Annotated in this window: 45 protein-coding genes (2 of these 45 cut by a window edge); 16 read left to right on the top strand and 29 right to left on the bottom strand. The window is 66.4% G+C overall.

From position 1 onward, the window contains the following. The 4 genes from LL964_RS11940 to LL964_RS11925 all read right to left on the bottom strand — a co-directional run. A protein-coding gene (locus LL964_RS11940) for an aminotransferase class V-fold PLP-dependent enzyme (protein WP_228329443.1) crosses the window boundary here: on the bottom strand, window positions 1–1017 show its 5' portion. Its footprint begins 147 nt before the window's first position; the window shows 1017 of its 1164 coding nt (coding positions 1–1017); the start codon lies at window positions 1015–1017; its stop codon lies beyond the left edge, outside the window. Between the two features lie 96 nt (window positions 1018–1113). Next, entirely contained in the window at window positions 1114–2562 is a 1449-nt protein-coding gene (locus LL964_RS11935) for an FAD-dependent oxidoreductase (RefSeq protein WP_104584227.1), read from the bottom strand. Beyond that, a complete protein-coding gene (locus tag LL964_RS11930) occupies window positions 2559–3680 on the bottom strand; it encodes a tryptophan 2,3-dioxygenase family protein (protein WP_104584229.1) in 1122 nt (373 codons plus the stop codon). Before LL964_RS11930 ends, LL964_RS11935 begins: the two co-directional genes overlap by 4 nt. Window positions 3681–3729: 49 nt before the next feature. Next, on the bottom strand, window positions 3730–4293 hold the full coding sequence (locus LL964_RS11925) for a VOC family protein (RefSeq protein ID WP_228329442.1): 564 nt from the start codon (window positions 4291–4293) through the stop codon (window positions 3730–3732). Between the two features lie 949 nt (window positions 4294–5242). Between LL964_RS11925 and mutS the strand changes: the two genes are divergently transcribed. Further along, entirely contained in the window at window positions 5243–7864 is a 2622-nt protein-coding gene (mutS, locus tag LL964_RS11920) for a DNA mismatch repair protein MutS (RefSeq protein ID WP_104584231.1), read from the top strand. A 131-nt stretch (window positions 7865–7995) separates the two neighbouring features. Here the strand turns inward: mutS and LL964_RS11915 are convergent, their stop codons facing one another. Next, window positions 7996–8445: a DUF4440 domain-containing protein gene (locus LL964_RS11915; RefSeq protein ID WP_104584233.1), complete on the bottom strand. Its 450-nt coding sequence runs from the start codon at window positions 8443–8445 to the stop codon at window positions 7996–7998. Between the two features lie 293 nt (window positions 8446–8738). On the opposite strand from LL964_RS11915, the gene LL964_RS11910 reads away from it, so the two are divergent. After that, complete coding sequence (locus tag LL964_RS11910; RefSeq protein WP_104584235.1) at window positions 8739–9350, top strand: DUF937 domain-containing protein; 612 nt, start codon at window positions 8739–8741, stop codon at window positions 9348–9350. Window positions 9351–9706: 356 nt separating this feature from the next. Next, window positions 9707–11953, top strand: coding sequence for a catalase/peroxidase HPI (gene katG / locus LL964_RS11905; protein WP_104584237.1), 2247 nt, complete (start codon window positions 9707–9709; stop codon window positions 11951–11953). A 94-nt stretch (window positions 11954–12047) separates the two neighbouring features. Here katG and LL964_RS11900 read toward each other — a convergent pair whose 3' ends face one another. Beyond that, window positions 12048–12455, bottom strand: a complete 408-nt coding sequence (locus LL964_RS11900; RefSeq protein ID WP_104584239.1) for an RNA-binding S4 domain-containing protein — start codon at window positions 12453–12455, stop codon at window positions 12048–12050. A 660-nt stretch (window positions 12456–13115) separates the two neighbouring features. Here LL964_RS11900 and LL964_RS11895 point away from each other — a divergent pair. Then, the gene (locus LL964_RS11895; RefSeq protein WP_104584241.1) at window positions 13116–14591 is read left to right on the top strand and encodes an MATE family efflux transporter; all 1476 of its coding nucleotides are present in this window, start codon (window positions 13116–13118) and stop codon (window positions 14589–14591) included. 172 nt (window positions 14592–14763) lie between these two features. Here LL964_RS11895 and rplS read toward each other — a convergent pair whose 3' ends face one another. The 7 genes from rplS to ffh all read right to left on the bottom strand — a co-directional run bounded on the left by rplS (window position 14764) and on the right by ffh (window position 20597). Further along, window positions 14764–15171 (bottom strand): 50S ribosomal protein L19, encoded by a 408-nt coding sequence (gene rplS, locus LL964_RS11890; protein ID WP_003484215.1) that lies wholly within the window; start codon window positions 15169–15171, stop codon window positions 14764–14766. Between the two features lie 144 nt (window positions 15172–15315). Then, complete coding sequence (trmD, locus tag LL964_RS11885; protein WP_104584243.1) at window positions 15316–16074, bottom strand: tRNA (guanosine(37)-N1)-methyltransferase TrmD; 759 nt, start codon at window positions 16072–16074, stop codon at window positions 15316–15318. 57 nt (window positions 16075–16131) lie between these two features. Then, on the bottom strand, window positions 16132–16644 hold the full coding sequence (rimM, locus tag LL964_RS11880) for a ribosome maturation factor RimM (RefSeq protein ID WP_104584245.1): 513 nt from the start codon (window positions 16642–16644) through the stop codon (window positions 16132–16134). 42 nt (window positions 16645–16686) lie between these two features. Continuing rightward, window positions 16687–16947, bottom strand: a complete 261-nt coding sequence (gene rpsP / locus LL964_RS11875; protein ID WP_104584247.1) for a 30S ribosomal protein S16 — start codon at window positions 16945–16947, stop codon at window positions 16687–16689. 108 nt (window positions 16948–17055) lie between these two features. Continuing rightward, window positions 17056–17853 carry an aminotransferase class IV gene (locus LL964_RS11870; RefSeq protein ID WP_104585502.1) on the bottom strand — a complete coding sequence of 266 codons (798 nt, stop codon included), beginning with the start codon at window positions 17851–17853 and terminating at the stop codon, window positions 17056–17058. After that, complete coding sequence (locus tag LL964_RS11865) at window positions 17844–18920, bottom strand: NAD(P)H-dependent flavin oxidoreductase (RefSeq protein WP_104585503.1); 1077 nt, start codon at window positions 18918–18920, stop codon at window positions 17844–17846. Before LL964_RS11865 ends, LL964_RS11870 begins: the two co-directional genes overlap by 10 nt. A 300-nt stretch (window positions 18921–19220) precedes the next feature. Continuing rightward, window positions 19221–20597 (bottom strand): signal recognition particle protein, encoded by a 1377-nt coding sequence (ffh, locus tag LL964_RS11860; protein ID WP_104584249.1) that lies wholly within the window; start codon window positions 20595–20597, stop codon window positions 19221–19223. Window positions 20598–20758: 161 nt separating this feature from the next. Here ffh and LL964_RS11855 point away from each other — a divergent pair, with 161 nt between their 5' ends. After that, entirely contained in the window at window positions 20759–21550 is a 792-nt protein-coding gene (locus LL964_RS11855; protein WP_104584251.1) for a cytochrome C assembly family protein, read from the top strand. A 37-nt stretch (window positions 21551–21587) separates the two neighbouring features. Here the strand turns inward: LL964_RS11855 and LL964_RS11850 are convergent, their stop codons facing one another. Continuing rightward, complete coding sequence (locus LL964_RS11850; protein ID WP_104584253.1) at window positions 21588–22637, bottom strand: aldose epimerase family protein; 1050 nt, start codon at window positions 22635–22637, stop codon at window positions 21588–21590. A 488-nt stretch (window positions 22638–23125) separates the two neighbouring features. On the opposite strand from LL964_RS11850, the gene LL964_RS11845 reads away from it, so the two are divergent. Then, window positions 23126–24475 (top strand): glycoside hydrolase family 16 protein, encoded by a 1350-nt coding sequence (locus tag LL964_RS11845; RefSeq protein ID WP_104584255.1) that lies wholly within the window; start codon window positions 23126–23128, stop codon window positions 24473–24475. Window positions 24476–24619: 144 nt separating this feature from the next. Here LL964_RS11845 and LL964_RS11840 read toward each other — a convergent pair whose 3' ends face one another. Together LL964_RS11840 and LL964_RS11835 are read right to left on the bottom strand one after the other, a co-directional pair. After that, window positions 24620–24988 carry a response regulator gene (locus LL964_RS11840; protein ID WP_104584257.1) on the bottom strand — a complete coding sequence of 123 codons (369 nt, stop codon included), beginning with the start codon at window positions 24986–24988 and terminating at the stop codon, window positions 24620–24622. Then, complete coding sequence (locus LL964_RS11835) at window positions 24981–26144, bottom strand: PAS domain-containing sensor histidine kinase (protein ID WP_104584259.1); 1164 nt, start codon at window positions 26142–26144, stop codon at window positions 24981–24983. The genes LL964_RS11840 and LL964_RS11835 overlap by 8 nt, the downstream gene beginning before the upstream one ends. 157 nt (window positions 26145–26301) lie before the next feature. On the opposite strand from LL964_RS11835, the gene LL964_RS11830 reads away from it, so the two are divergent. From LL964_RS11830 to trxC, 6 genes are all read left to right on the top strand, one after another. Next, window positions 26302–29469 carry a response regulator gene (locus LL964_RS11830; protein ID WP_104584261.1) on the top strand — a complete coding sequence of 1056 codons (3168 nt, stop codon included), beginning with the start codon at window positions 26302–26304 and terminating at the stop codon, window positions 29467–29469. Further along, on the top strand, window positions 29442–30290 hold the full coding sequence (locus LL964_RS11825; RefSeq protein WP_208621371.1) for a CheR family methyltransferase: 849 nt from the start codon (window positions 29442–29444) through the stop codon (window positions 30288–30290). The genes LL964_RS11830 and LL964_RS11825 overlap by 28 nt, the downstream gene beginning before the upstream one ends. Continuing rightward, window positions 30287–30871 carry a chemotaxis protein CheB gene (locus LL964_RS11820; RefSeq protein WP_104584263.1) on the top strand — a complete coding sequence of 195 codons (585 nt, stop codon included), beginning with the start codon at window positions 30287–30289 and terminating at the stop codon, window positions 30869–30871. The genes LL964_RS11825 and LL964_RS11820 overlap by 4 nt, the downstream gene beginning before the upstream one ends. Next, window positions 30868–31992: a hybrid sensor histidine kinase/response regulator gene (locus LL964_RS11815; protein WP_104584265.1), complete on the top strand. Its 1125-nt coding sequence runs from the start codon at window positions 30868–30870 to the stop codon at window positions 31990–31992. The genes LL964_RS11820 and LL964_RS11815 overlap by 4 nt, the downstream gene beginning before the upstream one ends. 244 nt (window positions 31993–32236) lie before the next feature. Continuing rightward, window positions 32237–32602, top strand: coding sequence for a DUF1428 domain-containing protein (locus LL964_RS11810; protein ID WP_104585507.1), 366 nt, complete (start codon window positions 32237–32239; stop codon window positions 32600–32602). A 166-nt stretch (window positions 32603–32768) separates the two neighbouring features. Further along, a complete protein-coding gene (gene trxC / locus LL964_RS11805) occupies window positions 32769–33215 on the top strand; it encodes a thioredoxin TrxC (protein WP_104585508.1) in 447 nt (148 codons plus the stop codon). Between the two features lie 105 nt (window positions 33216–33320). Here trxC and LL964_RS11800 read toward each other — a convergent pair whose 3' ends face one another. After that, entirely contained in the window at window positions 33321–35690 is a 2370-nt protein-coding gene (locus LL964_RS11800; protein WP_104584267.1) for a TonB-dependent receptor, read from the bottom strand. A gap of 288 nt (window positions 35691–35978) precedes the next feature. Here LL964_RS11800 and LL964_RS11795 point away from each other — a divergent pair, with 288 nt between their 5' ends. Continuing rightward, window positions 35979–37628, top strand: a complete 1650-nt coding sequence (locus LL964_RS11795) for a glycoside hydrolase family 43 protein (RefSeq protein ID WP_104584269.1) — start codon at window positions 35979–35981, stop codon at window positions 37626–37628. Between the two features lie 290 nt (window positions 37629–37918). On the opposite strand, the gene LL964_RS11790 is transcribed toward LL964_RS11795, so the two are convergent. From LL964_RS11790 to LL964_RS11765, 6 genes are read right to left on the bottom strand one after another with little or no spacing between them, the layout of a single operon-like run. Beyond that, window positions 37919–39874, bottom strand: a complete 1956-nt coding sequence (locus LL964_RS11790) for a response regulator (protein ID WP_104584271.1) — start codon at window positions 39872–39874, stop codon at window positions 37919–37921. Then, window positions 39864–40739 carry a sensor histidine kinase gene (locus LL964_RS11785; RefSeq protein WP_104584272.1) on the bottom strand — a complete coding sequence of 292 codons (876 nt, stop codon included), beginning with the start codon at window positions 40737–40739 and terminating at the stop codon, window positions 39864–39866. Before LL964_RS11785 ends, LL964_RS11790 begins: the two co-directional genes overlap by 11 nt. Then, the gene (locus tag LL964_RS11780) at window positions 40736–41746 is read right to left on the bottom strand and encodes an ATP-binding protein (RefSeq protein WP_104584273.1); all 1011 of its coding nucleotides are present in this window, start codon (window positions 41744–41746) and stop codon (window positions 40736–40738) included. The genes LL964_RS11785 and LL964_RS11780 overlap by 4 nt, the downstream gene beginning before the upstream one ends. Further along, on the bottom strand, window positions 41737–42132 hold the full coding sequence (locus tag LL964_RS11775; protein WP_104584275.1) for an ATP-binding protein: 396 nt from the start codon (window positions 42130–42132) through the stop codon (window positions 41737–41739). The genes LL964_RS11780 and LL964_RS11775 overlap by 10 nt, the downstream gene beginning before the upstream one ends. After that, complete coding sequence (locus LL964_RS11770) at window positions 42129–42491, bottom strand: STAS domain-containing protein (protein ID WP_104584276.1); 363 nt, start codon at window positions 42489–42491, stop codon at window positions 42129–42131. The genes LL964_RS11775 and LL964_RS11770 overlap by 4 nt, the downstream gene beginning before the upstream one ends. A gap of 1 nt (window position 42492) precedes the next feature. Next, the gene (locus LL964_RS11765) at window positions 42493–43335 is read right to left on the bottom strand and encodes an STAS domain-containing protein (RefSeq protein WP_104584278.1); all 843 of its coding nucleotides are present in this window, start codon (window positions 43333–43335) and stop codon (window positions 42493–42495) included. A 539-nt stretch (window positions 43336–43874) separates the two neighbouring features. Between LL964_RS11765 and LL964_RS11760 the strand changes: the two genes are divergently transcribed. After that, window positions 43875–44975: an NADH:flavin oxidoreductase/NADH oxidase gene (locus tag LL964_RS11760; RefSeq protein WP_104584281.1), complete on the top strand. Its 1101-nt coding sequence runs from the start codon at window positions 43875–43877 to the stop codon at window positions 44973–44975. Between the two features lie 202 nt (window positions 44976–45177). Here the strand turns inward: LL964_RS11760 and LL964_RS11755 are convergent, their stop codons facing one another. From LL964_RS11755 to LL964_RS11745, 3 genes are all read right to left on the bottom strand, one after another. After that, a complete protein-coding gene (locus LL964_RS11755) occupies window positions 45178–47502 on the bottom strand; it encodes a tetratricopeptide repeat protein (protein ID WP_104584282.1) in 2325 nt (774 codons plus the stop codon). A 23-nt stretch (window positions 47503–47525) separates the two neighbouring features. Then, the gene (locus LL964_RS11750) at window positions 47526–49394 is read right to left on the bottom strand and encodes an ATP-binding protein (RefSeq protein ID WP_167395159.1); all 1869 of its coding nucleotides are present in this window, start codon (window positions 49392–49394) and stop codon (window positions 47526–47528) included. A 206-nt stretch (window positions 49395–49600) separates the two neighbouring features. After that, the gene (locus tag LL964_RS11745; RefSeq protein WP_208621372.1) at window positions 49601–50956 is read right to left on the bottom strand and encodes a helix-turn-helix transcriptional regulator; all 1356 of its coding nucleotides are present in this window, start codon (window positions 50954–50956) and stop codon (window positions 49601–49603) included. Between the two features lie 919 nt (window positions 50957–51875). Here LL964_RS11745 and LL964_RS11740 point away from each other — a divergent pair. Beyond that, window positions 51876–52661: a winged helix-turn-helix transcriptional regulator gene (locus LL964_RS11740; protein ID WP_104584287.1), complete on the top strand. Its 786-nt coding sequence runs from the start codon at window positions 51876–51878 to the stop codon at window positions 52659–52661. 188 nt (window positions 52662–52849) lie between these two features. Here the strand turns inward: LL964_RS11740 and LL964_RS11735 are convergent, their stop codons facing one another. Both LL964_RS11735 and radA read right to left on the bottom strand, forming a co-directional pair. Further along, a complete protein-coding gene (locus LL964_RS11735) occupies window positions 52850–53236 on the bottom strand; it encodes a DUF805 domain-containing protein (protein ID WP_104584288.1) in 387 nt (128 codons plus the stop codon). 238 nt (window positions 53237–53474) lie between these two features. Beyond that, entirely contained in the window at window positions 53475–54866 is a 1392-nt protein-coding gene (radA, locus tag LL964_RS11730) for a DNA repair protein RadA (RefSeq protein ID WP_104584290.1), read from the bottom strand. Between the two features lie 302 nt (window positions 54867–55168). Here radA and LL964_RS11725 point away from each other — a divergent pair, with 302 nt between their 5' ends. Further along, window positions 55169–55783, top strand: coding sequence for a hypothetical protein (locus tag LL964_RS11725; protein WP_167395160.1), 615 nt, complete (start codon window positions 55169–55171; stop codon window positions 55781–55783). A 73-nt stretch (window positions 55784–55856) separates the two neighbouring features. Here LL964_RS11725 and LL964_RS11720 read toward each other — a convergent pair whose 3' ends face one another. Next, window positions 55857–57671, bottom strand: the 3' portion of a protein-coding gene (locus LL964_RS11720) for a M61 family metallopeptidase (protein ID WP_167395161.1). Its footprint extends 66 nt past the window's final position; only the last 1815 of its 1881 coding nucleotides appear in the window; the start codon falls outside the window, past its right edge; it ends in the stop codon at window positions 55857–55859.

The following is a 57671-nucleotide window of genomic DNA, read 5'->3' as shown; positions in this document are numbered from 1 at the left end:
AACCGCGACATCGATCGCATGCGCGTCGTACAGCCGATCCTGCAATCGGGCGGCGGTGATCGTCGGGGCATGGCGTTCCATCAGCAATGCCACCATGCTGCCCACCATCGCATCCGGCGCCACACGCGTCAGCGGCAACGACCGTGCAAGGTGTGCAGCTGCGCGGGTCGCCAACGCGTGGTTGCGTGCGTACAACGCGTCCAGTCCACCAGGCAGCAGCCCAGCCAGAAACTGCAGCGCTGCGGGAATGCAGAGCAGCGCGGTCTGATCCGCCGTCCCCAGCCAGTCGAACTCGAGATGCAGCCGCGCCCTACACGTCGCCGTATCGCCATAGCCGCGACTGATCACCGCCGGATGCAGGTCCTGCTGGCGGTCGCCGCGCACATGCAGGAAACCGGCGCCGCGCGGACTGCACAGCCACTTGTGGCAATCCCCTGCGTAGTACGCCGCCCCGATGGCATGCAGGTCCAGCGCCAGCATGCCCGGCGCATGCGCACCGTCCACCAGCGTATCGACCCCCATCGCGTCCAGGCGCTGCACCAGCGCTGCGATCGGGAACACGATGGCGGTCGGGCTGCTGACATGGTCCAGCACGGCCAAGCGTGTCCGCGCGGTCACGCGATCTAGCACCGCATCGATGATCCCATCGGGATGGCTGACAGGCAGCTGGACCCTGGCGACCACCACCACTGCCCCGGTGGACTGCGCGATGAAATCCAGCAGATTGGCGCAGGACAGGTAGGCGTGATCAGTGGTGAGGATTTCATCTCCCGGCAAGAAGCGACGCGAGCGCAGCACGGCACTCAGCGCAGTGGTGACATTGGGTACGAGGACCAGGTCGGCGGCATCGGCTCCGATCACCTCGCACAAGGCCTGGCGAGCGGCGTCCAGCAACACCGGCAGTTCGCGCAGGACAAAGGCCGCAGGTTGGCGCTCCATGCGCTCGCGCAATTCGGCTTGCCGTTGCAGGACCACGACGGGACAGGCACCCAGCATGCCGTGGTTGAGACAGGCCACGTCGGGATCCAGTGCAAAGTGGCTGCGAAACGGGCTTGGACTGTGGTCTATGCCCCAGGTTGTTTGTTGCATGAAGGACTCCGGATGACCCGCCAATCAGGCAGGCGGATGGGCACAGTTGGCGGAGCGGTGCCGGGCGATGAGCTGCAGCAGTGCGTTTCGGTCAGGCTGCGATGGCGGCGTGCGCTGCATGCCCGAGGCGCGCACGCGTGCCAGCACATCGGTCCGCGCAAAAATCGTGTCGGGCGCGTCCAGCATCCCCGTCCGGCGCGCCAGTGCCTGCCAGACCACTGCGTCATGGCGCGCGGCCGCGGCGATGTGCTGCAGCGTGATCTGCCCCTGTGACGGCTGTGGGCCTGGCGTCCCGGCCCACAGCGCGCTGCGCGCACGGTCCTGCAGGACGCTGTCGTCGTGCCACGGCCGCACCCACTGTTGTGCGAGGGAATCGGCCTGCACTGCAAAGCGATGCGGATCGTCCAGACCATCGTGCTGCGCCAGATCCGCAAGCGCGAAGGCATGCCGCATTGCCAGCGACATACCGCGGGTATAGGTGGGATTGGTCGTGCACAACGCATCGCCAACGGCGACCACACCCGACACGACCGGCTGCCCATCGGCCACGAAGTGCCGCAAGCGGTTCTCGCACACCGGCCAGCGCAGCACGTCCGATACCGCCTCGCATGCGCCAGGCTGCAGCCATGCAGCGATGCCGGAGTGCTGCCGCGCCGCAGCGGTGAACAGCTCTGGCGCCTCGAACGCATGCAGCGCCTTGTCGGCTTGCGGCACCATCAGGGTGACCGATGCATAGCCATTGTCCGCAGGGCAGACGATGCACCCGCTGGTGGCGGCATACCCACCTGCGGAGAAACCTGCGTCAAGCAGGACCGTTGGCCGACGCACCAGACGGTACCAGCGGGTGTAGTAGGCCAGCCCGCAGTTCTCAACTGTTTCCGAGGGCGTTGCAGCACCGGCCGTGCGCAGCCACCTGGAAAGAGCCGAGCCGCGGCCAAGCGCATCGATGGTCAGATCCGCGCGAACTTCGCCATTGGCGGTCTGCGCGCCATGCACCGTTGCAATCCCGTCCCCGCTAACAAGCAGCCCGCTGACCGCGGTCTGCGCGAGCACGGTGACGTTTGGCTCCGCCAACACGATCGGCCGCAACACCGTCTCGACGAAGGCCCGACGCACCGATAACCCGAACAGGTCCGGATCGTCGCAGCGCGGTGCGACGGCAAGATCCTGCAGCTGCGCGCCGAAGGGCATTTCGATGGCGCCTGCAGCAAGCAGTGCCCTCCACACGTCCGGCGCGCGCTCCCGTAGCGTCTTGCGCCCAAGCGCAGCAAGCGCGTGCGTATGTCTGGCATGCGGCACACCCTTACGCCATCCGTCATTGAACGACGCCTCGCCGGCAGTCTCTGCAGCAAGCGCTGCATCGACCGCGTCCCGCTCGATCAATGTCACCCGCGCCCCACTGCGCGCGAATGCCAGCGCGCTCATCAACCCAGCGATACTGCCGCCCAGCACGGCAACGTGCTTGCCTCTCATTTGGTGATGTCCTCGCCATGCCGGAGAGCATCCAGCGACGGCAGGCAATCCTTGCGCAACAGCAGCGAACGCACTGTCCACAGATCGGAGAACACACGGTAGGTCAGCGCGGTCTGGTCCAGATACGTCACCCCGGGCGATCCGCCAGTGCCTGCACGGTGACCGATGAAGCGCTCCACCATCCGCGCATGCCGTTGGCGCCAGATCAGCATGGCCTGTTCCAGCTCGATCACGCCTTCAAGCAATTCACGTGGCCAAGCCATCTGCGGCAGCTCACGATAGCTTTCCACGAAGATCATGGCAGTGCGCACGGCACGACGCTGCGCCCGCACGTGCGCAGGCGCCTGCGGATCCTCCTCTCCCTGCAGGAAGGCCGCTGCGCTTGCGTTCTCAAGTGTCAATTTCGCACGTTGCTGATCGATGGCCTGCGGCGCCACACCGTTATCCTGCGCGACCTTCAGCCGCCAGCGGCCCTCGGCATGCAGGGCATCGAGGTAGTCCTGCGCGAACCGCTCGGCGTCCGCCGGATCGGTCGAGCCTGCGATGGGCAGCCGTTCCAGCCATGCATACAGGCTTTGCTTGAGGCTGGGACCGCCTGCGATCCGCGCCTCGACCCGGCGCGCCGACGTCGAAGGCTCGCCATTGGGCAGTCTGAGGGCATCCTTGAACGAGCAGCCCTGCCCGGTCGCGATACGGTCGGTCTCCTCCAGCCCCAGCAACACCTCGATTTCCCGAAGCTGTGCGGACTGGAAGCCGCTGGCAGGAGCCAGACGTCCACGGAACTCCAGAAAATCGCGTGCCGTCATAGTCTCCATCAGCTTGAAGTGCTGATTGGCCTGCTCGAACACCGCCGTCGCGCGGCGCAGCGAGCGAACGGCGGCGACGATACGTGGATCGTCCGGCTGCAGGTCCTGCAGCAAGTCGCGCGCCGAACCGAGCTCCCGCAAGATCAGCTTGAACCACAATTCATAGATCTGATGCACGGCGATGAACAGCGCCTCGTCGTTGCCGACGGCCGTCTCGTCGTCGCCAAGCCCACCCTGCAGTGCCAGCAACTGCTCGACCTTGATGTAGTCCCAGTAGTTCACCGCGCCACGCTCCGTTCCGGTTACCGGCATCGCGATGCGCTCAGGAACGCAAGCTGGCGTCCGATGGCCTGCAGGGCGCTCATGCGGCGCTCCTCTTCAACAGCTCCCATCTCGCGAGATTGGCATAGGCGTTCTTCTGCAAATCGTTCCAGATGGCGGTCTGGGCAATCGCCGGCTTGACCAGCAGTTCCAGCCGGTGTCCATTGGGATCCTGGAAGTACCAGGAGCGTGCGAGTTCGGCGTGGGTCGCGTCACCGGCCACGTCATGGATGACGGGTCCCTCGACCTGCGTGCCGTGTGCACGCAATCGGGATGCGATCAGCTCGGCACGCGCCTCATCGCTTACCTCCAGCGCCAGATGCTGCGCCCAGTCATCTGCAACCGGCACCATTGCATCGTCGCTTCCCAGGATGTCGAAGAAGCAGATGTAACTGCCATCTTCCATCTCGAAGAAAATATTGTTGTTGATCGGCCGTACCCCGCTCGACGGCACATGATCGATCATGGCGGCGGCGAACTTCAAACCAATGACTTGCGTGTAGAACGCAACGGTTTCGCTTGCGTCCCTGCAGCGATATCCCACGTGATGCAGCTTCTTCAACATCGACTCATCGCCTTTCGAATGGGTGTAGAACGCCTGCATGCAGGCATTCGCGCATGACGGTGCAACCGAACAGATAAAGCGCAGGATCAAGCCGTTCGGGCAGCAACTCGCCCGGACATGATCGACAAGTCAACTTGGCTCCAACCAAATACCCAGATTGCAAGTTATGCCCATCGATCACTTCGGTATGCGCAATTTCCGCACTAGCGTCCGGTGACATGACGGGAAATGCCAGACGTTTCTCGCTATCGAAGCACAGGCATTGCGGCCTGAATTTCAATCGCGTTCGAGGCAACCGGTTTTGCGGATTTCGGCACGACGCATGTGTGTTCACGATCTGCGAGTGATAGCAATCACAGAGAAGATTCGAAAAATCTCTATCCGCGCCTTTCGCAAGCGGTGCGCGTCACCAAATCGCTGCTCGACGATGACTGGTCGCTGGCAGGCCCGTTTGCGGTCAACGAGAACACGTTCAAACTCGCTAGTCGCCCAACGTCCACATCCCGGGGCAACCCGCATGAGTCGTTCACTCCACAGGCATCGCGCGCAGCTGTCCACCGGAGAGGTGCAGCTGACGATCAGCGTTGCTGGCCAGCCTGGGCGCACCGCTGCCACCGCAGCGGTGGATCCCTGACAGCTGGTCTGCAACAACCGTAGCGTCGCGTCGCAGCCCCCGACGACTGCACGTCCGATGCTGTTTGGAGATCTGGTAGGTATCCAGCGGGTCGAGCCCCTGACGTCGGTGCGGGAGTAGGTCTGCGTGCCAGGCGTGTGAACCGGCCGCAGCCACCGTAGCCCCTGGATCGGCGGACACCGACTTGCCGACGAGAGCCCAGGGAATGGGCGCTACTCGGCTAAACTAATGGCGCGCAGGCTGATGCCCCACGGCCGCCGCGGCACTGAGAGGTGAGCCGCGATTGCAGCATCGCCCGCGCAGTGGTTACCCCTATGTTTTGCGCCAACTCGCCCCCGATTCCGGAAGACCTTCTTGCAAAGCTCCAACATCAAAGACACCTCCAAGCCCAGCACGGGTGCTACCGAGCACACCCCGCTGATGAAGCAGTTCTTCGCCGCCAAGTCGGACTACCCCGATCTGCTGCTGTTCTTCCGCATGGGCGATTTCTACGAGCTGTTCTACGACGATGCGCGCAAGGCGGCGCGGCTATTGGACATCACTCTGACCCAGCGCGGCAGCTCTGGCGGTGCGCCGATCCCGATGGCGGGGGTGCCGGTGCATGCCTACGAAGGCTATCTTGCGCGTCTGGTGGCGCTGGGCGAGTCGGTGGCCATCTGCGAGCAGATCGGCGATCCGGCGCTGGCCAAGGGGCTGGTCGAGCGCAAGGTGGTGCGCATCGTCACGCCCGGCACGGTCACCGACGAGGCACTGCTGGACGAGCGCCGCGACACCTTGTTGATGGCGATTGCGCGCAGCAAGCAGGGTTACGGCCTGGCCTGGGCGGACCTGGCCGGCGGTCGCTTCCTGGTCAACGAAGTGGACAGCGCCGATGCGCTGGAGGCGGAGATCGCGCGTCTGGAACCGGCCGAGCTGCTGGTGCCGGACGAAGACAGTTGGCCCGACTTCCTGCGCGGGCGTACCGGCGTGCGGCGGCGGCCACCATGGTTGTTCGACGCCGACAGCGGGCGGCGTCAGCTGCTGGCGTTCTTCAAGCTGCACGATCTGAGCGGCTTCGGTATCGACGACAAACCCTGCGCCACTGCCGCTGCCGGCGCGCTGCTCGGCTACGTGGAAGAAACCCAGAAACAACGCCTGCCGCATCTGACCTCGATCGCGATGGAAGTGGCCAGCGAGGCGATCTCGATGAACGCCGCCACGCGCCGGCATCTGGAACTGGACACGCGCGTTGACGGCGATACCCGCAACACCTTGCTCGGAGTGCTGGACAGCACGGTCACCCCGATGGGTGGGCGTCTGCTGCGGCGCTGGCTGCATCGGCCGCTCCGCCTGCGTGCGGTGCTGGGACAGCGGCACCAGGCCGTGGCCAGCCTGATCGGCTCCGCTGCCGATGCCGACGTGCGCGAGTCCTTCCGCGCGCTCGGCGACCTGGAACGCATCCTGACGCGCGTGGCGCTGCGTTCGGCGCGCCCGCGCGACTTCTCCACGCTGCGCGATGGCCTGGCGTTGTTGCCGAAGGTACGCGCCATTCTGGCACCGCTGGATTCGCCGCGCCTGCAGACCTTGTTCGCCGAACTCGGCGAGCACGATGCCACTGCGCACCTGCTGGTCAGCGCGGTGGCCGACCAGCCACCGCTCAAGCTCAGCGATGGCGGTGTCATCGCGTCCGGTTACGACGCAGAGCTGGACGAGCTGCGCCGCCTGTCCACCAATGCCGATCAGTTCCTGATCGACCTGGAGCAGCGCGAGCGCGAGGCCAGCGGCATCGCCACGCTCAAGGTCGGCTACAACCGCGTACACGGTTACTACATCGAGATCAGCAAGGGCCAGTCCGACAAGGCACCGCTGCACTATAGCCGCCGCCAGACCCTGACCAATGCCGAGCGCTACATCACCGAGGAGCTCAAGGGTTTCGAAGACAAGGTGCTGTCGGCGCGCGAGCGTTCGCTGTCGCGCGAAAAGCTGCTGTACGAAGGCCTGCTCGACGCGCTGGGCCACGAACTGGAAGGCCTCAAACGCTGCGCCGCTGCGCTGAGCGAACTGGACGTGCTGGCCGCCTTCGCCGAGCGCGCGCAGGCGCTGGACTGGTCGCAACCGGAGCTGGACGACGCGCCCTGCCTGCGCATCGAACGCGGCCGCCACCCGGTGGTGGAAGCGGTGCGCGAGCAACCCTTCGAACCCAACGACCTTGACCTGCACAGCGACCGCCGCATGCTGGTGATCACCGGCCCGAACATGGGCGGTAAATCGACCTACATGCGACAGAACGCCCTGATCGTGCTGCTGGCGCATATCGGCAGCTTCGTACCGGCCAGCCGCGCGGTGATCGGGCCGATCGACCGCATCCTCACCCGCATCGGCGCCGGCGACGATCTGGCGCGCGGGCAATCCACCTTCATGGTGGAAATGGCCGAAACCAGCTACATCCTGCATCACGCCACACCGCAGTCGCTGGTACTGATGGACGAGATCGGTCGCGGCACCTCCACCTACGACGGCCTGGCCCTGGCCGACGCGGTAGCGCGCCATCTGGCGCACAGCAATCGCTGCTACACGCTGTTCGCCACGCATTACTTCGAGCTCACCGCACTGGCCGACGAATCGCATGCCGGCGGCACCAGCGGCATCGCCAATGTGCATCTGGACGCGGTGGAACACGGCGAGCGCCTGGTGTTCATGCATGCAGTCAAGGACGGCCCGGCCAATCGCAGCTTCGGCCTGCAGGTCGCCGCGTTGGCCGGTCTGCCGAAGGCGGCGGTCGCCCAGGCGCGGCGGCGACTGGCCGAGCTGGAGCAACGCGGAAGCGAAAGTCATGCTGCGCAGATGGCGCCCGCGGCGCTGGACGCGCCGCAACAGTTCGGGTTATTCACCGCACCCTCTTCCGCCGCGCAGGAAGCGCTGCAGGCGCTGGATCCGGACGAATTGACGCCCAAGCAGGCCCTGGAAGCGCTCTATCGGTTGAAAGCCTTGCTCTGACGGCAGGCCATGGCTGCCACGCCGATGCTGCGTGGCGCGCCCTGCCCGGGCAGCCAACCTGGGCGACGCGCGCGTTTCGGCACAACGCGCCATCGGCCCGCTCGCCCTCATCCCGACGTGCGCGGCACGTGTCAGCCTTCTTCCGAACACCGCGACGAATGGTGGCCGGTGATCAACCAGCGGCCCTCGATTTCCTCGAACGTAAACAGGAAGCGCGCATGCACCGGTTCGCTGACACCGCCGCGCTCGAACACGAAGGTGTAGAGACCGCCGATCACCACCGTGCCCAACTTCGCACTCACCCGCTTCTTTTGCACGGTGACGCCGCAACTCAGCCCGTCGGCGGCCAGGAACGAGGCGAAGTACGCGCGGCGATCCGCATCGCGCCCACGGATGTCGTCAGACAGCGTCGGCACCAGGATGGCATCCGGCGCGTACAGGGCCAGCACGGCGTCGATATCTCGACGCCCCACCGTCTCGGTCCAGCGCAGCAACATCTTGTCGGCTTCGGCCAGGCAGTAGGCGGCGGTACGTGCGGCGGCAACGGGGCGGTGATCGGCAAGGGTGGCATCGGCAGTCATGGCGGCTCCTGGAACGGGACAGACAGACGGAATGTAAATGTTACTTTATAACACTAAAGTCAGCGCAACGTAGCCCTCCCGCCGCCCACAGGCACCGGCGATGCCGCCCCACGTCCCTGCCCAGCGGCACGCCCACGGCGTGATGCCTGGATAAGCTGGTCCAGCGCACGCATCGTGCTGCGCCGGCCCAGCCCAGCGCCGCTTGCGAACGGCAACCGGCAGCCCCGCCGATTGCTCTGGACGCTGGGCAGGCGCACCCTGCCGCAACGCTCGCTCAACAGGAACCGGTACCGATGACCACTTCCGATTCGCTCACCTCGCAACTCCTCGCGCAGCTGCAGGGCCCGTATCTGCAACAACTCGCTGGCCGCCTCGGGATCGCGCCCGACCAGGCGCAATCGGCGGTACAGACCGCGCTACCGCTACTGATGGGCGCTCTGGGTCGCAACAGCCAGCAGGCCGGCGGCAGCGACGCGTTGTTGGGTGCACTGCAGCGCGACCATGCCGGCAGCCCCGACATCGGCAGCCTGGTCGACTCGCTGCTGGGCGGCACCGCCAACGGTGCGCAGGCCGATGGCGCCGGCATCGTCGGCCACCTGTTCGGCGCGAAGGCACCGCAGGCGGCCGCCGGACTCGGCCAGGCCACCGGGCTCGAAGCCGACAAGGCCAGCCAACTGCTGCAACTGCTGGCTCCCATCGTGATGGCGTATCTGGCCAAGCGTTTCGTCGGCGGCGATGCGGCGTCCGGCAACCAGTTGGGGCCAGCCTTGGCGCAGGAGCAGCAGCATGTCGACACTGGCGGCGCCGACAGCCTGCTGACCAGCGTGCTGGATCGGGACGGCGACGGGCAATTGGGCCTGGGCGATGTCATGAAGCTGGGCGGCAGCCTGTTCGGCAACCGCTGAACGCGTCCGTCGCCATGCCGCCCGGCACCGGCATGCTATCCATAGCGGCGCGCTATCGATACGTTCGAATAATTCGAATTCAATAAACGATCAGCGCTCTTTATGGTGAGCCTATGCCTGCACATGTGCCCGTTCGCTACACCGTTCCCAGCGCAGGTTGTTCGCTGCGCTGTCCCGGTGGTCGGCGCCACCGGCTAGCATCGGCTAGGTGCATTCGGCCCCATTCGTGGCCACCGTTTTCGCTTTTCGTGTACCGATGACCATGCCCTGAGCATTGCCCGCCAATTCGAGTCCTCAGCACGTGCCGGCCGTTCGGCATGCTGCTCCCCAAGTGCCCACGCACACAGGTAAACGCCATGACAACCGAAGCAAAGTGCCCGTTCAACCACGCCGTCGTCGGTACCGGAACCACCAACCGCGATTGGTGGCCCAAGCAACTGCGCGTGGATCTGCTCAGCCAGCATTCGAGCAAGTCCAACCCACTGGACCAGGCGTTCAACTATGCCGACGCGTTCAAGCGCATCGATCTGGCAGCCTTGAAGCAGGAATTGCGCGCACTGATGACCGATTCGCAGGACTGGTGGCCGGCCGACTTCGGCCATTACGGCCCGCTGTTCGTGCGCATGGCCTGGCATAGCGCCGGCACCTACCGCATCGGCGACGGGCGCGGCGGCGGCGGCCGTGGGCAGCAGCGTTTCGCGCCGCTGAACAGCTGGCCGGACAACGTCAGCCTGGACAAGGCGCGCCGCTTGTTGTGGCCGATCAAGCAGAAGTACGGCCAGGCGATCTCCTGGGCCGACCTGATGATCCTCACCGGCAACGTCGCGCTGGAATCGATGGGCTTCAAGACCTTCGGCTTCGCCGGCGGCCGCGAAGACACCTGGGAGCCGGACCAGGATCTGTACTGGGGCCGCGAGACCAAATGGCTTGGGGGCGACGATCGCTATTCGCGCGGCTCGCCGGGCGTGGACGAAGCGCACGGCGTGCTGGTGAAGGACGACGACAGCGAGGTTCCGCACACCCGTGATCTGGAGAATCCGCTGGCCGCCGTGCAGATGGGCCTGATCTACGTCAATCCGGAAGGCCCGGATGGCAAACCTGACCCGGTGGCCGCCGCGCGCGATATCCGCGACACCTTCGCGCGCATGGCCATGAACGACGAAGAGACCGTGGCCCTGATCGCCGGCGGCCATACCTTCGGCAAGACCCACGGTGCCGCCCCGGCCGACAACGTCGGTGCGGAACCAGAAGCCGGCGAGCTGGAAAGCCAGGGTCTGGGCTGGCACAACCGCTACGGCAGCGGCAAGGGCGCCGACACCATCACCAGCGGCCTGGAAGTCACCTGGACCACAACCCCGGCGCAGTGGAGCAACGACTTCTTCGACCACCTGTTCACCTTCGACTGGGAACTGAGCAAGAGCCCGGCCGGCGCGCACCAGTGGGTGGCCAGGAACGCCGACGCCATCATTCCCGATGCGCACGATGCATCCAGGAAGCATCGCCCGACCATGCTGACCACCGATCTGGCGCTGCGCTTCGATCCGGCGTACGAAGCGATCTCGCGTCGTTTCCACCAGCACCCGGAGCAGTTTGCCGACGCCTTCGCACGCGCCTGGTTCAAGCTCACCCACCGCGACATGGGCCCGCGTTCGCGCTACCTGGGCCCCGAAGTGCCGGCCGAAGAATTGCTGTGGCAGGACCCGGTGCCGGCGGTGGACCACGCGCTGGTCGACGCACAGGATGCGGCCGCGCTGAAGCAGACCATTCTGTCCTCGGGCCTGAGCGTGGCGCAGTTGGTGTCCACCGCGTGGGCGTCGGCGTCGACCTTCCGCGGCTCGGACAAGCGTGGCGGCGCCAACGGCGCACGCATCCGCCTGGCGCCGCAGAAGGACTGGCAGGCCAACCAGCCCGAGCAGTTGTCCAAGGTGCTGGCCACGCTGGAACGTATCCAGGCCGACTTCAACGCTGCGCAGTCGGGGGGCAAGCGGATCTCGCTGGCCGACCTGATCGTGCTGGCCGGCAACGCGGCGGTAGAACAGGCCGCGCAGGCGGCGGGCCAGCAGGTGACCGTGCCGTTCGCACCCGGCCGTACCGATGCCTCGCAGGAGCAGACCGATGTGGAATCGTTCGCGGTGCTGGAACCGGTCGCCGACGGCTTCCGCAACTTCGCCAAACGCCGGTATGCGGTGCCGGCCGAAGCGCTGCTGATCGACAAGGCGCAGCTGCTGACCCTGAGCGCGCCGGAGCTGACCGTGCTGATCGGCGGCCTGCGCGTGCTGGGGGCGAACGCCGAGGGTTCCACGCATGGGGTGCTCACCAACCGCCCCGGCGTGCTGAGCAACGACTTCTTCGCCAACCTGCTCGATATGCGCACCGAATGGAAGGCCACTTCCGACGCGAAGGAGCTGTTCGAAGGCCGCGATCGCAACACCGGCGAGCATCGCTGGACCGGCACGCGGGTGGATCTGGTGTTCGGCTCCAACTCCATCCTGCGCGCAGTGGCCGAGGTCTACGCCAGTGCCGATGCACAGGAAAAGTTCGTGCAGGACTTCGTCGCGGCCTGGACCAAGGTGATGCAGCTGGACCGTTTCGACCTGGCGTAGCCCGCCGTCGCCATTGAGTTGGCTTCGAGCAACCACGCGCGACGAACGCCCCGGACAACCGGGGCGTTTGCGTGTGTCGCAATACCACTCGCCGCTACAGCGCGTCGATGTCACCGAGCGCGTTGATCAAACGCCGTGCGCGCTTGTCGGGCTTGCCTTCCGGCGCCCGGTAACCGGTGCGTTCGGCGGCACGCTGCAGTCGCCATTGCGCGCGCGCCTCGCGCGAGGGCTCGCCTTCCACATACAGCGCCTGCGCTACCGGCGCCGGGCCGCGCACTTCGCTGAGTGCGGCCACCGTGATCTCGAAGATTTCGCCGCCACGATCGATGCGCAGGTGCTCGCCGCAGCGCACGCTGCGCGAGGGCTTGGGGCGCTGGCCGCCCACGTTCACCTTGCCGGTGTCCACCGCGTTCTTGGCCAGGCTACGGGTCTTGAAGAAGCGCGCGGCCCAGAGCCACACATCCAGCCTGACCGTCTTGCCCTGTTCCAGCTCCGGGTTCATGCGACTTGCCGCCTCGATCTATCAGGTAACCGATGTTTGGGCAGCCACCGGGAACTCAAGCTGGGCAGTAAGCGTTGTAGTCGGCGTCGATTGCCAGGCCGATGGCCAGCGCAGCCCCCATCCGCCCTGCGGGCACCTTCCCCCGCAAGCGGGGGAAGGAAGCGGCGCGCACGTAGAATGCCGGTGAACAGCCACACGCCACCCGAGCAATCGCCTGCCAGCACTACCCTTCTCCCGCCCGCGGGAGAAGGTGGCGCGCAGCGCCGGACGAGGGGCTTGTCTACCCGCACGCAACGTCAACCGAGCAAGCCCTCGCCTGCACCGCCCTTCTCCCGCCCACGGGAGAAGGTGGCGCGCAGCGCCGGATGAGGGGCTTGTCTACCCGCACGCAACGTCAACCGAGCAAGCCCTCGCCTGCACCGCCCTTCTCCCGCCTGCAGGAGAAGGTGGCGCGCAGCGCCGGATGAGGGGCTTGTCTGCCCGCACGCAACGTCAACCGAGCAAGCCCTTGCTTATACCGCCCTTCTCCCGCCCGCGGGAGAAGGTGGCGCGCAGCGCCGGATGAGGGTGCGCCTTCCCGCAGCGCAAACCGGATGGCACTGCGTCGGATCTCAGCCGGCAGTGCTAATGTGCGCAGCTCCTGCGCGACGACACCGAGCGATGCCCAAATCCGCCATCCTGACCGAGGGTCCGATCGGCAGGAACCTGTTCTTGTTCGCACTGCCCATCCTGGCAGGCAACATCGCTCAATCGCTCAATGGTTCGATCAACGCGATCTGGGTGGGCCGGTACCTCGGCGAAGCGGCGCTCACTGCAGCTGCCAACGCCAACAGCATCATGTTCTTTCTGACCGGCTCTGTGTTCGGCATCGGCATGGCGGCCACCATCCTGATCGGCCAGGCCATGGGCGCACGCGACTCCGTGCAGGCACGCAAGGTCATGGGCACCAGTGCGAGCTTCTTCGGCGGGCTCTCGGCCGCGATCGCCCTCCTGGGCTGGTATCTGTCACCGCACCTGCTCGCTGCGATGGGCACGCCTGCTGCATCGCAGGCCCTGGCCGAGGACTATCTGCGGGTGATCTTTCTGGCGATGCCCACGCTGTATCTGTTCGCGTTCTTTTCGGCGGCCTTGCGCGGCACCGGCGATGCGCGCACGCCGTTCCGCTTTCTGCTGCTGTCGGTGGTGCTGGACGTCGTGTTCAACCCGCTGCTGCTGTTCGGCATCGGGCCGTTTCCGGCGCTGGGCATTGCCGGTTCGGCCTGGGCCACACTGATCGCGCAGGTCGCCGCACTGGCAGGGCTGTTGCTGTATCTGCGCCAGAAACGCCACGTTCTGTGGTTGGGGCGGCGCGACATGCGGCTGTTTCGCATCGACACCGCCATCCTGCGCGCGCTGATCGTCAAAGGCGTGCCGATGGGCTTGCAGATGGTGATGATCTCGCTGGCGATGATCGCCATGCTGTCGTTGGTCAACGGATTCGGCACCGCCACTTCCGCGGCATTCGGTGCGGGATTGCAACTGTGGAACTACGTGCAGATGCCGGCAATGGCGGTGGGCGCAGCCTGTTCGTCGATGGCGGCCCAGAACGTGGGCGCCGGCCTGTGGCCGCGCGTGGATGCCGTCGCACGCACCGGCATCGCCGCCAACTTCCTGATGACGGGCCTGCTGATCGTGCTGCTGATCGTGTTCGACCGCTGGACCCTGGCGTTGTTCCTGCCCGAAGGCAGCGCCACGCTGGAGATCGCACGGCACCTCAACCACATCGCGATCTGGTCGTTCCTGCTGTTCGGGGTGAGTTTCGTGGTGTCGGGCGTGGTGCGCGCCACCGGCGCGGTGATTCCGCCGCTGTTGATCCTGGGATTTTCGCTGTGGGGCGTGCGTGTGCCACTGGCCAATGTCCTGCTCCCACACCTGGGCGCGGACGCGGTGTGGTGGAGCTTTCCGATCAGTTCGGCATGCTCGATGCTGCTGTCGTTGGCGTACTACCGCTGGGGCGGCTGGCGCAAGGCCCGCATGCTGTCCACGGCCACGCCGCCACCCGAACTGGCTGCCGCTGCCGAGGTGCCCGCACATCCCGCCTCGCCGGTCGCCGATACCGCGCCGATCGCAGACGTTCCGCAGCCCCGCCAGCGCTGACATCGGCTGGCACCAGGCGGCACGCTGCCACACCGGCCGACCCCATGAGCATCGCCTACGCACGACCGGCGAATCCCCAATCCCCAATCCCCAATCCCGATTCCCACAACGCAGACGGCCGCCCGAAGGCGGCCGTCTGACAGTGGCGGGTTCGTCGACCCGCCAGTGTGGCTTACTCGGCCTTGGCAGCAGCCTGGCGAGCGGCCTTGGCCTGTGCAGCAGCGGCCAGATCTTCCTTGATGCGGGCAGCCTTGCCTTCCAGACCGCGCAGGTAGTACAGCTTGCCGGCGCGGACCTTGCCGCGGCGCTTCACTTCGACCGAATCGATGATGGCGCTGTGGGTCTGGAACACGCGCTCGACGCCGAAGCCGTGCGAGATCTTGCGCACGGTGAAGGAGGAGTTCAGGCCGGCATTCTTGGTACCGATTACCACGCCCTCATAGGCCTGCACGCGCTCGCGGTTGCCTTCCTTCACCTTGACGTTCACCACAACGGTGTCGCCCTGGTTGAATTCCGGCAGCTTGCGCTGGATCTGGGCGGCTTCGAAGTCAGCCAGGATGGTCTTGTTGAGTTTGCTCATGGTGGGCACCGCGTGTCTGGTGATATTGGACCGGCAGTCGCCGCACGGCGATTGCTCGAGGTTCGTAGGAGGGCCAGACGCAAGGCTGGCCAGCAAGCCGCATATTGTACCCCAATCGAATCTGCAAGAGCTAGGGGTGTGCCCTTATTCTCCGTCGTTCCGGGCGAGTTCGCGGCGAAACTCGTCCAACAAACGACGGTCGTTCTTGTCCAACCCGGCCTCGTCCAGCAGATCCGGGCGACGCAACCAGGTCCGGCCCAACGACTGCTGCCGGCGCCAGCGGGCGATGGCGCCGTGGTTGCCGGACCGCAGCACCTCCGGCACATCGCCCCACGCGTGCGTGGCTGGATGGCTGTAGTGCGGACAATCGAGCAGACCCTGCGGCCCCTCGAAACTGTCTTGCGCGGCGGACTCGACGTCGTTCAGCACGCCATCCTGCAGCCGCGTCACCACATCGACAAGGACAGCAGCGCCCAACTCGCCTCCGGACAACACGTAGTCGCCGATGGAGATCTCCATGTCGACGGCCCGGCTCAAGAACCGCTCGTCCACGCCTTCGTAGCGACCACACAGCAACAGCATGCGCGGCAGCTGCGCCAGCTCGCGTGCCAGCGACTGCGTGAGCGGCCGCCCCTGCGGGCTGAGATAGATCACCGGCGCCGGACGTGCGTCGGCGGCTTGCGCTGCATCCAGGCAGGCGCGCAATGGCTCGATCAGCATCACCATGCCGGGTCCACCGCCGAACGGCCGGTCGTCCACGCGGCGGTAGTTGCCCTGCGCATGATCGCGTGGATTCCAGCCGTGCAGTTCCAGCAGCCCACGCTCCTGCGCCCGCCCGACCACGCCGAACGCCGCGCATTGCGCGATGAACTCCGGGAACAGACTGATGACGTCGATGCGCACTGGCAGGGATTCGGGAATCGGGAATGGGTAAGGCAAGAGCGAAGCGGGTGGCTTCGATCAGAAATCCGGGTCCCAGTCGACCACGATCAGATCGGCCTCGAAATCCACCGACTTGACGAAATCCGGCAATACGAACGGAATCATCCGCTCGCGATCGCCGCGCACCACCACCACGTCGTTGGACCCGGTGGAAAACAGATGCGACACCGTACCCAGCTTGACCCCTTCCACGGTTTCGACCCGCAGGCCTTCCAGATCCACCCAGTAGTACTCGTCGGGCTTGGGCGGCGGCAGCGCGCTGCGCGCCACGAAGATCTCGGTGCCGTGCATGGCTTCGACCGTGTCGCGATCGGTGACCTCGGGAAACACCGCGATCAGATTCTTGCCCTGATCGCGTCCGCGGACCCCGCTGACCACCGACTCCTGGCCCGCCGGCGAGCGCACGATCCACGGCTGGTACCGGAAGATCGCGTTGCGCGGTTCGGTCCAGGACTCGAGCTTGAGCTCGCCCTTGACACCAAAAGCGCCGACAATCCTGCCCAGCAGGATGCGGCGCTCGGTCGGCTTCATCCGGGTCGACTCCGGGCCGGGCGCAAGGCCCGGCCCCCAGGATCAGGCCGCAGCGGCCTGGGACTTGGAGACTTCGCGGTACAGGTTGCGGACCTTGTCGGTCAGCTGCGCACCATTGCCGACCCAATGGTCGACACGCGCGATATCGAGCACGACGCGCGGCTCTGCGCCCTGCGCAACCGGGTTGTAATAACCCACGCGCTCGATGTTGCGGCCGTCGCGCGCGCTGCGCACGTCGGTCACGATGATGTGGTAGAACGGACGCTTCTTGGCGCCGCCGCGGGTCAGTCGAATCTTGACCATGGTGTCGTTTTCCTGAGTTGCCCAGTCGCCAGAATGGCGCGGTAAGCCGGCGAGTATAGCGGGCTGCGCCGACGAAGCCAAGCCACCATACCCGGTCTCGCGGGCTCCTCAGATCGGCTGCCAGACCTGGGTCTGCAGCGCCCGCGCCAGCAACGGCAGTTGTGCCGCGGCCGGTGTCCAGCGTGCCGGCCCCAGCGCCACGATGGCCTGCTGCCCGCGCGCATTGCAGGCGAAGGCGCCCTCGAACCGCTCCAGCTCGCTCGACTCCACCGCACGACTGACCTGCGCCACGCCCAGCGCATCCAGACCCGCCCGCAGCAGTTGCTGCCGGGTGCCCAGCAGGGCCGGCCCCTGCGGCCAGACGAGCGTGCCGCGCTCCCACAGGCCCAGATTCCAGAACGCCCCCTCCAGCACCCTTCCCTGCCGATCCCGCAGCAGCACATCGTCGTGACCGGCCTGCAGCGCCAGCCGGCGCAGATCCAATAGCGGGAAGGTGCCGACATGCTTGAGTTCCGGCCGTTCGCGCACATAGTCCACGACCTGCACGCGCAGCCCGGCCTCGGGCATGTCGGCCGGCGGCGACAGGGCGACCAGCACCGCCAGCGCGACCTCGCGCAAGGGATCGCGGAAATCGTAATCGGGCGCGAACACGGTGATGCGCAGGCTGGCATCGGCAGTGGCCGATGCCGCCAGCGCGGCGCGCAATTGCGCCCTCACCTGCTGCGGTTCGAGCGCCTGGCCGAACAGCGCGCGGCTGCCTTCCTGCAGCCGCTGCAGATGCAGATCCAGCCCCAGCGCGGCGCCATTGCGCACCTGCAGCGTGGTGAAGTGGCCGTAGTTGACCAGCGCCGCGGCAGCGAGCTGCTGCGCGCTGGCCGGTACGCCATTGCAGAACATCAGCGCCATGCCTGCGCCTGCGCCTGCGCCTGCGCCCACCACTGCGTGACGACATCCGCGGCCGGCCGGGCGGGTGCCAGCCAGGCCGATTGGCCCGCCCAGGCCTGCATCGCCGCCAGCCGATCATCGCTGGCGGCGGCCTGGCGCATCGGCGCGGTCAGGCCGCGCTGCACCGGGTACGGCGCCGGCGGCGGCGCACCGGCAGCGGCAGCGGCCTGGACATAGGGCGTTGCCAGCGCACGACCCAGCCGGCCGGAAAATGCGCGGGTGGGCCAGGTGTGCTCGGGCTCGGACTGTGCCAGCGCCTGGGCCCAGGCACTGGGCACGCCGGCTTCGGGCGTACGCAGCAGGCCGGTGCCGATCTGCACCGCGCTGGCCCCCAGGGTCAGCGCCGCTGCGATGCCTCGCGCGTCGGCAATCCCACCGGCGGCGATGACCGGGATGTCCAGGTGATCGACCAGGCGCGGCAACAGCGCGAACAGGCCGGTCATCTGACGCTCGGCCTGGCCGGCCTCGAATGCGCCACGATGGCCGCCGGCCTCCGCCCCCTGGGCGACCACCGCATCGGCACCGGCGTCCTGTGCCGCGCGCGCCTCCTGCAAGGTGGTGGCGCAGGCGAACCAGGCGATGCCGGCCGCCTTCAGGCGTGCCACCTGATCGGGGTCGAACACGCCCATGATCGAGGACGCCACCGCCGGACGCGCGGCGAGCAAGGCGTCGAACTGCGCATCGAAGTCGGCCGGCGCCGCGTCGCCTGCCGACGCGGGCACCGCCGGCCCCCACTGCGCGAGAAATCCACGCAAGCGCGCCTCTGCCGCTGCATCGCGCGCAGGCGCCGGATCGGGAATCCACAGATTGACCTGTGCCGGGCCCGTGCTCGCCGCACGGAAGCCGGCCATCCACGTCGCGATGTCCTGCGGCTGCGACAATACCGCGCCCATCGCTCCCATGCCCCCGGCATTGGCGACCGCCGCCGACAGCGCCACCGGGCAGGCCCCCGCCATGGGGCTGAGCAGGATCGGCAGGCGCAGGCCGAAGCGCTGCTGGAAGGCATCCACGTTCGAAGATCTGCTCATCACCACCATCGACAGCGACCGGATGGCGCATGGTACTGCGCTGCTCGACGGCGATGCGCACGCGTGCGCCAGCGCGTACTGCCGAAGACGTGTGCACAAGATCGGCGCGCCAGGATCGGCAGCGATGGCCGGTCCTGGTCAGCTGCGGGACTTTGCCCCCCAGAAAGGACTGCCTCTGGTCAGCTCGTAGCGCCCGACCGACATTGCCTTGAGCGTCGCCGCCCGAGCCGATCGGCAGCGGGCCGGCGCTGACCATGCGCGCCCGCGAGAATCGGCACGGCGCGCAGTGGCCAGACCCACTCAGCGGAACGGCATGCCGCCGCGGCCACCCATGGCGCCCATCATGCCCTTCATGTTGCGCATCAGGCCCTTCATGCCGCCGCCGGCCAGCTTGCCCATCATCTTTTCCATCTGCTGGTACTGCTTCATCAGCTTGTTGACGTCGGCCGGCTGCATGCCCGAGCCACGTGCGATACGGGCGCGACGCGAGCCGTTGAGCAAGGCCGGGTTGCGGCGCTCCTTCTTGGTCATCGAATTGATGATGGCGATCATGCGCGGCACTTCCTTGCCGGTGACCTGTTGCTTGACGTTGTCCGGGATCTGGCCCATGCCCGGCAGCTTGTCCATCAGCCCATGGATGCCGCCCATGTTCTGCATCTGCTCGAGCTGTTCCTTCATGTCGTTGAGGTCGAACTTCTTGCCCTTGGCGACCTTGGCGGCCAGCTTGGCGGCCTTTTCCTGGTCGACGCTGTGCTCGACCTGCTCCACCAGCGACAGCACGTCGCCCATGTCCAGGATGCGGCTGGCAACGCGGTCGGGGTGGAACACGTCCAGGCCGTCGGTCTTCTCGCCGGTACCGACGAACTTGATCGGCTTGCCGGTGATGTAGCGCACGCTCAGCGCCGCGCCGCCGCGAGCGTCGCCGTCGGTCTTGGTCAGTACCACGCCGGTCAGTGGCAGCGCCTCGCCGAAGGCCTTGGCGGTATTGGCCGCATCCTGGCCGGTCATGGCATCGACCACGAACAGGGTTTCGGTGGGGTTGACCGCGGCGTGCAGCGCCTTGATCTCCTCCATCATCGCCTGATCGATCGCCAGGCGGCCGGCGGTATCGACCAGCAGCACATCCACGAACGACTTGCGCGCATCGCTGATGGCCGCGCGCACGATGTCCACCGGCTTCTGCGAGGCGTCGGAGGCGAAGAACAGCACGCCGACTTGCTCGGCCAGGGTCTTGAGCTGCTCGATCGCGGCCGGGCGATAGACGTCGGCCGAGACCACCATGACCTTCTTCTTGCGCTTTTCCTTCAGGTGCTTGGCGAGCTTGCCCACCGTGGTGGTCTTGCCGGCGCCCTGCAGACCGGCCATCAGCACGATGGCCGGTGCCGGCACGTTGAGATTGAGGTCGCTGGCGGCCGCACCCATCACCGCAGTGAGCTCGTCGCGCACCACCTTGATCAGCGCCTGGCCCGGGGTCAGCGACTTGAGGACTTCCTGGCCCACGGCGCGCACCTTGATGCGCTCGATCAGCGCCTGCACCACCGGCAGCGCAACGTCGGCCTCCAGCAGCGCGATGCGCACTTCGCGGGTGGCTTCGCGGATGTTCTCCTCGGTCAGGCGACCGCGGCCGCGCAGGCGCTCCATGGTGCCGGAGAGACGTTGGGTAAGGGACTCGAACATGCGCAAGGGACCGCGTGAGGGGAAACGGGCGTCGATTATAGCGGCACCGGCCAAGCCCCCGTCCCAGCCGACCGGCTGGCGACCGACTCGGTTTCCACGTCACCTTCGCCCCTGCGAATCCCGAATCCCGAATCCCAGCCCCCATATGCGAAACTTCCACGATGACAATCGTTCTCATCGCGTTCGCTCTGTATCTGCTGGCTGCGGCCCTGCTCACCCGGGCGGTCCTGCGCGATGGCAACCAGACCCCGGCTGGCTGGCTGGCGCCGGCGCTCGCAGCGGTGGCGTTGCACGCCGGCTATCACGTGCTGGTGGCCGTGCGCACCGCTGGCGGCCCGGACATGCACTTCTTCGCCGCACTGTCGCTCACCGGGCTGGGCATGGCCGGGCTGACCGCAGTGTTCGGTGGCCGTGGGCGCATGGCGGCGGTGGGCGTGGTGGTGTTTCCGCTGTCGGCGATCCTGCTGGCCTGTTATCACGGCTACGGACACGAACCCAGCGCAGACCTGGGCTGGCGGCTGGAGCTGCACGCCTGGATGGCCCTGCTGGCCTACGCCACGCTGGGCATCGCCGCGCTGCTGGCGATCATGTTGTGGCTGCAGGAACGGGCGCTGCGGCGACGCGACTTCCACCCCTGGCTGCGTGCGCTACCGCCGCTGACCGAGCTGGAGACGCTGCTGTTCCGCACGATCACGGTCGGCTTCGTGTTGCTGAGCCTGACCCTGCTGACCGGCCTGCTGTTCGTGCAGGACTTCCTGGCGCAGCGCCTGCTGCACAAGACCGTGCTCAGCATCCTGTCGTGGATCGCGTTCGGCGCACTGCTGGTCGGCCGCTGGCGCAACGGTTGGCGCGGCACCAAGGCGGTGCACTGGACGCTGACCGCGATGGCGCTGCTGGTGCTGTCGTTCTTCGGCAGCAAGTTCGTGATCGAACTGGTGCTGGGGCCGCGCTGAGCACGCGCATGCCGCTGCGCTGGAGCGCCTGCGGGCTTCAGCGCTCCAGCGCGGCGCTGACCGCATCCCAGGGCAGATCCGGGCCGGGGCAGGCGAAACGGTAGGCGATGCGACGGCGGTAGACCTCGCCCGGGCGCAGGATGGTCGACGGGAAATGCGGGTGGTTGGGCGCATCCGGATAGTCCTGCGGTTCCAGGCAGATGCCGCGGCCCAGCCCGGGATGATGCGCGTCCAGATGCTGGCCTTCGTAGAGCTGTACTGCCGGCGCATCGCTGTCGATGCGCATGGCCACGCCACTGTGCGGCGAATACAGCTCGGCCACGCACGGCGCGCCATCGGCCAGGACCAGGCACTGGTCGTAGCCCTTGCCGAGCACGATCTGCGGATGCGCCGGGTCGATCCGCCCGGCCAGCGCGGCAGCGGTGCGGAAGTCGAACGGCGTGCCGGCCACCGATGCGATCTCGCCGGTCGGGATCGATTCGGCGTCCACCGGCAGGTAGCGATCCGCCGGCACCCGCAGCACTTGCGACGCGGCGGGCCGCTGCGGGTCGCCGGACAGATTGAAGTACGGGTGGTGGGTCAGGTTCAGCGGCGTGGCGGCATCGCACCACGCCTCGAACTCCAGCAGCAGGCTGTGGCCGTGGAGCGCCAGCCGTGCCCGCACCTGCAGAGTGCCGGGGTAGCCCTCTTCGCCATCGGGCGAATCGTAGCCGAGCACCACCTGGTCGGGCGCCTGCTCCAGCAGCGTCCACACGCGCCGTCCGAAACCGCGCAAGCCGCCATGCAGCTGATTGCGCCCTTCGTTGGCCGCCAGCGTGTGGGTGACGCCATCCAGCGTATAGCGCGCACCGGCGATGCGATTGCCGAAGCGGCCCACCAGGATATTGAGGCTGTCGCCATCGGCGGCGTAGGCGGGCAGATCCGGCAGGTTCAGCACCAGCGGCACCACGCCCCGTGCAGTGGTCAGGCGCAGCGCATGCAGGATCCCGCCATAGGTCAGCACCTCTGCCTCCAACCCTGCATCGCTGCGCAAGCGCAACGCATGAACCTCGGTCCCGTCTGGCAACTGCCCGAACACTCGCTGCATGGATGACCCCACCGCTCCTGGAAGCACGCGAGCATAGCGGCCTCGCATACACGCCGACCATGCCCGGGCGCACATCCCGGCGCCTTGCAGCGATGCGCCAGCCGCGCCTCGGCACGGCAAGCGCTAGCAGGTATGCGGTGGCACCCTCACGCGCGGCCGGAGGCGCCCAGGCAGTCAGCGTGTTCGAACCTGCTGCGCACCACCGCCGGACCGGACCTGGGCGCACACGGAATTTCCCGCACTGCATCCGCACTCGGCGGCGCGCGCTTCTCCCGCGGTGTCTCCACGCACAGGCCTGCGGCGGTCAGGACTGCTGCCGCGCAGCATGCGGTGGTCGAGGTTTGCGACCGACGTCATATCAATGATTGATTATTCCGTAATGCACAACACGAAACAGCAAGGCGCCCAATAATTGCTTTGACACTGAACGACAAGCTGCGCAGCGTCGCTGGTCCACGGGGTCTCATCCCGCGCCTGGAGAAGCACGCATGAACGTCTTACGCAGTGTGGCTGTGCAGCTGGCGGTAGTGCTGGGCGCGGTATCGATGCCGCAGGCAAACGGCCAGGCCCTGGTATGGGAAGAGAATTTCAACGGGCCGTCCATCGATGGCAACAAGTGGACCTACGATGTGGGTAATGGCTGCCAGATCGGCTTGTGCGGCTGGGGCAATGGCGAAATGCAGTACTACACCAGCCGCCCGGAGAACGCGCGCATCGTCAATGGCCGGCTGGTGATCGAAGCACGCCGCGAGGCATTCCAGGGCATGCCATTCACCTCGGCACGGCTCAAGACCGAAGGCCGCATGCATTTCAAATACGGCACCCTGGAGGCACGTATCAAGACGCCGGTGGTCGGCAATGGATTATGGCCGGCGTACTGGATGCTGGGCACCATCGGCGTGTGGCCGGGCCGGGGCGAAATCGATCTGATGGAAGCCGGCATGGCCGCGGCAATCGCCAATGGCACCGCCAATCGCCGCATCGGTGCGGCCGTGCACTGGGACTACAACGGGTCGCAGGCCGATTACGACACCAGCTACACGCACCCGGTGAATCTGCACGATGACTTCCATGTGTACCGCTTGACCTGGGACCCGCAGTTCCTGCGCGTGTCGATCGACGGACAGCAGTACTTCGAATTTGCGATCTCCAATATCGAAGGCGCCTCGCTGCACGAATTCCATCAGCAGCATTATCTGCTGCTCAATCTCGCCGTGGGCGGCACCTATACCGGCGTGACCTCAGCGGCGGCAGTCACCGCGCCGCTGCCCGGCAGGATGGAGATCGACTACATCCGCCTGTATCAGAATCCCGGATCGCAGCTGTACGTGGGCACGCAACACACGGTCCCTGCGGGACGGTTCGGCGTGTTCACCGAGCAACCCGATACCAGCGCGCGGCTGACCTTCGGGCAGGATGCCGAACTGTATCTGTGGAACAACCTCACCCCGATCGCGCAGGCGCCGTTCGAGGGGCGCAGCGTGATGGCCTATCGCGCCAACGCAGGTAGCTGGTTCGGGCTGGGCGTTCAAAGCGACTACCGCAATCTGGCCGCCTATGCGGGCGGTGCGCTCAAGCTGCATCTGAAGACCACCACCCCGTCCACCTTCAAGATCGGCATCAACACCAGTTTCGGCGACAGCTGGGTGGATTTCGTGGCTGGCGGCAATCAGTACGGGCTGGTGCGCGACGGTGCCTGGCACGAGGTGAACATTCCGTTCAGCGCGTTCTACGACCTGGACCTGCAGGCGGTGAAACAACCCTTCATGCTGGTGGCCGACCCGCCGGCAGCGCCGGTGGAGATCGCCATCGACAAGGTGTATTACCAGAGCCGCTGATGCTGGCGGCGCAGGTGCTGTCCGCGCGTTTCGACGCATGGATGAAGGTGGCGATAAGTACTGGCTGCAACGCTGGCCCGAACTGGGTGATGCCCACGCCACGGCCAGCCGATGCACCGTCACAGCCCGGGCCGCAGCCGGCGATCAGGCGCTGGCCGCCACGCCCTTCAACATGTCGATGAGCTGGCGCAACCGATAGGGCTTGGGCAGGAAATCCACGTGCGCCGGCAAGGGCGGCAGCTGGGCCTTCGCGAAGCCCGAGGCCAGGATGACACGCGCCTGCGGCAGTAACTGCGCCACCTGTTCGCTCAATTCGATGCCCGACATGCCGTTGGGCATGCGGATGTCGCTGAATACCACATCGTAGGGGCCGCTCTCGCGCAGCATGCGCAATGCGCCGTGGCCATCGTCGGCGGTATCGACGGTGATCCCGGCATCGCGCAGCGCTTCGCCGATCAGCTCGCGCAGTTCTTCTTGGTCTTCCACCATCAGCAGGCGCAGGGATTCAATCATGCTCGGCCTCCTCGATGGCCGGGAGAAACAGGGTGACAGTGGTGCCGCGTCCTGGTGCGGAGTCGAGTTCGGCAAAACCGCCCGACTGGGACGCAAAGCCGAATACCTGGCTCAATCCCAGGCCGGAGCCCTTGCCCACGTCCTTGGTGGTGAAAAACGGTTCGCTGGCACGCTGCGCCACATGCATCGACATGCCCGGGCCATCGTCGCGCACTGCGATGCCGACATAGCGCCGTGCGGTGCCATGCGGATCCGTGGGCGCGACGCGTCGCTGCACGCACGTACTCACCGTGATGGCACCGCCGGAATGCATCGCATCGCAGCTGTTGAATACCAGGTTGAGCAGCGCCGATTCCAGCTGGCTGGGATCCACGCAGACATCCGGCAGCGTCTCCGACAGCGCCGGACTCACGCCGACTCCGGCCGGGCACGCGCGTCGCAGCAATTCCAGGGCGTTCGCCACCACCGCGTTGGCGGCCCGCCGTTCCGGCGCCAGCCGCTGGCCGCGCGCGAACGACAGCAACTGGCGGGTCAGCAGCGTACCGCGATCGACCGCCGTCTGCGCTGTCTCCACCAGCATGCGCGTGCGCGCATCGTCGCCGGCACGCAGCGCGATCAGGTCCAGGCTGGTCACCATCACCGTGAGCAGGTTGTTGAAGTCGTGCGCGATGCCCAGTGTCAGCCTGCCCAGCGCTTCGGTCTTCTGCGATTGCGACAACGCGTGCTGGGCCTGTTGCAGCAGCCGTTCCGCCTGGTGGCGTTCGGTGACGTCGCGGGTGATCTTGGCGAAACCGACCAATACGCCGAATTCCAGCACCGGCTCGATCACCACGCTGGCCCAGAAACGGCTGCCGTCCTTGCGCAGGCGCCAGCCCTCGGTGGCCAAACGTCCCAGGCGCCTGGCCTGCTCGAGGTTGTCCATGGGCGTGTTGCGCTGCACGTCTTCCGGCAGGTAGAACCGCGAGAAATGCGTCCCCAGCACTTCGTCGGCACGATAGCCCTTGATGCGCTCACCGCCCGGATTCCAGCTGCGCACATGTCCACCGACATCCAGCATGTAGATGGCGTAATCGGAAACGCTTTGCACCAGCAGCCGGCACTGCCGGCTGTCGTGCGACAGCGGCCCCGCGTTGTCGATGGCCGTCTCCGCATCCATCTGACGCTGTTTCCCCAGCAAAAGCGCGCGACCTTAGTGACGCGCGCGTGAAAATCGCGTGCAAGCCATCGCGGCAGGAAAAGCGTCAAAAACCCGGCGATTTATGCATGAAACTTATCGGCTACCATGACCGCCCTCCCAGTTCGGTCCGCGCCTCATGCAGAACATCTCGACCACACGCGATCGCTGGATCTGGGTGATCGCGGGGGCCTTGATGGCCGGCACGCTGGGCGCGGAACTGATCACCCCGCTCGGCTATGCCGTGTGGCTGACCTACTTCGTGGCGGTCGGCGTCACCGTCTTCCAGAACCGTCCACAGGCGCCGCTCGTAGCGGGCGTGTTGGCGTGCCTGCTGCTGGCCACCGGCTACCAGCTTGCGCCGCCCAGCACCAATTCGAGCTTTTCCTCGATCAACCGCAGCATCGGCGGCGTCTCGTTCCTGGCCATGGCGCTGGTGGTGATGCAGGCCATTCGTGCCCGCCGCCAGGCCGAGGTGGCGTTGTGGCTGCAGCAGGCCGAGAACAAGGTGGAAGCCAGCCTGCGCGGCGAGCAGAGCCCGCAGGAGCTTGCCGATGCCGCGATGCGTGCGCTGTGCGAGGTGCTGCAAGCGCAGGTGGGCGCACTGTATCGCGTCGAAGGCGATCGCCTGCGGCTGACCGGCGGCGCCGCATTGCCGGTGGACATGCCGGCCACCATGCCGAGCAACGCCGGGCAGTGGGGGGAGGTGTTGCAGCAGGTGAGCGTGCGCCGGGTGCGCGGCGTGGATGCCGGGCACCTGCAGATCGCCTCCGGTTTGGGCCAGAGTGCCTGCCAGGAGCTGTTGCTGGCACCGGTCACCGCCGATGGGCGGGTGATCGGCCTGCTGGAGCTTGGACGCGTCAGCGATGCGCGGCCGGCTGCCACGCGTGAGGACGATCTGCTGACCCGCTGCGGCGAGAACATCGGCCTGGCCCTGCGCACCGCGTTGCTGCGCGCCCAGTTGGTCGCCCTGCTGGAGGAGACCCAGCGGCAGAGCGAGGAGTTGCAGACGCAGCAGGAAGAGCTGCGCGTGGCCAACGAGGAGCTGGAAGAACAGAGCCGCAGCCTGCAGCAGTCGCAGAGCGACCTGGAGCAGCAGCAGGCCGAACTGGAACAGACCAACGTGCAATTGGAAGAACGCACCCAGGCACTGGAGGCGCAGAAGCAGGCTTTGCTGGTGGCGCAGAACCAGCTGGTGCGCAATGGCAACGAGCTGGCCACCGCGTCGCGCTACAAGTCCGAGTTCCTGGCCAACATGTCGCACGAGTTGCGCACGCCGCTCAACAGCGCGCTGATCCTGGCCAAGCTGCTGGCCGACAACAAGGACGGCACGCTCAGCGCCGAGCAGGTGAAGTACGCGCAGGCGATCCTGTCGTCCAACAACGACCTGCTGGCACTGATCAACGACATCCTGGACCTGTCCAAAATCGAAGCCGGGCATGTGGAGCTGGCCGACGAAACCGTCGATACCGGCAGCATCGTGCAGCGGCTGCGCGACACCTTCGAACCGCTGGCACGGCAGAAGGGGCTGACGCTGGAGATCGGCAGCGAGGTCGGCGCACCCGGTCAGTTGGTGGTCGACAGCCAGCGCCTGCAGCAGATCCTCAAGAACCTGCTGGCCAACGCCATCAAGTTCACCGAACACGGCAAGGTGCGCCTGTCGATCCAGGCGCATACGCCAGGGCGGGTGCTGTTCAAGGTGGAAGACACCGGGATCGGCATTGCGCGCGAGCAGACCGAGGTGATTTTCGAAGCGTTCCGGCAGGCCGATGGCAGCACGCGGCGGCGCTATGGCGGCACCGGCCTGGGCCTGTCGATCTCGCGCGATCTTGCCCAACGCATGGGCGGCGGCATCCGCGTGGACAGCGAGCCCGGGCGAGGCAGTTGCTTCACGCTGGAACTGCCGACCGATGGCGCCCCGGCGGAAGCCGCTGCCGCGACTCACCCCGCAGCGGCTGTGCCATTGCCTGCACTTCCATCCGCACCAGCGCAGCGCCCGCCCGGCGATGCGGCGTCTTCCACACGCCGAAGCGATGTCGGCAACGCGACATCCGCGCCGCCGCTGCCGATTCCCGCCACTGGCACCCTACCGCTGCAGCGTGCGCTCGACGATCGCGAGCAGCGCCTGCGCCCGGGCCGGCTGATCCTGGCGGTGGAAGACGAGACACGCTTTGCGCAGGCGCTGGTCGATCTGGCGCATGAACTGGACTTCGACTGCGTGGTGGCGCCGAATGCAGAAGAAGCGCTGCAGCTGGCCGCCGAACTGCGCCCCAGCGGCATCCTGCTGGACATCGGCCTGCCGGATGCTTCCGGCCTGAGCGTACTCGAACGCCTCAAGCGCGACCCGGCCACGCGCCATATCCCGGTCCATGTGGTTTCCGCGCTGGAGCGCAGCCAAGTTGCGCTGGAACTCGGCGCGGTGGGCTACCTGATCAAGCCGGCCACGCGCGAACTATTGGCCGGCGCGATCCGGCAGCTGGAGGAAACCAATGCGCGCGCGGTGCGGCGCCTGCTGATCGTCGAAGACGACAGCGCCCTGCGTGCCAATCTGCAGTTGCTGCTGGCCCGCGACCAGCTGGAGATCGTGGCCGTGGGCACGATCGCCGAAGCGATGGAGCAGTTGGCCGGCTCCACCTTCGATTGCATGGTCACCGACCTGGCGCTGCCGGACGGCAGCGGCTACGACCTGCTCGAACGCATGGCCGGTAATGATGAGGTCGCCTTCCCGCCGGTGATCGTCTATACCGGCCGCGCACTGACGCGCGACGAAGAGCAGCAACTGCGTCGTTACTCCAAGAGCATCATCATCAAGGGGGTGCGTTCGCCCGAACGCCTGCTCGACGAAGTCACCCTGTTCCTGCACAGCGTGGAAGCCTCGCTGCCCAGCGACCAGCAACGCCTGTTGCGCGAGGCGCGCCGCCGCGATGCGGTGCTGGACGGCGCCACCGTGCTGCTGGCCGAAGACGATGTGCGCAACATCTTCGCGCTGTCCAGCGTGCTCGAACCGCTGGGCGTGCGGCTGGAGATCGCACGCAACGGACGCGAAGCGCTGGAACGCCTGGCCGAGCGTGAGGTGGACCTGGTGTTGATGGACATCATGATGCCGGAGATGGATGGCCTCACCGCCATGCGGCAGATCCGCGCCAACCGCCAATGGCAGGATCTGCCCATCATCGCGCTCACCGCCAAGGCCATGGCCGACGACCGCGAACGCTGCCTGGAAGCCGGCGCCAACGACTACATCGCCAAGCCCATCGATGTGGACAAGCTGGTCTCGCTGTGCCGCGTCTGGTGCTCGCGGCAATGAATCCGGTGGAGCTGTTCGACCTGGAACTGCGGGTGCTGCTGGAGGCCGTCTACCAGCGCTATCACTACGATTTCCGCGACTATGCCGTGTCGTCCCTGCGGCGGCGCATGCGCCATGCGATGGCGCGCTTCGACTGCGCCCGCGTGGCCGACCTGCAGCACCGCCTGCTGCACGAGCCGGACACCTTTGCGCAGGCGATGCAGTTCTTCACCGTGCAGGTGTCGGAGATGTTCCGCGACCCGGCATATTTTCGCGTGTTGCGCGAGCATGCGCTGCCGGTGCTGCGCACCTACCCTTCGATCAAACTGTGGGTAGCCGGCTGCAGTACCGGCGAGGAAGTCTGGTCGCTGGCGATCCTGCTGCACGAAGAAGGCCTGCTGGAGAAGGCGGTGATCTACGCCACCGACATCAATCCCGAGGCGCTCGGCATGGCCGAGGCCGGCGCCTACGGCATCGACCGCATCGCGCAGTTCAGCCGCAACTACCTGGATGCCGGCGGACTGGCCTCGCTGTCGGACTACTACACCACCGCTTACGACGGTGCGGTGTTCGATCGCCGCCTGAAACGCAACATCGTGTTCGCCGATCACAGCCTGGCCACCGATACGGTGTTCTCCGAGGTGCATCTGGTGTCGTGCCGCAATGTGCTGATCTATTTCAACCGCAGCCTGCAGGACCGTGCCGTGGGCCTGTTCTTCGAGGCGCTGGTGCATCGCGGATTCCTGGGCCTGGGCAGCAAGGAATCGTTGCAGTTCGGCGCGCATGCGCAAGCCTTCGAAACCTGCGCGCGCGAACAGCGCCTGTACCGGAAGGCCGCATGAGCGCCCTGCCCGCACGCCAGCGGTTCGATGCGGTGGTGATCGGCGCCTCGGCTGGCGGGGTCTCCGCGCTGCAGGCGTTGTTGTCCAGCCTGCCGGCCGCCTTGCCGATGCCGGTGCTGGTGGTGCTGCATCTGCCGCGTGACCGCGCCAGCCATCTGGCCGAGCTGATGGATGCGCGCTGCGCGCTGCCGGTGCGCGAGGCCGAGGACAAGCAGCCGCTGCTGGCCGGCAGCGTCGTCATCGCCCCACCCGATTACCATCTGCTGGTGGAAACCCGCAGCAGTCTTGCGCTGTCGATGGATGCGCCGGTGCTGTTCTCGCGCCCGGCGATCGACCCGCTGTTCGAATCGGCCGCCGACGTGTTTGCCGAACGCCTGCTGGCGATCCTGCTCACCGGCGCCAGCAGCGATGGCAGCGCCGGCGTGGCGGCGGTGCGCGCAGCCGGCGGCACTGCCTGGATCCAGCGTCCCGACGATGCCGCCTCCCCACTGATGCCTGCCTCCGCGCTTGCCCATGCCGGCGCCGACGCGGTGCTGACCCTGCAGGCGATCTGCAGCGAACTGGAAACCTTTCGCCCATGAACCTCACCGCGACCGGCCCTGCAGCGCACGGCGACGAACCCGCCAAGATCCTGATCGTGGACGATGTACCGCAGAATCTGGTGGCGATGGAAGCGCTGCTGCAGCGTGATGGCATCGAAGTGCTGTGCGCCGCGTCCGGCGCGCAGGCGCTGGAGTTGCTGCTCGAACACGATGTGGCGCTGGCCCTGCTCGATGTGCACATGCCGGAAATGGACGGCTTTTCGCTGGCCGAACTGATGCGCGGCTCGCAGCGCACGCGGCATGTGCCGATCATTTTCCTGACCGCCTCGCCGAACGATCCGATGCGCGCCTTCCAGGGATACGAGACCGGCGCGGTGGATTTCCTGCATAAACCCATCGAGCCGCACGTGATCCTGAGCAAGGTCAACGTGTTCATCGAGTTGTACCAGCAACGGCGGCTGCTCAAGGAGCGCAATGCCTCGCTGGAACGCGCACTCACGCTCAACGAAACCATGATGGCGGTACTCACCCACGACCTGCGCACGCCGCTGTCGGTCATCCTGGTGTGCGCCGATAAGCTCAGTCTGGACGTGGCGGCCGATGGCTCGGCGGCACGCACGCTCGACCATCTGGAAGGCAGCGCAAGGCGCATGGCGCGCATGGTCGAACAGTTGCTGGACTTCTCGCGCCTGCGCACCGATGGGTTGCCGATGCAGTTCGGCCCCTGCAATTTCGGCGAGGTGGCGCATGGCGTGGTGGGTGAGGTGGCGCAAGCCAATCCGCACACCACCATCGACCTGCGCACCGAGGGCGACCTGCACGGCGATGGCGACGGTGATCGGCTGGCCCAGGTGCTGTCCAATCTGGTCGGCAATGCCGTGCTGCATGGCGGCCAGCATCCGGTGCAGGTGCATCTGGACGGGCGCGAGGCCGACACCCTGCGGCTGTCGGTGCGCAATGCCGGGCAGATTCCGGACAGCCTGATGCCGCGCCTGTTCGAGCCGTTCAAGGCCAGCTTCCATGCCAGCCAGGGGTTGGGGCTCGGGCTGTTCATTGCCGATCAGTTCGTCCGGGCGCATGGCGGCACGCTGCAGGCCCGTAACGAAGACGGCGAGGTGGTGTTCGAGGCCAGGCTGCGCCGCCGCAACCTGGCCGCCTGAGCGCCGCGCAGCGTTTTCGATCGTCCTGCTGCTACAGGCTGCCCTCGCGTAAGCGACCGCCTCCGCTGCAGCCGCCGCCATGCGGACTCAAGCAGTGCCGCCGCGCCGCTTACGCCGTATGCTCGTGCGGCAAGCGCGCTGGATGCACGCTCCTGCCCCCACGGCTGCCCACGTTCTTGGTCGCACCAACATCCCTTGGTCATCCTCAGGTGCACGCCGTGCACCGGAGTCTATGGAGGTGGTTATGTCGTATGTCGATGGTTTTGTGCTCGCCGTGCCCACGGCCAACAAGGAGGCATTCGTTGCGCACGCGCGCATGGGCGATGCCCTCATCATGGAATACGGTGCGCTGCGCGTGGTGGAGTGCTGGGGCGACGACGTCCCCAAGGGGCAATGGACCGACTTCTACCGCGCCGTCGATGCCGGCGAAGACGAGACCGTGGTGTTTTCCTGGATCGAATGGCCGGACAAGGCCACGCGCGACGAGGGCATGCGCAAGATGATGGAAGACCCACGCATGGATCCGTCGGTCAACCCGATGCCTTTCGATGGCAAGCGCATGATCTACGGCGGCTTCGTTCCCACCGTGGTGCTGGGGCAGTCGGCCTGAGCGGGCGGCGTGTTCTGCGGCGGCCGTCCGTGGTGCCGCACCGTGTGGATGCCGAGCACGGCAGGCGGGGTTCGCGCGTCGCCGCTACACTGGCGGCCCGCGGCCGCGTTCGCCGCCAGTGCTGGCCGAACGCGGCGACCACCTCGCACGCCGACCGGAGACCCGCATGACCGACGCACCGCTGCTGATCGCCTGCCCGCACTGCGCGTCGATGAACCGCATCGCACGTGCGCGCCTGCACGATGCGCCCAACTGCGGCCACTGCCACCGCCCGTTGTTCGTGGGCGCCCCGGTGGCGCTGTCTGCTGCCGATTTCGACAAGCACGCCGTGCGCAGCGATCTGCCGCTGGTCGTGGACTTCTGGGCGCCGTGGTGTGGGCCATGCGTGAGCATGGCACCGCAGTTCGCCGCTGCCGCACCGACGCTGGAACCGCAGGTGCGGCTGGCCAAGGTGGACACCGACCTGCACCCGGCGCTGGGCACGCGTTTCGGCATCCGCAGCATCCCCACCCTGCTGGTGATCCGCAGCGGGCACGAAGTTGGCCGCCATTCCGGTGCGGTGAGCAGCGCGCAGATCGTCGGCTGGGTGCGTTCGGTGTTGAGCAATCGGTGATGCAACAAAAAGGCCAGCTGCGCATGCACGCAACCGGCCCGGGTACGAAGGCAAGTATCACGGCGACGCATCCGCCGCCGTGATTGCGCTTAACCGATCGAGGCATTACTGCCAGTTGACGTTGACCGACACGCCCACGATGCGCGGCTCGTTGTAGACCGCCGCCATGTAGTTTTCGATCACACCCTTGACGTTCTTTTCGTTGGTGATGTTGCGTGCGAACGCAGCCACTTCCCACGCACCATAACCGCCGGTGTAGCCCAGCTTGAGGCCACCTTCGAAATTGCCGTCGGCGCGGAACTCGGTGGAGTCGTACAGCACGAAGCTGGTCTCGCCCTGCCTGTTCCAGTCGGTGGAGACGAAGAACGCGCCGTCGTTGCCCATCGGGATGTCGTAGCGCGCGGCCAGGTTGAGGTTGTACTTGGGCGCGTTCGGCAGCGGATTGCCGTCGATCTGCGCGAAGGTATTGGCACCCACGCGGATGGTCGGGTCGTTGACGGTGCACACCACCACGCCATTGAGCGCGCAGGCCTGTGCGTAGACGCGTTTGTCGTGGATTTCGCTATGCAACAGGCTCAGGCCGGCGGTGAGCGACAGGTTGGAGATCGGGCGCCAGTCCAGATCCGCTTCCAGGCCGTAGGCCTTGGCCTTGTCGGCGTTGAACAGCACGCCGTTGCCGTCCGAATCGTTGCCGTTGAGCTGGATGTCATCGACGGTATAGGTGAAGCCGCTGACATTCAGACGCAGGCGATTGTCGAACAGGCTGCTCTTGATGCCGGCTTCCCAGGACAGGATGGTTTCCGAATCGGCGGTGGTGAAGTCCGAATTGAACACCGCGCTGCGGCCCTGGATGGTGGGGCCGCGGAAGCCGCGCGCCACGCGTGCATACACGCTCAACTCCGGGTTGAATTCATACATGGCGCTCAGGTCCCAGCTGGGCTGGGTATCGGACAGGCGCACGTCGCGCCGGCCGCGGTAGGTCACCACGCCGGCGGCGGTATCGGCGCTCTTGAGCAGGCGGGTTTGCTTGGTGTCCCTGGTCTGGCGGATGCCGGCGGTCAACGTCAGCGCATCGGTGGCCTTGTAGCTCAGCTGACCGAAGCCGGCCCAGGAGGTGTTGGTGTTGCGCAGGCGCACCCAGTTGTTGGGATTGCGCGCGGCAGTTTGCAGGAAATACGCACGCTGGTAGAAATCGGTGGTGTCGCGGCCATCGAAATAGAATGCACCCAGCTGCCATTGCAGGACGTCGTCGCCTTCGCTGGCCAAACGCAGCTCCTGGGTGTACTGGTCCAGATCGCGGATCTGTCCCATCGACTGGCCGAAGCCGTTCGGCACGCCATTGACCGGGTAGTTCGCAGCAGCGCCGCCGTCGGTGTCGCCACGGCTGTAGCCGGAGGTGGTTTCATAGGCGCTGATCGAGGTCAGCGACACACCGCCGAAATCGTAGATCGCCTTGATCGAGCCGCCGTCGGTCTGATACGCCTGCGGGTTGTCGTGGGCTTCGTCGTAGGCCACGCGATCACGCGGTGCGTCGACCTTGTCGCTGCCGCGCTTCACTGCATTGCGCAGGAACAGGGTGGACGTGCCGTCGTAATCGCGCGTATGCACCGAGCCCAGCAACGAGAACGCATCGTTGGGCTTCAGTAGCACCTGCAGGCGCGCATTGCGGTCGTCGTAGCCGCCCATCGCGTCCTTGCGGGGCGTGCGCGTGCCGTCGGCGCTGCTGCCGGCAAAGGTGTTGTCCACCCAATCGTCGCGGTGCTGGTACAGGGCCGACACGCGGAACGACAGCACATCGTTGATCGGCCCGCCGAAGCCGCCATCCAGCGACACGGTGTTGTAACTGCCGTAGCTTGCATCGAGACGGCCGGTGTACGTATCGCCGGGCCTGACCGTGTCGAACTTGACGATGCCGGCGGTGGTGTTGCGGCCGAACAGGGTGCCCTGCGGGCCGCGCAGTACCTCGACCTGATCCACGTCGTAGACCGGGTTGGATTTGAGCACCACGTGTTCCAGCACCACATCGTCCTGGATGATGGACACCGGCTGCGAGGCACCCAGGTAGAAGTCGATGTTGCCCAGGCCGCGGATATAGAAGCGCGGGAAGATGCGCCCGGTGGTGGTCTCGGCGTAGAAGCCGGGCACGCGACCGGACAGCGCCAGCAAGGTGTCGTCGCCACCGGCGGTGTATTGACGCATCGCCGCACCCTGCACCACGCCCACCGACACCGGCACCTCCTGCAGGTTCTGCTCGCGGTGTTCGGCAGTGACGGTCACCGCATCCAGCGCGGTTGGACTGGCCTGGTCCTGGCCCGTCGGCGTCTGCTGCGCGGAGGCGGCAGCCGCCATCGACGCGAGCAGCAGACCGGTGCAGACGCGCGCCAGTGGCGTGCGCTGCAACGTGATACGGGGGCAGGCAGCGGCGCGCGAAGCGGCGGACGTCGGCGACGGCAAGACAGGCGAGTACAGCGACATGCAGAGGGATCCTTGAATGGATGATGCGAGGATGAGTCCGTTCGGTATGGGCAGCCCGGACGGAAGCGCCGCGCGGCGCCGCGCGCACGATATGTCAGCAATATTGCAGCGCAATGGCAGACGCGCCGGCCGACACGATAGTTCGCGTCGGGCGCGCCATGCCGGAGTGCGTGCGCGGCATTGCAAATCGTCATGCCTCGCCCGACCCGAAACTGTCATGCTGGCTGCCAGGCTGGCCCCAGGTCGGCTGGCGACGATGAGGAGGCTGTCTTGAACCGATTTGGATGGATGTTGGGCATGCTGGCCGCGGCGAGCTGTCAGCTGGCGCACGCGGGCAACGCACTGATCGGCCGGGTGGACTACCAGGGCGACGACGGCGGCCCGGTGCCGACGCAGACGCAGTATCGCAACCCGGTCGTGGCCGGTTTCTATCCGGACCCGTCGGCGATCCGGGTGGGCGACGACTTCTATCTGGTCAACTCCACGTTCGGCTATTTCCCCGGCCTGCCGGTGTTCAAGAGCAGCGACCTGGTGCACTGGACCCAGATCGGCAATGCGATCGATCGCCCGTCCCAGATCAAGTACGGCAACGACGAACTGACCCGCGGACTGTTCGCCGCCAGCATCAGCCACCACGACGGCACGTTCTACATTGCCAACACCTGTTTCTATTGCGACGGCGGCAACTTCCTGATCACCGCCAGGGATCCGGCCGGGCCGTGGTCCGATCCGATCTGGCTGGATGCCAAGGGCATCGACCCGTCGTTGTTCTTCGACGACGACGGCAGCGCCTGGCTGGTCCACAACGACGTGCCCGAGGGCAAGATGCGGTACGAGGGACATCGTGCGATCTGGCTGCAGCAGCTGGATCTGGTCAGCATGAAGTTGATCGGCACGCGCCAGATGATCCGGGATTCGGGCTTCCAGCCGGCCACCAATCCCGAACACATCGAGGGCCCCCACCTGTTCCGCCACAAGGGCTACTACTACCTGACAGCGGCCGAAGGCGGCACCGGCGAACAGCACGCGCAGATGATCTACCGCAGCCGCAAGATCAACGGACCGTACGAGGCCTGGAGCGGCAACCCGGTACTCACCCAGCGCGATCTGGATCCCGGCCGCAGTGCGCCGATCACCTCGACCGGGCACGCACAGTTCGTCGAGCTGAAGGACGGCTCGTGGTGGGCGGTGTTCCTGGCCACCCGCCCCTACCGGGGCAACCAGTACAACCTGGGCCGCGAAACCTTCCTGCTGCCGGTGACCTGGCGCGACGGCTGGCCGGTGGTGCTGCCGCACGGGAGCGCCGTGCCGGCGGTGACCACGCGTCCGGCGCTGCCGAAAGGCACGCAGGCCATGCCCACCAGCGGCCCGATGCAGTGGAGCGAGCGCTTCCAGGCGGCACGGGTACCGATGCAGTGGATGACCTTCCACCCGCCGGTGCAACCCTGGTACGTGCCCGGACCACAGGGCCTGCGCATCACGCCATCGAAGGTGGCCTTGGGCGATATCGGCCGCGGCCAGCCGGCGTATCTGGGCCACCGCCTGCAGCATCATCACGCCACCCTGCTGGCACAGGTGGATGGCAGTGCCCTGGCGCCCGGCGAACAGGCCGGCCTGGCGGTGGTCGCCAAGGAAAGCCATTTCCTGGCAGCGATGCTGGCACGCGACGACGCCGGCACTGCGGTCGTGCTGTATCGCCGTGCGGGCTTGCAGGATCCGGCCACCGGCAGCGTGCTGGCACGTGCGCCACTGCCCGATGCCACGCAACCGGTGCAGTTGCGCTTCGCATTGGATGACGCGCGGGTGCGCGTGGACTATGCCGTGGGTACCGGCCAATGGCGGACCCTGCTCGAGCAGGGCGATGCCAGCATCCTCAGCACCGACACGGCCGGCGGTTTCCTGGGCGCCACCTTCGGTCCGTACGCGTATGCGCGCTGAATACTCTCGGCGCGTGGCATGACGGCACCGCCCGGCTGTGCGATCGGCGATCGCAGCCTGGCGGTGCGAGGGTTCTCCGATACGGGTTACGCCTGGGCGACGCCCTTGAAGTGACGCCCCGCAGGCGATGGCGATCACATGCACGCTGCCGCACACGTGCTCGCCGCTGGTGCGCGGCGGCATGCACGTCCAACGGAGAATCGATCAGCGCGCGCCTGCGACGGCGGATTGCCAGACAACGTGCCACCGCTCTGCATCGGCGAGCGGCTTCACTTTCCGCACATGCGCCGCTACGCGCGCGTCAGCGCACTGCTGTCGAGCATCTGCCCCACGGTATTGAGCAGGTCGTTGAGGCTGAAGGGCTTGGGCAACAAGGCCATGCCGTCGGCCAGGAATTCCTGCCGGGTGACGGCGTTTTCTGCATAGCCGGTGATGAACAGGATCGGCAGGCCCGGCCGCAACGTGCGCGCCACATCGGCCATGTCGCGCCCGTTCATGCCGGGCAGCCCGACGTCCGAAACAACCAGATCGATGGCCACTTCGGTGCGCAGATGCGCCAACGCGCTGTTGGCATCTTCGGCCTCGATCACCTCATATCCGGCGTCGCTGAGCACCTCGCTGACCATCACCCGCACCACATCGGTATCGTCCACCAACAGGATGCGCGCATTGTGCGTGCGCGGCGCGCTCGGTGCCGGTGCTGGCGGCTGTTCGCCGGCGGCCAGACCGCGCGGCAGCAGCAGGGTCACCGTCGTGCCCTCGCCCAGCCGGCTGGCGATCCGCGCGGTGCCGCCGGACTGGCGCGCGAACCCATAGGTCATCGACAGCCCCAGGCCGGTTCCCTCGCCGATGGGTTTGGTGGTGAAGAACGGTTCGAACACCTGGTTGAGGATGTCTGGCGCGATCCCGCTGCCGTTGTCGATCACCTTCACCGCCACGTAATCGCCGTCGTCCAGCTCGGGGTCGTCGTGCGCGGTATGCGCGGCGGTCTGTACGCAGATGCTGCCCTGGCCCTGCACCGCATCGCGGGCATTGATCACCAGGTTGAGCACCACGTTTTCCAGCTGATTGGCATCGGCCACCGCCACCAGCGCGGCATCGGCCAGCTCCAGGTCCAGCCGAACGTTCTCGCCGATCGAACGGCGCAACATGTCTTCCAGCGAACGCACGCGCAGATTGACGTCGAACGGCTGCGCGTCCAGCGATTGCTTGCGCGCGAAGGCGAGCATGCGCTGGGTCAGCGCCGCGGCGCGGTGCGCCGATCCGGTGGCGATCTCCGCCAGGCGCGGCACCCGCTCGATACGGTTTGATTCCACCGCCAGCTGGATCATGTCCAGACCGGAGATGATGCTGGTGAGCAGGTTGTTGAAGTCGTGCGCGATGCCGCCGGTGAGCTTGCCCAGCGCCTCCATCTTCTGCGCCTGCAGCAGCTGGATCTCGGTGCGCTGGCGCTCGGCGATCTGGTGCGCCAGCTCGGTGTTGGCAGTGTCCAGCTCCTGACGCTGCGCGCGCTCGCGCCGACGCTGCTCGGTCACGTCCTCGACCATCAGCAGTCCGAGATCCGGCTCGCGATATGGCGACACCCGCCATTCGGTCTCGCAGGGCTTGCCGTCGCGCAGGATGGTCAACGCCCCGCTCCAGCGCTCGCGATCGGCCAGCGCAGCAGTCAAGGCCTGCACCGTGCCCGCCTGCTCCGGACCTGCGGCGCGGATCGCCTCGCCCGGGCTGGCGTCGCCGATCAGGCGCTGGAACGCGGCATTGCTCTCATGCGTGCGCAATTGCGCATCCACCACCGCGATCGGCGCGCTAATGTGTTCGAAGATCTCGCGAAAGCGCGCCTCGCTGACACGCAAAGCTTCTTCGGCCTCGCGCGCGCGCAGCAGCGTGCGCAGCGTGGCGACCAGCACATTGGGATCCACCGGGTGGATCAGGTAGGCATCGGCGCCGGCATCCAGCCCGGTGATCATGTCGCCGGTGGCGATCGATGCGGCCGAGACGTGCACCACCGGCAGCAGCGCCGTGCGCGGCTCGGCACGCAGCGCGCGTACGACATCGAAACCGCTCATGTCCGGCAGGTTGACGTCCAGCACCACCGCAGCGAAGGACTGTGTGGCGAGCCGGTCCAGGCCCTCGCCGCCGGTGCCGGCCTCCTCCACCGCGAAGCGATGATGCTCGAGCACGCGACGCACCGAATAGCGCGTCACGGCATTGTCGTCCACGACCAGGATGTGGTGCTTACTGCCCAAGTGCCTTCTCCGCTGCCAGCGTGACCGGCAGTACCACGAAAAATTCCGAGCCCTGGCCCACTACGCTGTTGATGCCAACATGCCCGCCAAGCAGTTCGGCGAACCGCTTGCAGATCGACAGGCCGAGCCCTGTGCCGGTCAGCCGCTTCTGCAGCGGCGAGTCCACCTGTACGAAATCCTCGAACAAGGCCTCGTGAAGTTCGGCGGGAATGCCGATGCCGGTGTCCTGCACGCTGAAGCGCACATGGCTATCGTCCTCCAGCTGCGCCAGCACGCGCACATGGCCCTGCGGGGTGAACTTGAGTGCATTGGAGATGAAGTTGCGCAGGATCTGCGCCAGCTTCTTGTCGTCGGTATAGAGCATCGGCAGCACCGGCGGATCTTCGAAGATCAAGGTGGTGGTGGTGCCGTCGGCGAGCGGACGGAACATGCCGCGCAGGGCGGCGAACAGATCCATCAGATCGAACCAGCCCGGCGAAATGGTGATGCGGCCTGCCTCGATCTTGGCCAGATCCAGCAGGTCGTCGACCATCTCGGTGAGCTCGCGCGCCGAAGCGCTGACGAAGCGCACCTGTTTGAGCTGCTCGCCGTTGAGCGGCCCGTCCATGCCATCCTCCAGCAACCGCGTGATGCTCAGGATCGATCCCAGCGGGGTACGGAACTCATGGCTCATGTAGGACAGGAACCGGCTCTTGAGCTCGGAGACGTCGCGCAGCTGTTCGGCCTGCTGGTCCAGTTCGGCATACAACGCGAGCACGCCCTGATTGGTCTCCTCCAGCTCCTCGCGCAAGGCCTGATTCTGCTGGCGCAGCGCAGCCAGTTCGGCCAGCGGATCGCTGCCCGGTGTCGCATCGGATGCGGTCATTGCATGGCTCCCAGACGCATGACGAAAACGCAGGCATCGTCGCGGCCGCGGGCATAGTCGCGTGCCAGCACTGCGGCGATGATGCGCGGATGGCGCGACAGCAGCCCCGGATGGTCGCGCAGGTTCCAGCGCGACTGCAATCCATCGCTGTGCATGACCAGCCATCTGCCCGCCGCCTGTGGAAAATCGAACGGTTGTGCCTTTCGGAACTGCACGCCGACGATGCCCGGATGCGAGGGCATGCCCCGCACGCCGTCGCCATCGCACAGCGTCGCGGCAATATTGCCCACCCCGGCAAAGCGTGCCCGGCCGGTGTCGGCGTCGAACTGCAGCACCGCCGCCGCGCCGCCGCGGGTGCCGGACATGCCCGCATGCAGCCGCGCGAGGCGCTCGCCGGGCTCGCCGCTGGCAATCGCCGCGGCACGCACGCCGGCATCGGCGGCGTCGGCCGCCCCCGGTCCATGGCCCAGACCGTCGATGACGGTCACGGTGATGCGCTGCGCATCGATTGCCAGGTGCCAGGCATCGCCGCACGCCGCTTCGCCGTGCAAGGGCAGGCGCAGGGCGCCATACGGCAGGTCGGCCGCCAGGTCGGGATCGGCGTACACGCGGGCCAGTACCACCGCGCCATGGGTATCGGAATAGGCGTCCAGCAGCGCGGCATGCCGCTGTACCGTGCCGAGGCCGTTCCCGGGCGTGCGACCGGTGGAGTATCCATCCGGCAGGCAGTCGGCAAGCACGAAACCCGGGCCTTGATCGAGCGAGCACAGCTCCACGCCCGGACCGTCGCGGCCGGCCACGCTGCACAACTGCATCAGCCCGCCACCGGCATGGTTGAGCAGGTTGGTGCACAGTTCGGTGGCCACCAGGGCGACGCGTCCGCAGCCGTCCTCGTCGAAACCGCTGGCCTGGGCCAGCGCCACCGCGTCGCGACGCACCTGCCCCACCTGGGTGGCCTCCTCCACGCGGATCACCTGGGTGAGCGCGCCGCTGAAGGTCACTTCCATTTGGTGATGGTGATGCGGGTACCCTTGCCGGCTGCGCTGTCCAGGACGAAGTCGTCCACCAGGCGCCGGCTGCCGGACAATCCCAGGCCCAACCCGCTGCCGGAGGTCCAGCCGTCGGTCAGGGCCAGGTCCAGATCCGGGATGCCAGGCCCCTGGTCGCGAAAGGTCAGCTGCACACCCTTTCGGCTGCCGCTGTCCAGCAACGTCCAATCCATATCGCCGCCGCCGCCGTAGATCACGGTATTGCGCGCCAGTTCGCTGGCCGCGGTCACCAGCTTGGTCTGGTCGACCAACCGCAGCCCGCATTGCACCACCAGCTTGCGCACGGTCTGCCGTGCCAGTACCACGTCCTGTTCGGTGCGCACCGGTTGCGAGCCGGCGGTCATGAATGCTGATCGGGTTGTTGCAGCAGACGCATGCCGCGTTCGACATCGAGTGCGGTGCGCACCGATGGCAGGGTCAGGCCCAGCTCGACCAGGGTGATCGCCACCGCCGGCTGCATGCCCACCACCACGGTCTGGGCGCCCATCAGCGCAGCCAGCCCGGAAATGGTGCTGATCATGCGACCGATGAACGAATCGACGATATCCAGCGCCGAGATATCGATCAGCACGCCGCGCGCGGAGGTGGCGCTGATCTTCTCCGACAGGTCTTCCTGCAGCTGCAGCGCCAGCTGGTCGTGCATGTCCACCTGGATGGTGACCAGCAGCAACTGGCCCATTCGCAGGATCGGGATGCGCTCCATATCAGTCCGCCTTGCTCACGATAGAGCCGGTGCGCTTGAGCGCCAGCGCCAAAGCATCGGCCAGGTTGGCCTTGGTCACGATGCCCTGCAGATCCAGCCCCAGGTGCACGATGGTCTGCGCGATCTGCGGGCGCACGCCGCTGATGATGGCGTCGGCGCCCATCAGCCGGATCGCTGTAACGGTCTTGAGCAGATGCTGCGCCACCAGGGTGTCCACGGTGGGCACGCCGGTGATGTCGATGATGGCGATTTCCGAGCCGGTATCGACGATGCGCTGCAACAGCGACTCCATCACCACCTGGGTACGCTGCGAATCCAGCGTGCCGATCATCGGCAGCGCCAGCACGCCGTCCCACAGCTTCACCACCGGCGTGGACAGCTCCAGCATCTCTTCCTGCTGGCGCACGATGATGTCCTCACGGGTCTTCTGGAATGTCTTGACGGTGTACAGGCCCAGGCGGTCGAGCAGTTCGGACAGCGCCCACAACTGCGGGCCGAGTTCGTCGGGCATGCTGGCGTACTCGCGCTGCACCAGCGCGAACAGCACTTGCTTGAGCGAGAAGATGAAATTGGCGGTTTCCTGCGAATCGAAACCGCGGGTGGCGCGGTCGCGCGACAGGGTTTCCAGGAAGCGGCGAACCTCGCTCCATTCGGCGCTGTCCAGGCTGCTGCCGTCGTCCTTCAATGCGGCCACCAGCAGGCTCAGGAACTGCGCGCTCTGGGTTTCCAGGTCCTGCCGAGGGATGCGCGCATCGTTGCCAACGCCGGAGCCGAGCCAGGCGGCCAGCAATGCCTGTTCCTGGTCACGAATCGCGTCGATCGAGCGCTGCTGCAATGCCACCATGAGATCACCCGCCGGAAGATAAGAAGAAGGCTGGGCATGCGGGCCGGATGCGCCCGTGACGACGCGGCGTCCCCCACGCCGATGCGCAGCAGAGTAAAGCAATTCAGATTCGGCAACCAGCGATGCACCCTGTAGCAGTCAGGTGAGGCCGGCGCTGCAGTGTGACATCGCGGTGTCGGCGCCGACCGTGCGCCGTGCCTCGCCTGCGCACATGGGCACGGCCACCTCGCCTGCAGCGATCGCGACCGGCAATCGGCGAGTGGGGCCGCGCAACCCGGTGTCGGCCACAGCCACGGCGCTGCGCTGCGCGAACCACTTCGACCGACGCCGGCGTGGTGTACGACCGCTGCATCGGTGCATGCCGCGACACACCGTTCCAGCGGTCACGGCGTGCAGGCGAGCGTACGCCAGGCGCGCCTGCGGCATCCGTTCCGGCGCAGGCGCGGCAACCTGCAACGCGCTGTGCCATCGGCGACGGTGTCGCCGCACCTGGCGTCATGCTCTGATCGCGCTCCGAGTTCTCCGAGACCCTGCTTCCCATGTCATCGCTTTTCTCTGCTTACACGCTCAAGGATGTCACCCTGCGCAATCGCATCGCGGTACCGCCGATGTGCCAATACACCGCCGTCGATGGCTTCAGCAACGACTGGCATCAGGTGCACTACGCCAGCCTGGCGCGCGGCGGTGCCGGGTTGGTGATCGTCGAGGCGACCGGGGTGTCGCCGGAAGGGCGCATCACACCCGGCTGCCTGGGCTTGTGGAACGATGCCCAGGCCGAGGGTCTGGCGCGTATCGCCGCCGCCATCGCGGCAGCCGGCGCGGTGCCCGGCATCCAGATCGGTCACGCCGGGCGCAAGGCCAGCGCCAATCGTCCCTGGGAAGGCGACGACCATATCGCCGCCGCCGACGCGCGCGGATGGGATACCTTGTCGCCCTCGGCGATCGCCTTCGGTGGCGGCCTCTCCAAGCTGCCGCGCGAGATGACGCTGGACGACATCGCCCGCGTACGTGGCGATTTCGTCGCCGCCGCCCGGCGTGCGCGCGACGCCGGCTTCCAGTGGCTGGAACTGCATTTCGCGCACGGGTATCTGGCCCAGAGCTTCTTCTCGGTGCACGCCAACCAGCGCCAGGACCGCTACGGCGGCGATGCCGAAGGACGCGCGCGCTTTCTGCTGGAAACCCTGCAGGCCGTGCGCGCTGTCTGGCCGGAACACCTGCCGCTGACCGCCCGCTTCGGCGTCATCGAATTCGATGGCCGCGATGAGCAGACGCTTGCCGAGGCCATCGCGCTGACGCACGAATTCAAGCGCAGCGGCCTGGATCTGCTGAATGTCAGCATGGGTTTCAGCACGCCGACTGCGCAGATTCCGTGGGGCCCGGCCCTGCTGGCGCCGATCGCCGAACGCGTCACCCGCCAGACGCAGCTGCCGGTGGCCTCGTCCTGGAACATCGACGATCCCCACGAAGCCGAGCGCGTGGTCGCCGATGGACAGATGGAACTAGTGATGGTCGGCCGCGCACACCTGGCCAACCCGCATTGGCCCTACCAGGCGGCACTGGCACTGGGTCAGGACTCGCCATCGTGGGTCTTGCCGGCTTCATATGCGCACTGGCTGGAGCGCTACGGTCAGCGCAGCTGAACGCAGGCTCGTTCGCGCTGCCAGGCAAGCCGCATCGCGCCCGCATCAGGCGGCGCCGTGCGGGCCGGGCACGTCGCTGCGGCAGGATGTCGCCGCACCGTCTCCGCGGCGGCTGGCAGCGTAGCCGATGCCTGGCTGGCAGGGCCTGGCGGAACCCACCCGTCAGCGGACGCAGACCGCCAATCGCGGTCAGGCGCCCGGCTTACAGGCCATAGCGCTCCAGGACCTCCAGATGCGGGCGCAGATCCTGATCGCTGGCCTCGGCCAACCGCAGCCAGCACATCGGGTGAGGCCACCGCGCCATCAGGACGAGCAGGGCACCATGCAGCTCCAACGGGGCCACCGCCTCGGGCAAGGCCACGGTGAACAGCACGCCCTGCAGGCCCGAGTCGGCGCGCTCCGGGTCGAAAGCATCCGGTTCGGCCGGATCGATCACCCGATAGTCGTCGCGGCTGTGCACCCACAGCTTCCAGCCCCGCGCCTGGATGTCCGCACGCAGCGCCTCGATCGCCTCCTCCCCGGGATGGGCACCGTCCACCAGCCAGCTGCTGCCGTAGCCGCCGGCCTGCAGCACGTGCACCTGCGCATGCGTCGGCACAAACCGCTCGCGCTCGTCGGGGTCCTCGGGTAGCGCATGCAGCAGCTCTGCATCGAACACCACCCAGTCGCCGACGTGCTGGCGCCGATGCGCGGGCGCATTTTCGACGATACGTGCGGTAACCGGCCCGGTACGGCGTGCGCAGTACTCCACCGCTTCGCCGTCGTCCACGCACCGCACGATCACCCAACCCCAGTCTTCTTCGACAACACCCTCGGAGCTGCTCAACTGCATGCCCAGCGCCTGTGCCGATGCCCGCACCGCCGGCCAGTCCTGCGCTGCGCTGGCGGCGGTCATGTGGTCCCAGTGCGCCGAGCGCGGCTCGTCCATCAGCACGGTGAGCTGCCGGTAGGCCGCGGCGGCATCGGCGAAGCGACCGGTCTCCAGGTACATGCGCGCCAGCAGTCCACGTGCGCCATGCGAATCGGGCGAGCGCTCCAGCAACGCCGTGCAGGCCTGCTCCAGCGCCGGCCAGTCGGCCAGTCGCTGCGCCAGCTGCGCTTCGCACCACAGGGCCACGACCGGCAGCTGCGGGCGATACAGCTGCGCCAGCCGGCGCACGCCAGCCTCGTCGCCGCGGCTCAGCAGCAGGTTCATCAGCCGGAAGGTCGGGCCTGTTTCGCGATCGGCATGCCGCTGCACGAAGCCCCACAGCAATGCGATGGCCTGCTCGTCCGCGGCGCAGGCGTTCAATGCCGAGGCGGTGGTATCCACCAGCTCGGCATCGTCGGGCCGTTCGGCCACGGCCTGCAGCAGCCAGTGCGCTTCGCGTTCGGGATTGCGCACGATCCGCTCGCCCTGGCCGTTCAACCACTCCAGCAACTGCGCAGCCGGCACCGGCATCGGTTCGCCCACGGGCGCGGCCTCGATACGCGCCGCCAGGCCATCGAGCAGTTGCGCCGCACCGCGGTCCCGGTGCAAGCGGGGCAGTTGCGCGCGCGCCAACGCCAGGTGCCGGCGCGCGGTCCACACCGCCCCGCGCAGCAACGCCAGCTCGATCGCCAGTTCGGCCGCCTCGATCAGGATGCGGTGCGCACCGACCTGAGCGTAATGATCCAGCATCGCCTGCAGCCGGCCACCCAGATCCCAGGTATTGCGCGCGGGCGAGCGAGCCGCCAACAGGGCCACCGCCCGCAACCAGTGCATGCGATAACGCGGCGCCACCTCGCGCCACGGCAGCAGCGCATCCAGCGCTTCGTCGTCGCGATACAGCAACGCCAGTGCGCGCGCTTTCTGCAAGCGGCGCGGCTGGCTGCAGTTGGCCCATTCCACGCCCTCGCGCGCGGCCTCGCGTTCGCGCTGCTCGATCAGTGTCAGTGCCTCCTCGGCGCGCCCCAGCGATAGCAGGATCGAGATGCGCATATCCGGCACGCCGTCGTAGATCTCGCCACCGTGCGCCATGATCGCCTGCGACTGCCGCTCCAGATACTCCAGGGCCGCCTCGCCGCGCCCGTCATCGAGCAGCGCATCGGCCTTTTCGCAGCTCAGGCACTGGTAGCACGACCAGCTCGGATCGATGCGCGCCAGGGTTTCGTCGCAGACCTCGATGCGCTCGTCCACCCAGCCCGGACCATCGACATTGGCGTAGCAGGCGGCCAGATCCTGGGTCACGCAGACCGATTGCGGGCACTCCACCGCATCGGCGCGGTGCGCCCGTTCGAACAGCGTCACCGCATCGCCCAACGCGCGTTCGCCTTCGCACAGATTGCCGACCCGGTTGCGCATCTCCCAATGCCCGACGAACACCTCCAGCCAAGGATTGGCCAGCGTCTTGCCCAGTGCGCGCGCTTCCGGCAGCAGGGCTTCGGCGCGTTCGATCTGCAGATCGCAGATATGGTCGGTCAGCCGCGTCAGGAGCTGGGCGTTCTGCGACTGCCCTGCCTCGCTCAAGTCGTCCTGCAGCTTTTCCACCCAGTTCCAGATTTCCATCGCGTTGTCCTGCGTTGCGGCGCTCAGCGCGCCAGCAGTTGGGTCACCGCCCCGGCAAGATCGCCGAAGGCCTGGTTCAAATCCGGGCCGCCTGCCCCTGCGCTGCCGCTCTGCGGCGGCGTGCGCCCCTGCGCGGAGACGATCACCTTCAGTGCGCGCAGCAGCCGGGCCGCCGCCTCCGCCTGCGGATTGCCGCCGCGCCATGCCGCCAGTAGCGCCTGCAGCGCCGGATTGTCGAGATTGAGATACAGCCGCCGTGTCTGGCGCGCGTCGATGCGTGCGGTGAATTGCCGGGCCAGCCGCAATGCAGCGGTCGAAATGCGTTTGTCGTTTTCGTCCTGTTCCAGCCGGCGCTTGAGCTCTGCCTCGCGATCGGGCACCACCACCAGTGGCAGCTCCGCTGGGCTGAAGCGTGCCGGCACCAAGGCTTCGCCGTCGCCCAGATGGTGTTCCAGCCATGCCAGTTCGTCGGCCGGCAGGCTATCGATCCGAAACAGCTGGCGGTTGCCCTGTTCGGTTCCCAGCTCGACCAGGCGCATGCCCTTGACCTGTGCCCAGCGACGCAGGAACGGCACCACCGCATACCGGTTTCCGTACGCCACCGGCACGCCCATCGCGCGGAACAGCATTTCTTCGAAACCGCTGTCGCTATCGAGGATCACGTGGACGGCGCCGCGCGACGGCAATTGCTGGGCCGGCAGGTCGCCCTGCGAGGTGGGCACGCGCACATGCTCCAGCAGCAGATCGAACAGCCGTTCATCGCACAACGCCGCACCCAGCAGGGCCTCGTTGTGCCGGAGCAGGATGCGTCGCCAGGCTTCCGGCTGCTGCCGCGCCACCTCCGCCAGCCCCTGCACCAGTGCTTCGGACAAGGCGTGTTGTACCGCTCCGTACACCGGGTCGCGCTGCAGGTCCTCGCGGCTGGCGGTCGGCGTCAGGCGATTGGATTCGATCACCCCGCCGATGAATCCGGCCCACGGCGGCAACAGTTCGCGCGCGTTGTCGTCCAGCAGCATCCCGCGCAGGAACACCGACAGGTTGCGGTTGTCGCTGGTACCGTAAGTGGCGCCGTCCTGCACCCATAGCAGGCCCACCGCATCACTGCTGTCGTCCGCCCGCACCGGCATGCAGCACAGCGGCTCGAAGTTGCGCTCGAAGCGCGCCGCGAACTCGCGTTGCCGGCGCCACGCCTGCACGGGGTGCAGGGGCGCCGCATCGGGCATGCGCCACGGCGGCGGCTCGGGATTGATCGGCCGCGCATCGGCGCCCACCCAGATCGGCTCGCGCAACAGCGCGCAGTACCGCGACAGGATCTCGTGCAGCCGCGCATCCTGCGCTAGTGACAGATATTGTTCGTGCAGCTCCAGCACCACTTCCGTTCCCACGCCTGCGCGTGCCGGGATCGGACTGACCGTGTAGTGCTCGGCGGTACTGGAGATGTAGCAATGCCCCAGCGCCGGAGCCTGGTAGGACGTCGTGCGCACGGTGACCCGCCGTGCCAGCACGAAGGCCGACAGGAAGCCCAGCCCGAACATCCCGATCAGGTCGCTGTCCTCATGCCCACCCTGACGCAATCCACGCGTATAGCCGACGCCCACGGTGGCCAGGTAGTCGTGGATTTCCTGCTGGGTCAGTCCTGCACCGGTATCGACGATGCGTACGATACCCTGCCCCGGCTCGGCGTAGACGTGGATCCGCGCGTCTTCGTTCCAGCCGGGTTGTTCCAGGCGACGCCGCAGAATCGAATCGTGCGCGTTCTGCACCAGCTCGCGCAGTGCCACCACCGGCGTTGAGTACAGATGCTTGCTGAGGACAGACATCAATCCGTTGAGATCGACCCCAGCGCGGCAGATCTGTGAGGCGTCCATCGCCTCGGCGGTGTGATCTTGCATGATCGTCGTCGTTTCGGGGGCGACCACATCCATCCTCGGACGCGCGCGCGGGTGGAAGAGCGAGCCGGAAAGGATAGCCGCAAGCCACTCCCCGCGCACGCATGCATCGCTCCGGCAGCACGGGTATGGTACCCACCCGAGCGTGACGCCCCCGGCCCTCTCGAAACGGGCACCGGGGGCGTCGCTGCCGCCCCGGCTCCGGACGGTCAGCGTTGCAGGGTCTCCATCGGTGCCTCGTTGAAGTGCTGGCGATAGCCCTTGGCCAATGCCGAACGGCTGCCGACTCCCCAGCGGCTGGCGGCCTGCAGCACGCTGCCGCAACCGCCTTCGGCAAGCAACTCGTCGCGGATGCTCTGCATCCGGTAACGCCGCAGCACCTGCGTTGGCGACAGGCCGGTGGCGGACTTGAAGGCCTGCTGCAGCGCGCGTCCGGTGACGCCGATCTGCGCCGCCACCTCGTTGATCGAAAGATCCGACCGATGCGCATTGGTGATCATGTAGCTGTAGGCGCGCCGGTACTTGGCCGGTAACCGCGCCGAGATATCGTCGCTGACGTGCACTGGCGCGCCGCCTTCCAGCAATCGCGGCGCCTGCACCTCGCTACGCAGGCATTGCACGGCACCCAAGGCGTAACGGTTGTACAGCAACAATGCCTGTTCGGTGCGTCCGAGCGCCTGGCTGATCTTGGCCTGGCAGTACTCGAACTCCAGGTTCCAGCGCGGCGCGTGGTGCCGGCCGGCACCGGCCAGCGCGCGCTCGGCCAGATCCGCGCGCCCCACCGCCAGGGCCGCCAACGCCAGCTCCACCTGCGCATCCTGTCGCGCACACGGTGGGTACCCCGTGGCCGCCGCCGGCAACGCATCGATCTGGGCATCGAACCCGAAGGTATCGCCGCCGGCGATTCGCAACAGGTTGCGTACATGACGCATACGCTGAGCGAGTACCGGCATGCTTTCGGTCAGATCTGCGATACAGGCGCGCAGCTCGCTGGGCTCGAATGCATGCGTGGCGTCTTCCTGCCGCAGCGTGGCTTGCCAGAACACATGGTCGCTCATCCGCTCGGCGCGGCGGATGCGCAGCTGCGCGAGCATGTCCAGGCGCACTGCGGAGCTGATCTGCAGCCATTGCGACGCGTTGGTGTCCAGCTCCGACAGCGCCTCGTGGGCCCGCTCCAGGGTTTGCAGGGCGAGCGTGCTCTGGCCGAGATGAAAATGAGTCAAGCTCTTGCCGAGCAGGCTCTCCCCGCGCAGGTAATCTGGCGTATCGCGATCCATCGCCAACTGCGCAAAGCAGTTCAGGGCGGCGCTCAGACGGCGCTGGCTCAGCATCAGCCACGCCGTATTGCGACACGACAACAGGCGCAGCTGGCGTTGCTGTCCGCGCACGGACTTCAACGCCTGGCGGTACGCCTCTTCGGCTTCCTCTTGGTACTCGAGGATCAACAGCACATCGCCACTCGCACCGAGCAAGCTGACTTCATCGTCGTCCGGCTCGGAGGCGACCTGCCCGTCGCGACGTTGTTGAAGATGTTGCAGACCTTGTGGCCAAGCACCGACTAGCATCCTGCTTGTATAGATAGGAAGACGATCTGCGTAGGACAACGCAGAAATCGCTGCAAAGTAGGTGGAAAGGATCATGCCGAGCTCTCTCAGGGGGAATGAGCAAAAGAACGCAGTACGCCGATGTGGCGGACGCAACCGATTGTATGCAGCGGATCCGTTGGAAATTCCCCTCCCCGCAGGCGGTAAACATCAAAAAATCTCAACCTGTCCTCCTGCGCGCAGGTCGCGCGTTTCGCCTGTGCGGGCGGTGTTTGCGTACGCGTCAGCCATGACATGTCTGGACATCGGCGCGCCATGCGTCGGCGCACTGGAAGCGTCTTTTCACTCCGGAGCATCCGACGCCGTGGCGCAAGATCGGTTTACGTACCGCTTCGCCGTCGAGCCACCGGTGTCATTTCATGTCTTGTGCATGACCACTTCGATGTCGCATCGATTCGGGACGTGGGGCCCACGCGCTTGATCGGGGCGGTCTTGTCGATGCAGCTGCGCCGACCGACTATTCCGCCCCACCGGAATGCCCCTCATGAATCGCAATAGATTGGTCTAGACCTTTGCGCCAGCGCTGGCGGAGCCTTCCCGATGGCCGCGCGTCGTTGCGATCCGGCGGATCAGGCGCACGCCTATCCGCAGCCGCTCCCTGGCCTTGGTTGCATACCCGCTGAGTTAGAGCAGCATTACGCGGAGCTGAGCGCAGGTTAAAGCGCAACCGCATCGAACCGAAGAAAAGTACGTGGGAGTGAAACTTTTCGGCCCAGCAATGGTACATACCATTGCGTCCGAGCTCGACCGGACGCCCCTGTTAACCGGACGATGTGGCGATGCGCTTATTTCTCTTTGCCGGCTTTGGCTCCATACCAGCGGCCCACTGGCCGTATTCCGAGCGGGCAGCCCATGTCCACCGTCAGGCGGCGGCAGGCTGATGCACGGCCCCCTCTCCGGCAGGCAACGATCGGTGTTTCTGCTGACGCAGGACGCCCGACTGACCTCCCAGGTCCATGCCAGTCTCGCTCCGTTGGAGGCCAATCTCGCGGTGTTTTCCGACGAATTGGAACTTCTCCGTTCCCTGCGGCATTCGCCCTGCGAGCTGCTGGTGTTCGATGCCGCCTGCGTCGCCCCCGACGACAGCTCGGTGCTGGCCTGGCAGCGCTGCCACAGTGGTCATCCCACCCCGTTGATCGTATTGGGGCGCTTCGATTGCGCCAGCGACATCCTGGCCTGGTATGGGGTAGGCGCACATGAGGTCCTGGCGCTGCCGTTCAATTCGCATGAGCTGCATGTGCGGGCGACGCTCGCGACCGCACAGAGCGCGCCGAGCTGCCCGCAATCCCAGCACCTGAGCGTCGGCCCCTATCGTCTGAGCCGGGAGCAGAACACGGTCTACCTGCACGGCAACCCGATTGTGCTGACCGCTCGCGAGTTCTCGATCGCCTGGCTGCTGTTTTCCAGCCCTGGCGTGTGCTTTCGCCGCTGCCAGCTGGCCAAGGCCGTGTGGGGCAGCCATACCGAGTTCACCGACCGCACCATGGAACAGCACATCTACAAGCTGCGCAAGAAATTGCAGCTGTGCAATCACGATGGTTCGGTGCGCATCAGAACCGTGTATTCGCATGGCTACAAGCTGGAACTTGCCATGCAGGACCAGGAGGCATCGCTATCCAATAAAGGTGGCAGCCAGAACCAGGGGCATCATTCGGCTGCCTGCTAGCGCGTCCTGGCCTGCGTTCCTGGACAGCGCAGGCTCTGAGGTACCGATGCGACCCGACAACACGCCGGGCATGCCTAAGCCTCACCTAGAACAGTGGGCCGCCACTTCGCGTGTGCGACCGCCACCCATGCAAACGACGACGGCGCAGATTTTTCTGCGCCGTCGTCGTTCGATCGGACGATCCGCCCTTACTGCTTCGGATCTTCGCCATATTCGTTTGCGCCCGGCGTGCCCTCCAGGCACATGAATACCAGGACGATCAGACCACCCACGTAAGGAACGAGACTGATCAGATAGAACCAGCCGGACTTACCCTGGTCGTGGAAACGACGGACGCTCACTGCGATGCTCGGCACGATCAAAGCCAATGCGACGATTACCATGATCGCGCCAATCAGCCACGCCAGCGCACCGGGACCATTGTCACTGCCCATCACTGCCGCTGCGATGGCGAACATGCCACCGAGCACAAGCAGGACGATCAGCTGCAGCAGCACAAACATCCAATATTCCTTGCGGCGCGAACGACCATTGAAGTCGGCATAGCGCTTGAGCGGCAGCAACATCCATTCCATCGTGAGTCTCCAAAGCAAGCAATGTGATCCGCTGCACAATGCAGCGGGCCGCGCATGGTGCCATAGCAGACGTCTTGTGAAAACGATTTATCCATAGGCGGATATGTTTCATGCCCCGCCGTCCGACGGACGGTCGCATGCAACGCGCTCCAGTGCAGGCAAGCCCAGCGCCTTCCGCCAGCGCCCTTATCGCAAGGAGCTGGCTGGCGGCGGCTGGGCTCTGACAGCAACGAGTGATTCAGTCCGCCGCCGCTTCCAGCGCCTGGCTCAGGCGCTCCACCGCAACGATCTCCATCCCCTTGATACTGGACGTCTTGGGGGCATTGGCGCGGGGCACGATGGCGCGTTTGAAACCGTGCGTCGCGGCCTCCCTCAAGCGGTCCTCGCCGTTGGGCACCGGGCGGATCTCGCCGGACAAGCCCACCTCGCCGAAAGCAATGGTCTTTTCCGATAACGGCCGATCGCGCAACGAGGACAGCACTGCCAGCAGCACCGGCAGGTCGGCCGCGGTTTCCTGCACCCGGATGCCGCCGACCACGTTGACGAATACGTCCTGATCGCCGACCACGATACCGCCGTGGCGATGCAGCACCGCCAGCAGCATCGCCAGCCGATTCTGTTCCAGACCCACCGCCACCCGACGCGGATTGGACAAAGGCGATGCATCCACCAGGGCCTGCACCTCCACCATCAGCGGCCGGGTGCCTTCGCGCGTCACCATGACGCAGCTGCCGGGTTGCTGCGTGCTGCCTCCGGACAGAAAGATCGCGGACGGGTTGGAAACCTCCTTCAGGCCCTTCTCGCCCATCGCGAACACGCCCAGTTCGTTGACCGCGCCGAAGCGGTTCTTGAACGCACGCAATAGCCGGAACCGGCTGCCGCTTTCGCCTTCGAAATACAGCACCGCATCGACCATGTGTTCGAGTACGCGGGGACCGGCGATGCCGCCCTCCTTGGTGACATGCCCGACCAGGAACACGGCCGTGCCGGTTTCCTTGGCGAAGCGCACCAGCCGTGCCGCGCTCTCGCGGACCTGGCTGACCGAGCCGGGCGCTGCGGTCAGCGACTCGGTCCACAGCGTCTGCACCGAATCGGCCACGATCAGCTTCGGTCGTGCAACGCTGGCATGCTGCAAAATGTGTTCGATGCCGGTTTCGGCGAGTGCATTCAGGCCCTCCAGCGGCAGGTCCAGACGCACCGCGCGGCCGGCGACCTGGGCCAGCGATTCTTCGCCGGTGACATACAACACCGGAAGCGTGCCGGCCATGCGCGCCAACGCCTGCAGCAACAGCGTCGATTTGCCGATACCGGGGTCGCCACCGATCAGCACCACCGCCCCCTCGACCAGCCCGCCACCCAGCACCCGATCGAACTCACCGATGCCGGTGGATACGCGGGCCTGCTCGGTCTGCCGCACATCCTTGAGCGCGGTGATCTTCGGCGCCTCGGCCTTGCCGGCCCAGCCGCTACGCCGTGCGGCGGCAGGCGATGCCTTGCCGCCCGAGGAAGCACTTTCGAGCACGATTTCGCTCAGCGTGTTCCACACGCCGCACTCGGTGCATTGCCCCTGCCACTTGTTGTATTCGGCACCGCATTCGCCGCAGACATAGGCCGTCTTCGCCTTCGCCATCTCGCTGTTGCCTGTCTCGTCAAACCACCAGCATAGTGGTTGACGGTCTCAATCGGCGCGACCGCACCGCCAGCCACCGTTGCTGCCCACGACGTCTGCGTGTCGCGGGTCTGCCGCACATGCCATCCGCAAGACTCGCTGCGGCGTGGCGGCACCCGTTCTGCGGAACGCAGACGGGAAAACCAACATGCGGCGCGGCATGCGACAGGTCGCTGCCGACGCACAGCACTGCACCCGCAACAACTGCTTGCACGCGCAGCGCGGGGCTTCGATCTGCTGGCAACAACCGGCTGCGTTCTGACGTGGCTGCAAGCGCGCGGCAACGGCTCGGCGATCGCCTGCTTCACACGCCCCTGCTTGTACCGCTTGTAGCGTCGCTGCCGAGATCGGCCGCGCAGGCGACGGATAGGCGTCGCTTATCGGAAAGCCGGTCCGCTTCGCTGCAGGTCGACAGGACACTGCAAGGCACGCAACCAACGGAAGAGGTCGCCATGAAACATCTCATCATTCTGCTATTGGGACTACTTGCACTCGGCCATGCGGGCGCGGCGCACGCGGATGGCTGCGGCGGCAATCTCATCGATCACAAACCCGTCCGCATTGCGGGCGAAAGAGTCGGTGAGCTGCAGCTGTCCTACAACGGCGGCAACGGCCGAAACTGCGCGGTCTTTGCGCATCTGGGCCCTACCCGGGGCAAGCCGTTGATGACCAGCGTGGAGGTCTATGTCTGCAAGCCCAACCGCAACAACTGTGGCGTCTGGCAATGGGACCCGTGGTGGGATCGCGACGACGACATCTATTCCTACCAGGCAGGCCCGGTGCGTATCGACGGACGCAACAAATGCGTACGGGCGATGGGCTATCTCGAATACAAGGGAGAAACCGCGGTTGCGGTTTCCGACGTGCATTGCCGCTAGTGCAACGCGCGTCCAATTGAAACGGCGGCGCATCCACGCGCCGCCGTTTCGCCGTAGGAGCCCAACGCTGGGCTCAGCGAGCCTTGTACAGTTCGCTGAGGCGATCCGGCTTACCGGCGATGCGTTCCAGATGCGGATACAACAGACCGCCGTGGTAATCGATGCGGACCGTCTCGTAGCGATCGCCACGCCTGACCAGCAGTTCGATCGGCGCGGTAGTGCCCTTGGCAGCCTTGATGGCGTCCTTGATCACCTCGCCACCGAACGCGCGTCCGTTGACGGCGACGATGGCGTTGCCGCTGATCAGCCCCGCAGTGAATGCCGGGCTGTCCCATAGCACCTCGCTGATCTCGCCGGAGCCTTTCAGCGACAGACCCAACGAGTAGGTCAGGCTGACGTCGCTCTCGTTGCTTTCTTGGGTCTTCGTGGCCAGATTCGGCTCGTCGTTGTAGACCAGTTTCCAGCCGTTGGCCTCGATGCCACCATTCAACGAGCCGTGCCCGTCCATGCGACTGCGCAGCAGGCTGGCCCAATCGTAGGCAGCCACGCCGTTGAGGGTGGCGACGATCTCGTCGAAGGTGTACGGATTGACGTCCCAGTCTCCATTCTTCATGCCGAAGAAGGCCTTGCCGAAGTCGTCGATCGAACGCTTGTTGTTGGTCAGCTCGCGCAGCTTGCTGTCCACTTCCAGCCACATCATCTGTCCGCCGGAGTAGTAGTCCTCGCTCATTTGATAGCTGCGGTAGGCCTTGGGCCGGCGCATCGACATGGTGGGGTCATTGGTGGTGTCCTGCACCGTGCGCCAGGCCATGCCCGGGCGACCACGCTCGTAGGTGGCTGCAACGCCGGCCAGCATGTCGCGCGCCTGGTCCTGCGTCCACAGCCCCGAACGCGCCGCCATCACCTCGCCCCAGAACTGGGTCTGGCCTTCGTACAGCCACAACAGGCTGTCGCCCATCGGCACATTGAAGTTGGGCGTGGCCAGGTCGGCGCCGCGACGGTATTTGCCGTTCCAGGAGTGATTGTATTCGTGCGCGAGCAGGTCGCGCATGGTCCAGCTCTTGTCCCACTCGGTGAAATAGTTGGGCGGGCCGCTGTTCTCGCTGGAACGGTGATGCTCCAGCCCGATGCCGCCCAGCTTCTTGGTCAGCGCCAGCAGGAATTCGTAATGATCGAAATGCCGTGCGCCGTACAGTTTGTCCATCTGCTGCACCAGTGCCGCATGCGCCTTGATCTGCTCCGGCTTGGCCTCCAGCGACTTGGCTTCGTCGGCGAATACGTTGAGATAGACCGGCTGCTTGCCGCCGCTCAGCTCCACCCGCTTGTAGTACTTGCCGGCGAACATCGGCGAGTCGACCAGGTCGTCGAAATCGATCGGCTTGAACGTGACCGTGTCGCCCACGCGACGATCTGTTTCCAGTGCGGTGGCATAGCTCCACCCGGCCGGCAGGGTAACGCTGGCCTGCGCCTTGATATTGCGCGCGTGGATACCGGCCGGATACAGCGCAGTGGTGTTCCACTGCAGGTTGAGCATTTCCGGGGTCATCATCACCCGGCCCTGGTTGCTGGCCTGCGGCGAAAGGAATCTGTACTCGGCGACAAGCTCGCTGGCACCCTGAGGCACATCCACCTTGAACGCGTAGACATCGAACTGGTCGCGGGTCCATGGCACCACCTTGCCATCGACCTTGACCACCAACCCGGCGAGCTTGTCGATCGGCCCGGCCGGCGAATGATTGCCGGGAATCCACTGCGGATACAGCAGCGTCATCGGGCCCGGCTTGGCCGGCATCGTGGTCCTGACCTTGAAGATGCGTCGCGTCAGATCGGTGGCATCCACGTCGATCTTCAGTGTGCCCTCGAACGGGACGTCCTGCGGCGGCGCGGT

Source organism: Xanthomonas melonis (genome assembly GCF_020783655.1).
Lineage (GTDB): Bacteria > Pseudomonadota > Gammaproteobacteria > Xanthomonadales > Xanthomonadaceae > Xanthomonas > Xanthomonas melonis.
Note: the sequence above shows the minus strand (reverse complement) of the source record. Positions and strands in the feature narration are given on the sequence as shown.

Coding starts and splice junctions, on each gene's coding strand:
- ffh (WP_104584249.1), bottom strand. CDS start 20,597: ATGTTCGAGTCCCTTACCCAACGTCTCTCCGGCACCATGGAGCGCCTG.
- katG (WP_104584237.1), top strand. CDS start 9,707: ATGACAACCGAAGCAAAGTGCCCGTTCAACCACGCCGTCGTCGGTACC.
- LL964_RS11935 (WP_104584227.1), bottom strand. CDS start 2,562: ATGAGAGGCAAGCACGTTGCCGTGCTGGGCGGCAGTATCGCTGGGTTG.
- LL964_RS11750 (WP_167395159.1), bottom strand. CDS start 49,394: ATGCAAGATCACACCGCCGAGGCGATGGACGCCTCACAGATCTGCCGC.
- LL964_RS11845 (WP_104584255.1), top strand. CDS start 23,126: ATGAACGTCTTACGCAGTGTGGCTGTGCAGCTGGCGGTAGTGCTGGGC.
- LL964_RS11795 (WP_104584269.1), top strand. CDS start 35,979: ATGTTGGGCATGCTGGCCGCGGCGAGCTGTCAGCTGGCGCACGCGGGC.
- LL964_RS11855 (WP_104584251.1), top strand. CDS start 20,759: ATGACAATCGTTCTCATCGCGTTCGCTCTGTATCTGCTGGCTGCGGCC.
- LL964_RS11910 (WP_104584235.1), top strand. CDS start 8,739: ATGACCACTTCCGATTCGCTCACCTCGCAACTCCTCGCGCAGCTGCAG.
- LL964_RS11780 (WP_104584273.1), bottom strand. CDS start 41,746: ATGGAAGTGACCTTCAGCGGCGCGCTCACCCAGGTGATCCGCGTGGAG.
- LL964_RS11930 (WP_104584229.1), bottom strand. CDS start 3,680: ATGCCGGTAACCGGAACGGAGCGTGGCGCGGTGAACTACTGGGACTAC.
- LL964_RS11900 (WP_104584239.1), bottom strand. CDS start 12,455: ATGAACCCGGAGCTGGAACAGGGCAAGACGGTCAGGCTGGATGTGTGG.
- radA (WP_104584290.1), bottom strand. CDS start 54,866: ATGGCGAAGGCGAAGACGGCCTATGTCTGCGGCGAATGCGGTGCCGAA.
- rplS (WP_003484215.1), bottom strand. CDS start 15,171: ATGAGCAAACTCAACAAGACCATCCTGGCTGACTTCGAAGCCGCCCAG.
- LL964_RS11800 (WP_104584267.1), bottom strand. CDS start 35,690: ATGTCGCTGTACTCGCCTGTCTTGCCGTCGCCGACGTCCGCCGCTTCG.
- LL964_RS11830 (WP_104584261.1), top strand. CDS start 26,302: ATGCAGAACATCTCGACCACACGCGATCGCTGGATCTGGGTGATCGCG.
- rpsP (WP_104584247.1), bottom strand. CDS start 16,947: ATGGTCAAGATTCGACTGACCCGCGGCGGCGCCAAGAAGCGTCCGTTC.
- LL964_RS11870 (WP_104585502.1), bottom strand. CDS start 17,853: ATGGCGCTGATGTTCTGCAATGGCGTACCGGCCAGCGCGCAGCAGCTC.
- LL964_RS11840 (WP_104584257.1), bottom strand. CDS start 24,988: ATGATTGAATCCCTGCGCCTGCTGATGGTGGAAGACCAAGAAGAACTG.
- LL964_RS11850 (WP_104584253.1), bottom strand. CDS start 22,637: ATGCAGCGAGTGTTCGGGCAGTTGCCAGACGGGACCGAGGTTCATGCG.
- LL964_RS11775 (WP_104584275.1), bottom strand. CDS start 42,132: ATGACCGCCGGCTCGCAACCGGTGCGCACCGAACAGGACGTGGTACTG.
- LL964_RS11760 (WP_104584281.1), top strand. CDS start 43,875: ATGTCATCGCTTTTCTCTGCTTACACGCTCAAGGATGTCACCCTGCGC.
- LL964_RS11810 (WP_104585507.1), top strand. CDS start 32,237: ATGTCGTATGTCGATGGTTTTGTGCTCGCCGTGCCCACGGCCAACAAG.
- trxC (WP_104585508.1), top strand. CDS start 32,769: ATGACCGACGCACCGCTGCTGATCGCCTGCCCGCACTGCGCGTCGATG.
- LL964_RS11925 (WP_228329442.1), bottom strand. CDS start 4,293: ATGCAGGCGTTCTACACCCATTCGAAAGGCGATGAGTCGATGTTGAAG.
- LL964_RS11735 (WP_104584288.1), bottom strand. CDS start 53,236: ATGGAATGGATGTTGCTGCCGCTCAAGCGCTATGCCGACTTCAATGGT.
- LL964_RS11755 (WP_104584282.1), bottom strand. CDS start 47,502: ATGGAAATCTGGAACTGGGTGGAAAAGCTGCAGGACGACTTGAGCGAG.
- rimM (WP_104584245.1), bottom strand. CDS start 16,644: ATGAAGCCGACCGAGCGCCGCATCCTGCTGGGCAGGATTGTCGGCGCT.
- LL964_RS11820 (WP_104584263.1), top strand. CDS start 30,287: ATGAGCGCCCTGCCCGCACGCCAGCGGTTCGATGCGGTGGTGATCGGC.
- LL964_RS11915 (WP_104584233.1), bottom strand. CDS start 8,445: ATGACTGCCGATGCCACCCTTGCCGATCACCGCCCCGTTGCCGCCGCA.
- LL964_RS11815 (WP_104584265.1), top strand. CDS start 30,868: ATGAACCTCACCGCGACCGGCCCTGCAGCGCACGGCGACGAACCCGCC.
- LL964_RS11785 (WP_104584272.1), bottom strand. CDS start 40,739: ATGACCGCATCCGATGCGACACCGGGCAGCGATCCGCTGGCCGAACTG.
- LL964_RS11895 (WP_104584241.1), top strand. CDS start 13,116: ATGCCCAAATCCGCCATCCTGACCGAGGGTCCGATCGGCAGGAACCTG.
- LL964_RS11770 (WP_104584276.1), bottom strand. CDS start 42,491: ATGGAGCGCATCCCGATCCTGCGAATGGGCCAGTTGCTGCTGGTCACC.
- LL964_RS11745 (WP_208621372.1), bottom strand. CDS start 50,956: ATGCTAGTCGGTGCTTGGCCACAAGGTCTGCAACATCTTCAACAACGT.
- LL964_RS11865 (WP_104585503.1), bottom strand. CDS start 18,920: ATGAGCAGATCTTCGAACGTGGATGCCTTCCAGCAGCGCTTCGGCCTG.
- LL964_RS11765 (WP_104584278.1), bottom strand. CDS start 43,335: ATGGTGGCATTGCAGCAGCGCTCGATCGACGCGATTCGTGACCAGGAA.
- LL964_RS11740 (WP_104584287.1), top strand. CDS start 51,876: ATGCACGGCCCCCTCTCCGGCAGGCAACGATCGGTGTTTCTGCTGACG.
- LL964_RS11835 (WP_104584259.1), bottom strand. CDS start 26,144: ATGGATGCGGAGACGGCCATCGACAACGCGGGGCCGCTGTCGCACGAC.